The sequence below is a fragment of the Pseudomonas gingeri genome (assembly GCF_013385425.1).
GTDB lineage: Bacteria > Pseudomonadota > Gammaproteobacteria > Pseudomonadales > Pseudomonadaceae > Aquipseudomonas > Aquipseudomonas gingeri_D.
This window is the reverse complement of the sequence record NZ_JACAQA010000006.1, coordinates 181,699-227,071: the sequence shown is the minus strand read 5'-3', so window position 1 is coordinate 227,071 and position 45,373 is coordinate 181,699. Positions and strand designations below refer to the sequence as shown.

General features: G+C 60.3%; 37 protein-coding genes and 1 pseudogene. 18 read left to right on the top strand and 20 right to left on the bottom strand.

Annotated features, from left to right (window positions below):
* Positions 1-2,457: pseudogene (locus HX830_RS12425) on the top strand (hypothetical protein); the annotation flags it as partial.
* A 126-nt stretch (positions 2,458-2,583) separates the two neighbouring features.
* A complete protein-coding gene (locus tag HX830_RS12420; protein WP_177100416.1) occupies positions 2,584-4,128 on the top strand; it encodes a hypothetical protein in 1,545 nt (514 codons plus the stop codon).
* A 72-nt stretch (positions 4,129-4,200) separates the two neighbouring features.
* Here the strand turns inward: HX830_RS12420 and HX830_RS12415 are convergent, their stop codons facing one another.
* From HX830_RS12415 to HX830_RS12380, 8 genes are all read right to left on the bottom strand, one after another.
* On the bottom strand, positions 4,201-5,778 hold the full coding sequence (locus HX830_RS12415; protein WP_177100414.1) for a hypothetical protein: 1,578 nt from the start codon (positions 5,776-5,778) through the stop codon (positions 4,201-4,203).
* Between the two features lie 268 nt (positions 5,779-6,046).
* Positions 6,047-6,991 (bottom strand): hypothetical protein, encoded by a 945-nt coding sequence (locus HX830_RS12410; RefSeq protein WP_177100412.1) that lies wholly within the window; start codon positions 6,989-6,991, stop codon positions 6,047-6,049.
* A gap of 442 nt (positions 6,992-7,433) precedes the next feature.
* Positions 7,434-8,087, bottom strand: coding sequence for an HAD family hydrolase (locus HX830_RS12405; RefSeq protein ID WP_177100410.1), 654 nt, complete (start codon positions 8,085-8,087; stop codon positions 7,434-7,436).
* A 34-nt stretch (positions 8,088-8,121) separates the two neighbouring features.
* Positions 8,122-9,111, bottom strand: coding sequence for an ABC transporter ATP-binding protein (locus HX830_RS12400; protein WP_103499153.1), 990 nt, complete (start codon positions 9,109-9,111; stop codon positions 8,122-8,124).
* Positions 9,108-9,923, bottom strand: a complete 816-nt coding sequence (locus HX830_RS12395) for an ABC transporter permease (protein WP_177100408.1) — start codon at positions 9,921-9,923, stop codon at positions 9,108-9,110. The genes HX830_RS12400 and HX830_RS12395 overlap by 4 nt, the downstream gene beginning before the upstream one ends.
* On the bottom strand, positions 9,910-10,773 hold the full coding sequence (locus HX830_RS12390) for an ABC transporter permease (RefSeq protein WP_177100406.1): 864 nt from the start codon (positions 10,771-10,773) through the stop codon (positions 9,910-9,912). The genes HX830_RS12395 and HX830_RS12390 overlap by 14 nt, the downstream gene beginning before the upstream one ends.
* Positions 10,752-11,558, bottom strand: coding sequence for an alkaline phosphatase family protein (locus HX830_RS12385; protein WP_103499150.1), 807 nt, complete (start codon positions 11,556-11,558; stop codon positions 10,752-10,754). Before HX830_RS12385 ends, HX830_RS12390 begins: the two co-directional genes overlap by 22 nt.
* A gap of 186 nt (positions 11,559-11,744) precedes the next feature.
* Entirely contained in the window at positions 11,745-12,812 is a 1,068-nt protein-coding gene (locus HX830_RS12380; RefSeq protein ID WP_103499360.1) for an ABC transporter substrate-binding protein, read from the bottom strand.
* Positions 12,813-13,184: 372 nt separating this feature from the next.
* Here HX830_RS12380 and HX830_RS12375 point away from each other — a divergent pair, with 372 nt between their 5' ends.
* A complete protein-coding gene (locus HX830_RS12375; protein WP_103499359.1) occupies positions 13,185-13,898 on the top strand; it encodes a UTRA domain-containing protein in 714 nt (237 codons plus the stop codon).
* 51 nt (positions 13,899-13,949) lie between these two features.
* On the opposite strand, the gene HX830_RS12370 is transcribed toward HX830_RS12375, so the two are convergent.
* The 7 genes from HX830_RS12370 to minC form a co-directional block, all read right to left on the bottom strand.
* Positions 13,950-16,121, bottom strand: a complete 2,172-nt coding sequence (locus HX830_RS12370) for a mechanosensitive ion channel family protein (protein WP_177100404.1) — start codon at positions 16,119-16,121, stop codon at positions 13,950-13,952.
* Positions 16,122-16,184: 63 nt separating this feature from the next.
* A complete protein-coding gene (locus HX830_RS12365) occupies positions 16,185-16,361 on the bottom strand; it encodes a hypothetical protein (RefSeq protein WP_177100402.1) in 177 nt (58 codons plus the stop codon).
* Between the two features lie 198 nt (positions 16,362-16,559).
* On the bottom strand, positions 16,560-17,849 hold the full coding sequence (locus HX830_RS12360; RefSeq protein ID WP_100940888.1) for a M18 family aminopeptidase: 1,290 nt from the start codon (positions 17,847-17,849) through the stop codon (positions 16,560-16,562).
* Positions 17,850-17,908: 59 nt separating this feature from the next.
* A complete protein-coding gene (locus HX830_RS12355; RefSeq protein WP_100940887.1) occupies positions 17,909-18,544 on the bottom strand; it encodes an RluA family pseudouridine synthase in 636 nt (211 codons plus the stop codon).
* A 191-nt stretch (positions 18,545-18,735) separates the two neighbouring features.
* Positions 18,736-18,990 carry a cell division topological specificity factor MinE gene (minE, locus tag HX830_RS12350; RefSeq protein WP_007898843.1) on the bottom strand — a complete coding sequence of 85 codons (255 nt, stop codon included), beginning with the start codon at positions 18,988-18,990 and terminating at the stop codon, positions 18,736-18,738.
* A gap of 3 nt (positions 18,991-18,993) precedes the next feature.
* Positions 18,994-19,806, bottom strand: a complete 813-nt coding sequence (gene minD, locus HX830_RS12345; RefSeq protein WP_100940886.1) for a septum site-determining protein MinD — start codon at positions 19,804-19,806, stop codon at positions 18,994-18,996.
* A 203-nt stretch (positions 19,807-20,009) separates the two neighbouring features.
* Positions 20,010-20,747: a septum site-determining protein MinC gene (gene minC, locus HX830_RS12340; RefSeq protein ID WP_103498749.1), complete on the bottom strand. Its 738-nt coding sequence runs from the start codon at positions 20,745-20,747 to the stop codon at positions 20,010-20,012.
* Between the two features lie 121 nt (positions 20,748-20,868).
* Between minC and HX830_RS12335 the strand changes: the two genes are divergently transcribed.
* Together HX830_RS12335 and HX830_RS12330 are read left to right on the top strand one after the other, a co-directional pair.
* Positions 20,869-21,801 (top strand): lipid A biosynthesis lauroyl acyltransferase, encoded by a 933-nt coding sequence (locus tag HX830_RS12335; RefSeq protein ID WP_177100400.1) that lies wholly within the window; start codon positions 20,869-20,871, stop codon positions 21,799-21,801.
* Positions 21,802-21,871: 70 nt separating this feature from the next.
* Positions 21,872-23,050, top strand: coding sequence for a patatin-like phospholipase family protein (locus HX830_RS12330; protein ID WP_103498751.1), 1,179 nt, complete (start codon positions 21,872-21,874; stop codon positions 23,048-23,050).
* A 156-nt stretch (positions 23,051-23,206) separates the two neighbouring features.
* On the opposite strand, the gene HX830_RS12325 is transcribed toward HX830_RS12330, so the two are convergent.
* The 3 genes from HX830_RS12325 to HX830_RS12315 all read right to left on the bottom strand — a co-directional run bounded on the left by HX830_RS12325 (position 23,207) and on the right by HX830_RS12315 (position 26,159).
* Positions 23,207-24,016 (bottom strand): Cof-type HAD-IIB family hydrolase, encoded by an 810-nt coding sequence (locus tag HX830_RS12325; RefSeq protein WP_103498752.1) that lies wholly within the window; start codon positions 24,014-24,016, stop codon positions 23,207-23,209.
* A gap of 63 nt (positions 24,017-24,079) precedes the next feature.
* The gene (locus tag HX830_RS12320) at positions 24,080-24,868 is read right to left on the bottom strand and encodes an MlaA family lipoprotein (RefSeq protein WP_177100398.1); all 789 of its coding nucleotides are present in this window, start codon (positions 24,866-24,868) and stop codon (positions 24,080-24,082) included.
* Positions 24,861-26,159, bottom strand: a complete 1,299-nt coding sequence (locus HX830_RS12315; RefSeq protein ID WP_177100396.1) for a serine/threonine protein kinase — start codon at positions 26,157-26,159, stop codon at positions 24,861-24,863. The genes HX830_RS12320 and HX830_RS12315 overlap by 8 nt, the downstream gene beginning before the upstream one ends.
* 236 nt (positions 26,160-26,395) lie before the next feature.
* On the opposite strand from HX830_RS12315, the gene HX830_RS12310 reads away from it, so the two are divergent.
* A complete protein-coding gene (locus HX830_RS12310; RefSeq protein ID WP_177100394.1) occupies positions 26,396-26,755 on the top strand; it encodes a hypothetical protein in 360 nt (119 codons plus the stop codon).
* Between the two features lie 134 nt (positions 26,756-26,889).
* Here the strand turns inward: HX830_RS12310 and HX830_RS12305 are convergent, their stop codons facing one another.
* Positions 26,890-28,482, bottom strand: a complete 1,593-nt coding sequence (locus HX830_RS12305) for a glycoside hydrolase family 17 protein (RefSeq protein ID WP_177100427.1) — start codon at positions 28,480-28,482, stop codon at positions 26,890-26,892.
* A 288-nt stretch (positions 28,483-28,770) separates the two neighbouring features.
* On the opposite strand from HX830_RS12305, the gene HX830_RS12300 reads away from it, so the two are divergent.
* The 3 genes from HX830_RS12300 to HX830_RS12290 all read left to right on the top strand — a co-directional run bounded on the left by HX830_RS12300 (position 28,771) and on the right by HX830_RS12290 (position 31,811).
* Complete coding sequence (locus tag HX830_RS12300) at positions 28,771-29,619, top strand: glycine betaine ABC transporter substrate-binding protein (protein ID WP_177100392.1); 849 nt, start codon at positions 28,771-28,773, stop codon at positions 29,617-29,619.
* A gap of 225 nt (positions 29,620-29,844) precedes the next feature.
* The gene (locus HX830_RS12295) at positions 29,845-30,156 is read left to right on the top strand and encodes a DUF485 domain-containing protein (protein ID WP_103498758.1); all 312 of its coding nucleotides are present in this window, start codon (positions 29,845-29,847) and stop codon (positions 30,154-30,156) included.
* Positions 30,153-31,811: a cation acetate symporter gene (locus HX830_RS12290; RefSeq protein WP_177100390.1), complete on the top strand. Its 1,659-nt coding sequence runs from the start codon at positions 30,153-30,155 to the stop codon at positions 31,809-31,811. Before HX830_RS12295 ends, HX830_RS12290 begins: the two co-directional genes overlap by 4 nt.
* 383 nt (positions 31,812-32,194) lie before the next feature.
* Here HX830_RS12290 and gltA read toward each other — a convergent pair whose 3' ends face one another.
* Positions 32,195-33,484, bottom strand: a complete 1,290-nt coding sequence (gltA, locus tag HX830_RS12285) for a citrate synthase (RefSeq protein WP_103498760.1) — start codon at positions 33,482-33,484, stop codon at positions 32,195-32,197.
* A 363-nt stretch (positions 33,485-33,847) separates the two neighbouring features.
* Here gltA and sdhC point away from each other — a divergent pair, with 363 nt between their 5' ends.
* The 9 genes from sdhC to sucD all read left to right on the top strand — a co-directional run bounded on the left by sdhC (position 33,848) and on the right by sucD (position 45,263).
* Positions 33,848-34,222, top strand: coding sequence for a succinate dehydrogenase, cytochrome b556 subunit (gene sdhC, locus HX830_RS12280; protein WP_103498761.1), 375 nt, complete (start codon positions 33,848-33,850; stop codon positions 34,220-34,222).
* The gene (sdhD, locus tag HX830_RS12275) at positions 34,216-34,584 is read left to right on the top strand and encodes a succinate dehydrogenase, hydrophobic membrane anchor protein (RefSeq protein WP_103498762.1); all 369 of its coding nucleotides are present in this window, start codon (positions 34,216-34,218) and stop codon (positions 34,582-34,584) included. Before sdhC ends, sdhD begins: the two co-directional genes overlap by 7 nt.
* Before the next feature lie 3 nt (positions 34,585-34,587).
* Positions 34,588-36,360: a succinate dehydrogenase flavoprotein subunit gene (gene sdhA, locus HX830_RS12270; RefSeq protein WP_100940872.1), complete on the top strand. Its 1,773-nt coding sequence runs from the start codon at positions 34,588-34,590 to the stop codon at positions 36,358-36,360.
* Between the two features lie 12 nt (positions 36,361-36,372).
* Positions 36,373-37,077 (top strand): succinate dehydrogenase iron-sulfur subunit, encoded by a 705-nt coding sequence (locus tag HX830_RS12265; protein WP_100940979.1) that lies wholly within the window; start codon positions 36,373-36,375, stop codon positions 37,075-37,077.
* Between the two features lie 293 nt (positions 37,078-37,370).
* The gene (locus HX830_RS12260; RefSeq protein WP_103498763.1) at positions 37,371-40,202 is read left to right on the top strand and encodes a 2-oxoglutarate dehydrogenase E1 component; all 2,832 of its coding nucleotides are present in this window, start codon (positions 37,371-37,373) and stop codon (positions 40,200-40,202) included.
* Between the two features lie 42 nt (positions 40,203-40,244).
* Positions 40,245-41,468 carry a 2-oxoglutarate dehydrogenase complex dihydrolipoyllysine-residue succinyltransferase gene (gene odhB, locus HX830_RS12255; protein WP_177094459.1) on the top strand — a complete coding sequence of 408 codons (1,224 nt, stop codon included), beginning with the start codon at positions 40,245-40,247 and terminating at the stop codon, positions 41,466-41,468.
* Positions 41,469-41,578: 110 nt separating this feature from the next.
* Positions 41,579-43,018, top strand: coding sequence for a dihydrolipoyl dehydrogenase (gene lpdA, locus HX830_RS12250; protein WP_103498764.1), 1,440 nt, complete (start codon positions 41,579-41,581; stop codon positions 43,016-43,018).
* Positions 43,019-43,215: 197 nt separating this feature from the next.
* The gene (gene sucC, locus HX830_RS12245) at positions 43,216-44,382 is read left to right on the top strand and encodes an ADP-forming succinate--CoA ligase subunit beta (RefSeq protein WP_103498765.1); all 1,167 of its coding nucleotides are present in this window, start codon (positions 43,216-43,218) and stop codon (positions 44,380-44,382) included.
* Positions 44,382-45,263 (top strand): succinate--CoA ligase subunit alpha, encoded by an 882-nt coding sequence (sucD, locus tag HX830_RS12240; protein WP_019692317.1) that lies wholly within the window; start codon positions 44,382-44,384, stop codon positions 45,261-45,263. Before sucC ends, sucD begins: the two co-directional genes overlap by 1 nt.
* The last annotated feature ends 110 nt before the right edge of the window (positions 45,264-45,373 follow it).

Here is a 45,373-nt window from a genome sequence, read left to right as displayed (position 1 = left end):
CGCCTGGCCTGGGGGCGAGCCATTGTGGAGCACACCGTCCAACCGGACGAGGTGGACACGGATATCCCGATCCATGTCGACAGAACGGTCATCGAGGACGCTCTAGACGGCCAGATCGACATCGCTTATCAGGTGGTGGATGTCTGCAAAAACTATCCCGATGAGCGTGAACCCTGGTCCGTGATTACCACCGTGCAGGTCGACGTGGGCGGCAACCGCCTCGATGCGCCGCAGGTGTTGGTCAACGATCGTCCCGTCCGAGAGATTGACCTCGAACAGTTGGCGGGGGCCGATGTCATTTGCCGGGTGTACGTCAATGCAACCGATCATGCCGTCGGCGATACCCTGCGCCTGACCTGGGTCGGCACACCGGCCCAGGGCAATACGCCGGTGATCGTCGGCCCTCTCGACAGGACCGTCGAATTCATCCCTTTCCAGTACGACTTTCCCATCCCCTACGAATACGTGGAGGCGATTGCCAAGGGACGGGCGTCGGTGTCTTACGTACGGATCAGGAGCGGTACGGCGGATCACCCGTCGAAAAGCGCCAACGTCACGGTGGTGGGTGATATTGCCTTGCCCGAACGCCCGAGTTTTGTGGAAGCGAGTGGCAGCGTGCTGGACCCGGACCTGAATTTCTACACCATTTCAGTGCCCTATTACCCAGGGCGCCAGCCCGGGGATCACCTCTACATCGTGTTTGAAGGACTTGACGCCAGCAACAACCCCACTGGTTTCGACATTAACGCCTATGTGAGTAATGAATCGAATGGCGATCCGGTCCTGCGTAATGTGGACAAGAATGAAATCAAGCGACTCGATGGCGGTTCACTCACCGTCTACTACTGGATCAATAGCCAACGTAAATCACAGGAGTTGACCTTGTCCGTCGGTAGCGGTCAGCCCGACCTGGACAAACCCGACGTTATCCAGGCCAATAACGATGTCCTGAATCCGGACGATGTGAATCCGAGCATCGGGGCCGATGTCGAGGCGCCTTATACGGGCACGCTGGTGAATGACATTATCGGGTTGCGCTGGAGGGGTTCGCTCATCAGTGCACCGGATCAAGAGACACCTCCGCTCAGCTCAGGCTCGGCCGGTAGACCCTACCCCTTTATCGTACCGTTTCAGTATGTGATCGGTAACTTGAACGGCACGGTAAACACCGACTATTACATCAAGCGTACGGGCTCTCCGATTCAACGCTCGCTGGTACGTGAGCTGACCATCGGTGCGACCTCTGGGGGTGAACCGATCATCAGCGATATCCGTGACTCCAAGGGCAGCATTGCACCGGGCGGGAGCACGAGTGAAACGAGCGTCACCGTCATCGGTACGGCGATCAAGGGCGAGCAGATCCAACTCTACGATACCGGCAACCCCGTTCCCATCAGCATACCGGCCACGGCGGATCCCACTACCGGTATCTGGCGCGTGGTGATCAGCGGGCTTGCCTACAAGCTCTATATCCTCAAGGCCAAGGCGCTTTACGGCACCGGCGCGGAGTCGTCCGAACGGCGTTTTACCGTTCGGGCGAGTGTCGCACCGACCCTGGACAACGTTAAGGACGGGAATGGGGCCGAGATTGCGAATAACACAACCACGGAATGGCCGAACGTGACCTTGCATGGCAAGGCCCAGGGTAACGAGAGACTCAACGTGTTTGATGGCCGTCAATTGCTGGGTGTCGTTAATGTTCCCGCCAATGGCAATTGGCAATACCCGGTGAATCGATTGTTGTCAGGCCCCCATAGTCTGCATGTCGAGGCGCTTTATGGCAGTGGACTTCCGCCTTCGGCCACCCGCAGTTTCACGGTACGGCTGAATCTGCGCAGACCGTCGATACCCAAGGCCTATAACCCTCCGGCGAATGATCGCATCCGCATGAGTGATATCTACTATGACGATTACCTAGAGGTCGAAGTCCCGCATTACACCGGCATGGACCCTATCCATACGCTCAAGGTCCGTTGGGAAGGTCGGGTCGACTATCACGACGGAGCGATTGTCCCGGTGGGACCTAACCCGGGGCCCAGGCGGCTGCGGGTGCCCAGGCTGGAAGTGATCGACAATATCGGTCGCTCGGTCCAGGTGGGTTACAGCGTGAAGGAAACCGCCACCAGCGAGACACTGGAATCGGTGCGCACGACGCTGCATATCGATGCGCAGGCTTTGAATTTACCGGCGCCGGTATACTCCAGTGCGAACAGAAGAATCACCGTGAGCCATGCCGATATAAGGACCGGTTACAAAATCAGGATTCGATGGACGGGTGTTGTCGTTCACGACGGACCTGAAGTCGATCTGACAACGGGGCAGGCCTATCAGTTTGATGTGCCGGCTGGCTGGATCAGCGAGAACCAGGGCACAACGGTGCTGGTTAACTATACGGTCCACCGTACCGGTACAACTGATCTCCTGATGTTTTCGCAGGTGTTGAGGTTGCACTTTTAAACGAGCAATCAATAGCGCTTGTCGAGCGTGGGAGGGCCTTCGGGCTCTCCCTGTCTCGGTTGTTGACCTCTGTCATTACAGATCTTCTGTTCGAAGACAAGGGTGTTCACAATGAGAAAAATACACTTGGCCGGTCTGATGATCGCCTTCCTCGTCGGTTGCACGTCTTCTACGTTTCAGGCGACGAACGTTACGACGGCGAATATTAATCAACGGAGTGGTGAGGAAACGGCTGCAAACTTGACAAGGCAGTACAATAACACCGCTGCCAATTGCGGATCGTCGACCACGCCCGCTTTTCTGTGTTCGGGTGTGACCTTGAGAATAACGAAAACCAGCCCGAATTATGATCCTTGGGAGCATAGCGACTTTTCGAGGGAAACGGATGCGGTATCGTTTTCGTTTTTGAGGGCGGATACGAAGTTTGTGCGCACGCCTTGGGGAGGGACTAATGGCCTTGTTTTCTACCCTTATTTTTCTGCGCCCAGCGACAAAATCAGACCTGAAGTCATCTGTTATTTTCCCTTGGACGGTGCAACTTTCTATCGAACCGCGCCGGGGCAATTCGGTTGCCGTGACAGTATCATTACCTACCCCTTCCCTGGCGTCAGTCGACCTTGTCGCGAGCAAAATATCACCACGGCCGAAGAATGGATCGCGCATTATCGAAACCCTGCGGGAAGCGCCAGGCCGAACGCGTATTCGTGTTCTTTCATGGTCAGAAATGAGTTGAATGCAGAGGCTGTGCAGGCATTCAATCAAGCCATTCGCGTAAGAGGATTGTTGGGGGCGACAGCCTTTGCTGATCACAATGAGCTTCGGATCAAGGCCTGGCCTGAGAATCAACCTGCCGTCCTGCCGATCGAAGCGTTTTTCTACACCGTGGTCGGTTCGACCAGCGGCTTGGCCAATGCCCGAATTGATCAGCAAAAATACCATGACCGCACTAACGGTCTGGTGGTACCGATCATCCGTCTGACGCTCCCGGCGATACAGGCAGATAATGCAACGTTCAGTTATAACGCTGCGGATCAGGCCGTATTACCCACTCCGACCAAGCCCCGGCCTTTAGTCCTCAAGGCCTATAAAACAACCGGAAATGAGCAATGGCTCAGGATGGCGGATATCTACACGGATGACGTAGTTAATGTCGAAGTTCCGCACTATACCGGGATGGACAAAGACGACACCCTCAAGCCGCGTTGGGAGGGTCGAGTCAACTACAGCGGGGCGGTTACCACTGTGGGCAACCCACCAGGAAAAAGACTGATCCCGATTCCGCGGATGGAGGTCATCGACAATATTGGCCGAACGGTTGACGTCGGATATTCCGTCAAGGAGAAGGGGACCGGCGATACGATAGAGTCTGAAAAATTGACACTGCATATCGACCCTCAGGCCGTGACATTACCGCCGCCTACTTATTCGGGTTCAACCGTGCTCGTTAATGTCGGACAAGCCGGTTATACGGTTGGTGTTCGTTGGGTGGGCGTAACCACTCATGACACCGCTGTACAAAATGTCGTGGTCGGTCAAGTCAATACCTTTGCCATCGACAATGCCTGGATCACCGAAAATCGCGGCAAGACCGTGCTGGTCAACTATTCGATAAAACGCTCGGACAATACAGGGGATCGAATGTTTTCCTGGGTGCTTCGGGTTCCGCTCTGAAGGCTCGCGTCTCTCAACATCATGGAGCCCCCATCGCGTGATACGCGGTGGGGGCTTGATGAGTGAGGTGATTCAAAAATTGACCCTGAGCACCTGAGAGAATATCCGCTGCTCGCTACTGTTCGTACGGACGATCGAATAATTGATCAGCACGGTTTTTCCGCTGTTCTCGGTTATCCAGGCGCTGGGGATATCAAAGGTGTTGGATCGGCCGGTGGTCACATCCTGTGTTTCAGTGTCGCGAGTGGTGGTGCCTGTCCAGCGAACCCTGACGCTATAGCCGGTCTGTCCGCCATAATTCACGGCCACCTTATAGGTCGAGGCGGCGTACGTGGGGGCTGGAAGCGGATGAATCGCCTGAGGGTCGATATGCAGTGTCAGTCTTTCAGACTCTATCGTATCGCCGACTCCTTTTTCCTTGACGGAGTATCCGACCTCGACCGTTCGGCCGACATTGTCGATGACCTCCAGGCGAGGAATCGGGATCAATCTTTTTCCGGGTGGATTACCGACTTCGGTAATCTCACTGTTATAGCCGACCCGGCCCTGCCAGCGCACCCTGATGGTATCGGTGGCGTGCATGCCCGTGTATTGAGGGATCTCCACATCCACGTGGTCATCGGTGTAGATATCGCTGATTTTCAGGTGATCTCCCGCCGCGTTATAGGCTTTGGGGACCTTGGGTTTGAGTTTTGTCGGTGTGCCGGGCAATACCGCTTGATCTTCTGCTCGGTAGGCAAAGGTGGCGTTGCCCGACTGAGTCGTCGGTAAGGTGAGTAAAATGATAGGGGCGACAAGCCCCCCTGTCTCGTTATAAAAGTCCTGTTGGTCATGCCGTGCAGTCGCCAATCCGCTGCCAAAATAGAAAAAGGCCTCGAGTGGAAGCGTGTTTCCGATACCCTGAGACCAGGTGGCCAGCCTCAGTTCATTTTGTACGGTGAACGACTCTGCGGCATTCAATGCCATGGCTTGCAGGCCGGCATTGAATGCGCTCACCGCGCCTGTGCCCAGCCCCGACCTGACATTAAAGCCACATTGGTGTCGTCTGCGAGGCTCTGCGGGGACGCTTAGATAATGTGCCTGCCACTGCGCGGCGGTCGTGATGCCTTGGTCCTGACACTCTCGACTGCTGCTGGGATCGGCGATATTCGTATTGTAATCGCAGCCTTGCTTATTCGGTCTGTTGTCGGTGTCGGCATCGAGGGGGAATAGGCAGAGTACTTGAACATTTACTTTTCCCTCCGGGCGCCGGAGTGGAGGGTAAAAAATAAACCCATTATTGTAGCCGAAGGCTAACTTGTTATATTTTGAATCGGCCCGTAAGTAGGAAAACGAAACGCCGCCGCTTATTTGAGAGGGCGGGCTTGGATCCCAGGCGTGATAACTGCCTGCTTTGGTCGCCCTGAAAATAATGCCTGAGCATAGAAAGGCCGCCAAGCTGGCGGAACCGCAATTAGCGGCCCTGTCGTTATAGCGCTCAGTCAACTGTCGGGCGGTTTCCGCGCCCGCGCGCTCATTGGCCTTATAGCTCTGAATATTCGCGGGTAACGTCGGCGACTGAACCGTACAGCCCGATAACAAAGCGAGTGTGAGGATTATAAGTGATGTCATTTTCATGACGTGACCCAGATAATATTCGACACGCATCATGTTCATCCAACTCCCGAAAGGGGGGGGCTGAGAACGGACCCTACCGAATTGCACCCTGCGTCGAGGGGGGTGGAGTCCGAGCCCAGGTTCAATAGCGCGAAATGGCGTTTCGTTCTCCTATAGGCGTGCGGATGTCCCATTGCCTCGGCTGGCTTGGAGTAAGCCTGAAGGAGTGATCATGAAGGCGTTGGCCGCTCCCACGGCTCACCCGCTGGAGTTCCGTCTTGATTTCAGCTAGTTGCCCGCCGCGTTAGTAAGCCTCGGGTAGCTAGGGCTCGAGTTTTTTCGGTGTGCCAGGAAGTACTGCCTGGTCCGCTACGTTGTAGGTAAACGTGGCGTCTTCCAAGGGCGTGCCGGGTAAAGTGAGACGAATGATAGGGACGACGATACCCCGGGTTCGGTCATAAAATTTCTTCTGGTCGATTCGTGCATTCGCCAGCCCGGTGTCGGTATAGAAGAAGGCTTCAATCGGTAATATTCCGGGTTGAGTCTCAGGCCAGGCTTTGATGCGCAGTTCATTGTGATCGGCAAAGGCTTCAGTGGGTATCAGTGAGCGTACCCGAATGGCTTGATTGAAGGCCTGTACCGCTTCAGCGCCCAAAATATTGGCGACTATGAAGGCACAGGAGTGCGAGGTTCTATCTTGAGGGACCCCGTAATAGTGGGTCACCCACTGCTCGGCAGTGATAATGTTTTGTTCCCGACACGGCGTGCTGTCAGGAAAAACATGCGGAGGGACAATGCTGTCCCGGCATCCATACTGCCCAGGCGCATCCCGATAAAATGTGGCGCCGTCGAGCGGGAAATAACAGATCACTTCAGGTTTGAATTTTTCGACGGGGGTACTGAAGTAAGGGTAGAAAATAAAGCCGTTGGCCCCACCCCAAGGCGTGCGAGCGAGTTTCGCATCGGCTCTCAAAAAAGAAAAAGAGACCGCGTCGGTTTTTAGTGAAAAATCGCTGTGATTCCAAGGGTCGAAATTGTCACTGGTGGTGGTGATTCGTAATATCACGCCCGAGCAGAGGAAGGCCGGGGTGGTCGGCGTTCCGCAGTTGGCGGCGGTATTGTGATAGGCCATGGTCAGGCTTCTGGCAGTCTCTTCACCACTGCGTGAATAAGCAGGGTTGAGCGAGCGGTTCGATTCCGGGAGCGGAGACAGCGCACAGCCCACTAGCAGAAGAATAAATACCGTCATCAGGTATCGGGTTTTCATGTGTTTATCTTCTTGTGCCGGTTGAAAGGAGAGAGCACTGCGAAGTCAGAAAGGCCGTAGATGCTGGAGGTATTAACCTGCGGATAGGGGGCGGTGTCTACTGTCAGAAATGACAGGTCAAGGAGGGAAATGCGCACCGTTGGTCGGATGGTCTGTTCGGGTTGTCATGTCTGATGGCAGACGCAGTTTTTTATCGCGCGGGCTTGCCCTGATGCCGTTCAGTTAAGGGAAATGGAATATTGAAAACACCTTCGTCCCTGTGGGAGCGGAGCTTGCCCGCGAAGCTTTTAGCGGCCTCAAGGGCCTCTTCGCGAGCAAGCTCTGCTCCCACAAGGACCGTGTTCGACCTTAACTGAACGGCATTAGGGCTTACCCGCTCGCCACACGTCTCAGTCGGGCTTGGGATCGTGTTTAACTGACGGGCATCAACCCTTGCCCTGCCTCAGCTCCAGACGTGAACCGGCCACCCGGCCTTCTCCGCTTGCTCACGCAGCACCGGATCGGGATTGACCACCTGCGGGTGATCAACCTTGAGCAACAACGGCAGATCATTACGCGAATCCGAATAGAAACTCGCGCCTTCCAGGTTCTCGCCTTCGGCATCCAGCCATTCCATCAAGCGCACGATCTTGCCTTCGCGGTAGGTGAGGGTGCCGACGGTGTGGCCGGTGTAGACGCCGTGCAGGATATCGAGGTCGATGCCCAGCACTTCGTCGATGCCGACGCGCTCGGCAATCGCCTTGACCAGGTGGATGCCCGACGCCGAGATCACCAGGATCCGGTCACCCGCCGCGCGGTGGGCGGCAATCGCCTTGCACGCATCGCTGTAGATCAAGGGCTCGATCACGTCTTCGACCCAGGGCGCCACCAGGTGGGCGATTTCTTCCGGGGTGCGCCCGGCCATCGGCTCCAGGCTGAACAGCATGTAGTCTTCCATGGCCAGTTCGCCCTTGCCGTAGGCGTCCATCAGCTCGTTGTTGCGCTGCATGAACGTCTCCGGGTCGACCCAACCCAGGCGCACCATCTGCTCGCTCCAGAGGGTGGCGCAGTCGCCGTGGATCAGGGTGTCGTCCAGATCAAAAATTGCCAGGGCCATCAGTACTGCTCTCTCTTCAAACGCGCTAAGGACATCAGGCTACCTCACATAGGGCACTCGGATCGATAGACAGCGACAAACGCCGGCCTTCGGGGTGCAGGTCGGCGGCCGAGCGGTTGAGCACGTCCACCACCAGTTCCACGCCCCGGGCCTCGACCCGGTAACGAATCACGTTGCCCAGCAAGCTGTGACCGCGAATCAGCGCGTCCAGTTCACCCTCGGCACGCAGTTCGATGGCTTCCGGGCGAATGGCGATGCGGCTGTTGATCGGCCGTTGCAGCAGGCGGCTGGCCGCGTCGGCGTCGAGCAGGTTGTAGTTGCCGATAAAGCCGGCGGCAAACACGTCCACCGGCGCGGTGTAGAGGGATTCGGCGTCGCCGCTCTGGACGATCTTGCCCTGGTTCATCAGGAAGATCCGGTCACTCATGGTCAGGGCTTCTTCCTGGTCATGGGTGACGAAAATGGTGGTCAGGCCCAGTTCGCGCTGGATCGCCCGGATCTGCTCGCGCAGGTGTTTGCGAATCCGTGCATCGAGGGCCGACAGCGGCTCATCGAGCAACAGCAGGCGCGGGCGGGTGACCAGGGAGCGGGCCAGGGCCACGCGCTGGCATTGGCCGCCGGACAACTGGTGCGGGTAGCGCGCGGCGAAGTCGTGCAGTTCCACCAGCCTGAGGGCTTCCATGACGCGCTTGTGGCTGTCGTCGGCATTGACCTTCTGCATCTTCAGGCCGAAGGCGACGTTCTGTTCCACGGTCATATTGGGGAACAATGCGTAGCTCTGGAACACCATGCCGATCGCGCGTTTCTGCGGGCTCAGCGGGACGATGTCCTGGCCGTCGAGGAGGATCTTGCCGCCGTCCACCGAGGTCAGGCCGGCGATGCAACGCAGCAGGGTGGACTTGCCGCAACCGGACGGGCCGAGCAGGGTGACGAATTCACCCTTGGCGATTTCGCAGTTGATATCACTGAACACCGTGGTGCCGGCGTAGGTTTTTTTCAGGTTCTGGACACTGATGAAGCTCATTGGCTTTTGTCCTTCTCTTTTGGTGAAGAGCTCAGACGATTGGCGACCCAGGTGAGTACCAAAACGAAGAGGAAATAGGAAATCACGAGGGCGCTGGTGAAATGGCCGCTGCTGTTGCGCATGTTGTTCAGGTACACCTGCAGGGTTTCATAGCGGGTACCGACCAGGATGTTGGCGAACACGAACTCGCCGAACAGGAAGGAGAACGACAGCAGCAGCGCGACCATCAGGCCCTTGCGCAGATTCGGCAGCACCACCAGGAACGCTGCCTGCCAGGTGCTGGCACCGAGCAGGTGGGCGGCGTCCATCAGGTCGCGCAGGTTGATCGCTTGCAGGTTGTTGGTGATCGCCCGGTACATGAACGGCAAGGCCACGGTGAAGTAGCAACCGATCAGGATCCACGGCGTGCCGACCATGGCGAACGGCCCGGAACCGTAGAGCTGCAACAGGCCCACCGAGGACACCACCGGCGGCACCGCGAAGGGCAGCAGGATGAGGATGTTCATCAGGGCGTCGAGCTTGGGGAAGTGGTAGTGCACCACGAACAGCAACGGCAGGATCAGCACCACCGACAACACCAGCGAGCCGACGCAGACGATCAGCGACTGGCCGAAGGCATTGAGGAAGCGCGGGTCGCTCCACAGTTGCAGGTACCACTTGAAGGTGAAACCGGCGGGCAGGATGGTCGCCGACCAACTGCTGGCCAGGGAGTAGACCAGGGTGCCGGCCAGGGGCAGCAGCAGGATCAGGAACAGCAGGTAGACCACCCCGCGGTGGTACAGGGCGGCGGAGCCGGGTTCAGCGCGCGACATGGTAGCTCCTTTTCAACAGCCACTGGTGGATCACGGTCACGAAGGTCATCAGGCCCACCAGCACCACCGCCAGGGCACTGGCCATGTTCGGGTCGAGGCTGATGTCGCCGGAAACCATGGCGGCAATACGGATCGGCAACACGTTGAAGTTGCCGGTGGTCAGGGCATACACCGTGGCGTAGGCGCCGAGGGCGTTGGCCAGCAGGATGACGAAGGTGCCCAGCAGTGCCGGGGTCAGCACCGGCAGGCCGATATGCCGCCAGAACTGCCAGCCGTCGGCGCCGAGCAGCGCGGCGGACTCGCGCCAGTCTTCGCGCAGGGCGTCGAAGGCCGGGTAGAGCAACAGCACGCCGAGGGGAATCTGGAAGTAGGTGTAGAGAATGATCAGGCCGGTTTTCGAGTACAAGTTGAAATCCTGAATGATCCCGGCCTGTTTCAGCATGATGGTGAAGGTGCCGTTGAAGCCCAGCAGGATGATGAACGCAAAGGCCAGGGGTACGCCGGCGAAGTTGCTGGTCATGTTGGCGAATGAGTTGACGAAGTCCCGCAGGCGCGAGTCGACCCGGCGCAGGGAGTAGGCGCCGAGCACGGCGATCAGCATGCCGAACACGCTGGACCAGAAGCTGATTTCCAGGCTGTACTGGATCGCCTGCAGGTAGAACTTCGAGCTGAAGATCTTGCTGAAGTTGGCCAGGCCCCAGCCGTCGTCTTCCGACTGCACGCTGTTGATCAGCACCCACGCCAGCGGCGCGATCTCGAACACGATAAAGAACAGGGCAAAGGGCACCAGGCAGAGCACGGCGAGCCATTTGCCACGGGTGAGTGAATTCACTTCAACAACTCCCGGCATACAGGTTTGTCATGGGGGACGCCCAGCAGTTCGCAGATGGTGCCGCAGAGCTGCGTCTGCAGGGGCGTGGCGTCGGGGTTGAAACTGAAGGCATCGCCGAGGACGAACAGCGGCACTTCGCGCTCTTCGGCCAGCAGGCCGTTGTGTGAGCGGTCGTTGTTCATGCCGTGGTCGGCGGTCACCAGCACCTGATAGCCGGCGTCGAGCCAGCCTTGCAGGTAGTCGGCCAGGATGATGTCGGCGGAACGCGCGCTGTTGCGGTATTGCGCGGTGTCGAGGCCGTGCTTGTGACCGGCGTCGTCGATGTTCATCGGGTGCACCAGCAGGAAGTTCGGCGCGTGTTGCAGGCGCAGGCTTTCGGCATCGGCGAACAGATGGGAATCGGGGTAGTGGTCGACCCAGTAGAAATGGCCGTGCTGGATCGCCAGGTTTTCATCGCGGGTATGCCGGTCGCGGGCGGCGACGAAGGGCGTGCGGTTGTACAGCTCGCTGACCCAGTGATAGGCCGCCGCCGCGGTGGTCAGGCCGGCGTCGCGGGCGTAATGGAACACGCTGCGCTGGTTGGACAGGCGCGAGACGTGGTTGTGCACGATGCCGCTGCGGATCGGAGCCACACCGGTCAGAATGCATTCGTAGAGCGGTCTTGAGAGCGAGGGCAACTCGCATTCCAGTTTGTACAGCGCCGCGCGTCCTGCGCCTGCGTAAGCCTGGAGATGGCCCATGGCATGGCGGGCGACCTCATAGTTCAGGCCATCGAGCACGACCAGGATAACGTTGTGCGGCATAGACCGGGCCTCGTCATGAAGGGGAATATCAACCTCCCCCGGTAGGAGCGAGCTTGCTCGCGATGGACGTCAACGATAACGCGGGAAACCTGATGCCCCGCGGTGTACCGGCGACCCTCGCGAGCAAGCTCGCTCCTACAGGGGAGCCCATTGTTCCCGCTACCGTGCGGGAACAATGGTTGTGGGTTATTGCATGTTGATGATGACTTCTTCCTGCCACTTCTGCGGCAGTGCCTTGGAAGTTTTTTCCCATGCATCGGCGTCTTTGATCGGCGTGACTTTCTTGTACTGCTCGTTAGGCAGCAGCTTGGCCTTCACGTCTTCCGGCAGGGTCAGGTGTTCGGCACGGATCGGACGGGCGTTGCCGCGCGCCAGGTTGATCTGGCCGGCGTCGCTGAAGATGTACTCACGCGCCAGTTTGGCCGCGTTCGGGTGCTTGGCGTATTTGTTGATGATGGTGGTGTAGCCGGAGATCACCGAACCGTCCGATGGAATCAGCACCACGTAGTCATCCGGGTTGGCCATCTTGGCCTTGTAGCTCAGGCCGTTGAAGTCCCAGACCACGCCGACTTCGACTTCACCCTTTTCCATGGTGGCGATGGTCGGGTTGGCGAGCGACAGGCGACCTTGCTTGGCGATCTCGGCAAACATCAGCAGCGCGGGCTGGATGTTCTTCTCGTCACCACCGTTGGCCAGGGCAGCGGCCAGTACGCCGTTGGCGGCCTGGGCAGCGGTGCTCACGTCACCGATGGAAACCTTGTATTTACCGGTCTTGAGGTCAGACCAGCTTTTCGGCGCTTCGGAGCCGTGCAGCAGCTTCTTGTTGACGATGAACGCGATGGTGCCGGTGTAGGCCAGTGCCCAGTTGCCGTCCTTATCCTTGGCCCAGGCCGGAACCTGTTCCCAGGTGCTTGGCTTGTAGGGTTGGGTCACGCCCTGCTTGACCGCGATCGGGCCGAAGGCGGCACCGACGTCGCCGATATCGGCGCTGGCGTTGTCTTTCTCGGCGGCGAACTTGGCCACTTCCTGGGCCGAGCTCATGTCGGTGTCGATGTGCTTGAGGCCGTACTTGTCGCTCAGGTCTTTCCAGGTGCCGGCCCAGTTCGCCCAGTCATCGGGCATGCCGACGCTGTTGACGGCGCCTTCTTGCTTGGCGGCGGTTTCCAGTGCTTTCAAATCGGTGCCAGCAGCCATGGCCGAGGTGCACAGGGCAATGGTCGAGCCTAACAGTGATGCCAGGAAAAGCTGTTTCATCCGAAGCTCCTTTGGGCGTTTTCAACGCGGCGATTTTTATAAAAAGTAGTGCGGTGGTTTGAATCGTTTGGTCTAGGTCAGCAATACCTGAGCCAATTTAAGCTTGCTGGATGACACTTTGATGTCGGCATCAGTCCTGCAAGGTTTTTTATCGGTGGTGTTCATGACCACCCCGTTAAGCGTAGACCATAGTTAACTAGCTGATATTAAAGGGTTTGATCATTATGGAACGACCGTACACATGCACCGTTTCGTCGCTTTGTCACATATCAGTCATCTGTATTGCCTAGGCTGGGCATTACAACTGGAGACCGCGATCCCGTGCGGTTGTGCCCTAAAACAGTGCTGGTCTAGTCCAGATAGGTAACGTTGATGCGTGAAGAGGCTCCAAAGGCGGTGACAGCCATCGGTCAGGCCCTGCATGAGCAGATCGGACACGGCTTGTTGCCACCGGGTAGCAAATTGCCCGCCGAGCGCAAACTCAGTGAGTTGTTCGGTACCACCCGGATCACCGTGCGTGAGGCCTTGTTGCAACTGGAGGCCCAGGGGCTGATCTATCGCGAGGAGCGTCGGGGCTGGTTTATTTCGCCGCCGCGCCTGGCCTATAACCTGATGCAGCGTAGCCACTTTCACGCAATGGTCAGTGCCCAGGGGCGGGTGCCGTCGACCCAGGTGATTTCGGCGCGTTTGCAGCCGGCGTCGGCGGCGGTGTGTGACTGGTTGCAGTTGCCGGCCTTGTCCAGCGTGATCCAGATCTGCCGGGCGCGGCGGATCGATGAGCGGCTGGTGCTGTATGTCGAGCATTACCTCAATCCGCAGTATTTCCCGGGGATTCTGGAGTTTGATTTGAACCAGTCGATCACCGAGCTGTATGCCCGGCATTACGACCTGCATTACGGGCGGGTCAGGTTCGAGATTGTGCCGACGTCACTGCAGGTCGAGGCGGCCGCGGCGTTGCGGGTGTCGGTGGGGAGCCCGGGCTTGCGCATTGCCCGGGTCAACTATGACCAGCATGAACGACTGATCGACTGCGATCTGGAGTTCTGGCGACATGATGCGATTCATGTCGGGGTGGATGTGGTTTAGCCATTCCCCCCTGTAGGAGCGAGCAAGCTCGCTCCTACAGGTTCGTGGCGCTCAGGATTTTGGTGCGGCTTCCGTTTCCGGGCCGCCACCGGCGGTCACCACCTGCACACTCAACCGCGGCGTCGCCAGATCCAGCCCGGCCTCATCCATGGTGCGCTTGAGCGCCAGGTTGAAGGCCCGGGAAACTTCCCACTGCCGGATCGGCGCGGTCTTGAACCGAGCGCGCAGGATCGCGCTGCCGGACTCGAAACTCTCTACCCCCTGGATCTCCAGCGGCGACCAGATATTGCGCCGTTGCAACGGGTCGCTGCGCATCTTCTGGCCGACATCGCGCATCAGCTTGATCGCGTTGTCGATGGGCATGTTGAACGGGATCGCCACCCGGAAGATCGCGTAGCCGAACTCCCGCGAGTAGTTCTTGATGCTCTTGATCTCGCTGAACGGAATGGTGTGGACGATCCCGTCGATATCCCGCAGCCGCACCGTGCGGATGGTCAGCCCCTCCACCGTGCCGAGGTGGCCGCCGACGTCGACGTAGTCGTCGATGGCCAGGGAGTCCTCGATAATGATGAACAGGCCGGTGATCAGGTCCGCCACCAGCGACTGCGCACCAAAGCCGATCGCCAAACCGATCACACCGGCACCGGCCAGCAGGGGCGTGACGTTCATGCCCATGTTCGCCAGGGCGACGATCAGCGCAATGATGAAGATCGCCACGAACAGCACGTTGCGGATCAGCGGCATCATGGTCTGCGCCCGGGCATTGGCCAGGCCTTTGCGCGAACGGGTCAGGGCGTGATGCACGGCGGTGTCGCTGAGAATCCACACCAGCCAGGCGAAGATCAGCGTGCCGCCGAGGCTGAACAGCCTGACGCTGACCTCATGCCCCTCGCCCTCGGTGAAGCCGATCAGCGACATGCCCCAGACCCGCAGGCCCAGTTCGATAAACACCAGCCACACCGCCAGGTGCACCAGGGTGTAGCCGAAGTTGTTCAGGCGCTCGGAGTACAGGGCATGGCGCTTGTGGCCGCGATGGGGTTTGAGGGCGTGGCGGCGCACCAACCCGTTGATCACCATGCACAACACCACCAGCACGGTGCAGATCAGCGACTGGCGCAGGGCCGTGCTGGTGTCGCCGGCGGAGATGAAGGTGGCGAACAGCGAGATCGCCACCAGGATCAGCGCCGGGACGAACCAGAAGGTGCCGAGGATCGCCAGGGTGTCGCTCAGGGCGCGGCGGTTCAGGCGCCGGGACAGCGGCTGGTTGCGGATCAGGTGGGCGATGGGGCGGCGGAACCGCACGATGAACAGTCCAGTGGACAGCGCCGCCATGACATTGGCGAAGGTCGCGGCGGTGTGGGCCAGGTGGCTGCCGAGGCTGGCGATCATCCGTGGGTCGCTGAGGGCCTCGCCAAAGGCGGCGAAGCTGCCGATCAGCCACAGCGGCCGGAAGGCCCGGCGGCGGAGGATGTACAGGGCCTGATGGCGATGCTGGCCGTCGAGCACGGAGAAGGCGATCACGCAGATGGCCGAGAACAAGGTGCCCACCACCAGGGCGTAGGCCAGCACCATCGCCAGGTTCTTGCCCAGGGACGAGGGCAGGGCGTAGCTCATGTACACGGTGATGAGCAGGGCGATCAGCCAGGGCCCGAGCTTGCGCAGGGCGAAGCGCAGCAGGTCGACGGTGCGCGGGTGTTGTGGCAACTCCTCGCTGAGGCCGAAGCGCAGGCGCACCTGGCGCCCGAGCCAGATCATGGCCCAGGCGAGGAAACTCCAGAGCGCAAGGATCAGGGCGAAGGCGAAGACCATCGGCACCCACTCGCTGGCCGGCAGCGTCAGGTCCATCAGTTCACCCTTGGCCAGGTCGAATTCTTCCGACCAGCGACTGAGGGGGCTGTCGTCACCGGAAAACTGTTTTTCGAAGCCGGCGAGGGTGCTGCCGATCAGCCCCAGCACGCCTTCTTCGGTGGCCGGTTGGGCTTTCCTGGTGCTGTCGCGCAGCTTCTTCAGGTCGCTCAGCAGCTTGGCGCGTTGCTGGTCGTTCTCCAGGTTCTTGATTACCTCATCCAGGGATTGCGCCAGGGGCTCGCTGGGGACCGGCTGGGTTTTTTCCGCGCTGGCCAGCAGGCTCGGCAGGCCGGCTGCGTCGGCGCTGACCGATGGCAGGAGGCTCAGCAGGCAGATGAATACAACGACGGGCAAGGCGAGAAGGCGGGCAAGCACTGGGCAGTCAACCATGGACGATACGGGTCGACGAAGTGTACGTCAGCCGTGGGGCCAATGCATTTAATCGGTCAACTGGGCGAGGATCTTGTAGACCACGGTGCCGAGGATGAACAGCATCCCGATCCAGATCAGCAGGACCCCGGCGTTGCGCTCGCGAAAGTTGAAACCGACGGCCAACATCAGCATGCCGCCCAGGATGGGAATCAGCATGGTGTGGAAAGCGAAGGGCGTGATCATGACAACGACCTGATCGAGGGGGATACCTTGAGTCTAGGTCGGTTTGGCGGGTGTGTATCAGACCTGGAGGATAACGCTGAACTGTAGGAGCAGGGCTTGCTCGCGAATCGCAAGGACGCCGCGGTGTATCAGGGTAACCGCGTTATCGTTCTTCGCGGGCAAGCCCTGCTCCTACAGGTTTTGTGTCGCTCTCGGGTTCTATGGCAACTCGCGGCTGGCGTAGAACGCGCTCAAGACTTTCACCAGGTGCGCCAGGTCATGGCTGCCGGCCAGTTCGCGGATCGAGTGCATGGCGAAGGTCGGCAGGCCGATGTCCACCGTACGCACCCCCAGGTGGCTGGCGGTGATCGGGCCGATGGTCGAGCCGCAACCCATGTCGCTGCGCACCACGAAGCTTTGCACCGGCACTTCCTCGGCCATGCACAGATGACGGAAGAACCCGGCGGTTTCGCTGTTGGTGGCGTAGCGCTGGTTGCTGTTGACCTTGATCACCGGCCCGGCATTGAGCTTGGGACCATGGTTGGCGTCGTGTTTGTCGGCATAGTTGGGGTGCACGCCGTGGGCATTGTCCGCCGAGACCAGCAGGGATTTCTGGATGGTCCGCACGAACTCGTCGCCTTCGGGCAGCAGGCGGCGCAGGGTCTGTTCCAGCATCGGGCCGTCGGCGCCGCAGGCGGAGCAGGAACCGACTTCCTCATGGTCGTTGCAGACCAGCACACAGGTTTCCTCGCTGTCGGCGGTGAGCAGCGCTTGCAGGCCGGCGTAGCAGGACAGCAGGTTGTCCAGGCGCGCACCGGCGATAAAGTCGCCGTTCAGGCCGATGACCGCGGCGGCCTGGGTGTCGTAGAAACTCAGCTCGTAATCGAGCACCACGTCGGCATTGAGGCCGTGTTCGCGGGCCAGTTGCTCGGTGAGCACGGCGCGGAAGTCGACCCGCTCATCACCGGCGAACTGCGCGAGGATCGGCGGCAGCTCGTTCTGCGCGTTGATCGCCCAGCCCTGGTTGGCCTCGCGATTGAGGTGGATCGCCAGGTTGGGGATGATGGCGATGGGCAGCTTGAAGTCGATCAGCTGGCTCTCGACCTTGCCATCGCGGCGGAAGGTCACGCGTCCGGCCAGGGACAGGTCGCGGTCGAACCAGGGGGCGAGCAGGGCGCCGCCGTAGACTTCGACACCCAGTTGCCAGAAGCCCTGGCGTTGCAGTTCCGGCTGCGGCTTGACCCGCAGGCACGGGCTGTCGGTGTGGGCGCCGACCAGGCGGATGCCGCCCAGCAGCGGCGAGGCACGGCCGAGCTTGATGGCGACAATCGAAGAGTCATTGCGGGTGACATAGTAGCGACCGTTGGCCTCGGTGTGCCAGGTCTCGCGCTCGTCGAGACGCTGGTAGCCCGCCGCTTCCAGGCGCTGAACCAGGCTGGAAGTGGCATGGAACGGGGTAGGGGAGGCCTTGAGGAAGTCGATCAGGCCTTGGTTCAACTCTTCGCGCATAAGTAGCTCCAGACAGCAGTGCCAAGAGTTTACCGTATTTGCGGAGGGTTCCCACACACTCAGAAGGGGGCCGGGCACTCGAAGCGCAGGCGTTCGCCGCTTTGCGGGTGGGTGAAGCTCAGCATGCTGGCGTGCAGGCACAGTCGTGGCCAGGCGGCCAGGGCCTGTGGATGGGCGTACAAACCATCACCGAGCAATGGGTGACCGATGGACAGCATATGCACCCGCAGTTGGTGTGAGCGCCCGGTGATCGGGGTCAGTTCCACCCGGCACCAGTCGCCGCAACGCTCCAGGACCTTCCAGAAGGTCAGCGCGTGCTTGCCGAACTCGTGGTCGACCACATGGCGCGGCTTGGTCGGCGGGTCGTAGCGCAGGGGCAGGTCGATGCTGCCGCTGTCCAGTTCCGGCTGGCCCCAGCAGAGTGCGGTGTAGGCTTTTTCGGTTTCCCGGTCGTGGAACTGGCGCGACAGTTCGCGGTGGCTGTCCGGGTCGCGGGCCAGCAGGATGATCCCCGAGGTTTCCCAGTCCAGGCGATGGACGATACGGGCTTCGGGGTAGCCGTTTTCCTGCAGGCGGGTAATCAGGCAGTCCTTGTTGTCATCGGCCCGCCCGGGGACGGAGAGCAACAGGGTCGGCTTGTTCACCACCAGTACGGCGGCATCCTGATGGAGGATATGGATATTGGACAGCGGCATTAAAACAGTCTCGTAACAAACGCCAACGGCGGCCCGAGGCCCAGCCTCCTGTAGGAGCGAGCTTGCTCGCGATGGTAGCCAAGACACCGCTGGGCATCAGCTGCCCCGCGTTATCGTTGACGTCCATCGCGAGCAAGCTCGCTCCTACAGAAAGGCCAGGTCCCGGGCCGCCGTGGCTCCGGCCGGATCGATCAACGATCGGGCAGGGTGATATTGAGTTCCAGGATCGAGCAGCTGCCCTGGTTTTCCAGCGCCACGTGCACGTCGTCGGACCCGATATTGACGTACTTGCGGATGACTTCCACCAGTTCCTTCTGCAAGGCCGGCAGGTAATCCGGGGTGCTGCGTTGGCCGCGTTCGTGCGCCACGATGATCTGCAGACGCTCTTTCGCGACCGACGCGGTGCTTACTTTTTTGCTGGCACGAAAGAAGTCAAAAAGGTTCATTGCTTAGTTGCCTCCAAACAGGCGCTCGAAGAGTCCTTTCTTCTTCACATCGAGGAAGCGATGTTCCACGGTCTTGCCCAGCAGGCGGTCGACCGCGTCGCTGTAGGCCTGGCCCGCATCGCTCTGGTCGTCGAGAATCACCGGCACGCCCTGGTTGGAGGCCTTGAGCACCGCCTGGGATTCGGGGATCACGCCCAGCAGGGTCACCGCGAGGATGTCCTTGACGTCTTCGACGCCGAGCATCTCGCCGTTGCTGACGCGCTCGGGGTTGTAGCGGGTCAGCAGCAGGTGTTCCTTGATCGGCTCTTCGTTGTTCTCGGCGCGGCGCGATTTGCTCGCCAGCAGGCCGAGCATGCGGTCGGAGTCACGCACCGAGGACACTTCGGGGTTGGTCACGACGATGGCTTCGTCGGCGAAGTACATGGCCAGGTGGGCACCGGTCTCGATACCGGCCGGGGAGTCGCAGACGACGAACTCGAAATCTTCCTTGAGGGCCATCAGGACCTTTTCCACGCCTTCCTTGGTCAGCGCGTCCTTGTCCCGGGTCTGGCTGGCGGCCAGCACGTAGAGGTTTTCCAGGCGCTTGTCCTTGATCAGGGCTTGCTGCAGGTTGGCTTCGCCCTGGACGACGTTGACGAAGTCATACACCACGCGACGCTCGCAGCCCATGATCAGGTCGAGGTTACGCAGGCCGACGTCGAAGTCGACGATCACTGTCTTGTGGCCCCGCAGCGCGAGGCCGGTACCGATGGCGGCGCTGGTGGTGGTCTTACCCACACCACCCTTGCCGGATGTAACCACGAGAATCTTGGCCAAGGTGTATCACCCCTAAAGGAAAAAAGGACTTTCAGCCCCTGAAGAACGTCACTAAAAAATAACTGTAGTCGTGTAGCGTCGGTTGGAAATCGAGGAAAAGTCTGAAGAGCCTCGGGTTATTCTTACCTTTCGCGATTTCCCACACCGTTCGAGCTGTTTTCGCTACGAGAAGGTGACATTTTGGAAATGGCGGCAAGTATCCGTTAAAGCCGGATGATGTTCAACACGTCGCCCGACAAGCTGACCTGAACAGCGGTGCCCCACAAGGGATCGCGGCGCAAATCCTCGGAAACCTTGTACTGGCCGGCGATGGAGATCAGTTCGGCACTCAGTTGCTGGCAGAAAATCCGCGCCTTGGTATCGCCCTTGATGCCGGCCAGGGCGCGACCGCGCATGGGGCCATAAACATGGATGTTGCCATCGGCGAGAAGTTCCGCGCCGGGGCTGACGGAAGAGATCACCACCAGGTCGCCGCCCTGGGCGTAGACCTGCTGGCCGCCGCGTACCGGCGAGGTGATGATCTTCGTCGGTTTGATGGTCGGCTCGGGTGGCTTTTCCGGTTTTTTCTTTTCCAGGCCTTCAGTCGGGTCGACCGGCCGTTCGCGGGCGCCGGACGGCGGCAGCACCGGCAGGTCAATGGCAATCGCGGCGGCAATGTCTTCGATGCGGTTGGCGCGGATCGCCAGGGTGCGCAGGCCATGCTGGCGGCAGACGCGCATCAGCCCGGGCAGGTCGATGGGGCCCTGGCCGTCCGGCAGTTTGTCCAGCGCCAGCACCAGTGGGGTATTGCTGAAGAAGTTCGGGGCCTGGGCGACCTTGGCCGCCAGTTGCCGATCGAGGGCGTCGAGGTTGTTCTGCGCCAGCTCCAGCACCGTGATGGCGAGCATACTGCCCTTCAGCTGGAACACGGGATCCTGGTCTAGCAGTTCGGTTTGGCTCATGGTCGGGATAACGCAGCTTGTCACTAAAAGTGCCGAGACTTATAACGAGAACGCCCTCGGGCCGCAAGCCGCCGCGAACCGTTGTAGAATGCGCGGCCTTGTTGTCTGTCCGGAATCACCCATGGATCGCCCGCGTTTTCGAGCTGCTTTTCTTCATCCCCGCTACTGGCTGCTATGGCTGGGGTTGGGCTTGCTGTGGCTGATTGTCCAGTTGCCCTATGGGCTCCTGTTGTGGCTGGGACGTTTTCTCGGGGCGGTGATGTATCGGGTGTCCGCCGACCGACGGACCATTGCCGCGCGTAATCTGCAACTGTGTTTTCCGGCGTTGTCCGACGCCGAGCGCGACCAACTGCTGCGGAAAAATCTCGCGTCCACCGGGATCGCCTTTTTCGAAATGGCCATGAGCTGGTGGTGGTCCAAGCCGCGCCTGGCACGGCTGGCTCATATCGAAGGCCTCGAACATCTGCAGAACGCTCAGCGTGAGGGCAAGGGCGTGATCCTGATGGCCCTGCATTTCACCACCCTGGAGATCGGCGCGGCCTTGCTCGGCCAGCGCCATACCATCGACGGCATGTACCGCGAGCACAGCAATGCGCTGTTCGATTTTATCCAGCGCCGTGGTCGTGAGCGGCACAACCTCGATTCCCTGGCGGTCGAGCGCGACGATGTGCGTGGCATGCTCAAGTTGCTGCGCGCCGGTCGGGCGATCTGGTACGCGCCGGACCAGGACTACGGGATCAAGCAGAGTGTGTTCGTGCCGCTGTTCGGTATCCAGGCCGCCACCGTCACCGCCACCAGCAAGTTCGCCCGCCTGGGCAAGGCGCTGGTGGTGCCGTTCACCCAGCAGCGCCTGGCCGACGGCAGTGGTTATCGGCTGGTGATTCATCCACCGCTGACGGACTTCCCAGGGGAAACCGAAGAGGTTGACTGCCTGCGGATCAATCAATGGGTCGAGGTGGCGCTGCGCGAATGCCCGGAGCAGTACCTCTGGGCCCATCGCCGTTTCAAGAGCCGGCCGCCGGGTGAGCCCAAACTCTATCCAAAACGCCGATAAAACCATCCGGGTGTTGCGGCGGGGGGCAGGCGTGGTGTATCAGGATGTTACTGATTAATGGAGTGTCGCGATGAGCCCAGCTGAACCGGTCACCGGCCTGATTCTCTCTGGAGGGGGCGCGCGCGCGGCCTATCAGGTGGGGGTGCTGGCGGCGATTGCCGAGCTCTTGCCCGAGGGGGCGCCTAATCCCTTTCCGGTGATCGTCGGCACTTCGGCCGGGGCGATCAATGCGGTCAGCCTGGCCAGTGGGGCGATGGATTTCACCGCCTCGATCGAGCGCCTGACCGCATTCTGGCAAGGGTTTCGCAGCCATCTGGTGCTGCGTAGCGATTGGCCGGGTGTGATACGCCAGGCCAGCCGCTTTGTCGGTCACAGCCTGCTGGGCATGGGTGCGCAAGTCCCGGTGGCGTTGCTCGACAGTTCGCCCTTGCGCGACCTGCTCAATGACAAACTGCATCTTCCGGGTATCGACCACGCCATCGAGCAACAGCAGTTGCACGCCGTGGCGGTGACCGCGTTTGGTTATGAGTCCGGCCAGGCGGTGACCTTTTATCAGGGCAAGGGCGCTATCGACTCCTGGTTGCGCCATCGCCGGGTCGGCGTGCCGACCCGGCTGACGGTGGAGCACTTGCTGGCGAGTTCGGCGATCCCGCTGCTGTTTGCCCCGGTCAAGCTGGACCAGGAGTACTTCGGTGACGGTGCGGTGCGTCAGTCGGCGCCCATCAGTCCGGCGCTGCATCTGGGGGCGACCCGGGTGTTGGTGGTGGGGGTCAGTGGCAACCCGCGGGGTGTCGACACCGCCACCGAGCGGACGTATAGCGGACAGCAACCGAGCCTGGCGCAGATTGGCGGGCATATGCTCAACAGTACGTTTATCGACAGCCTGGAAAGCGATATCGAGTTGTTGCAGCGCTTGAATCAGTTCAGTCGGATGTTGCCGACACAACCGCGCAGCCTGGGCCTGGCGCCGGTGGATGTGCTGGTGATCGCACCGAGCCAGCCGATCGATGAAATCGCCGCGCGCCATCGTCATGAGTTGCCGGCGGCGTTGCGCTTTTTCCTGCGCGGGCCGGGGGCGACCCGGACCAGCGGTGCCGGGGTGCTGAGTTACCTGCTGTTCGAGGCGTCTTATTGCAGCGAGTTGATCGAGCTGGGGCGTCGTGATGCGCTGGCCAAGCGCGATGAGCTGTGCCGGTTCCTGGGGTTGCCGCAGGTTTCGCTGGTGGCGCAGACGGCGTCGGCGCTGTAGGCCCCAGACCTGCTTCGAGGCCAGTCAGTCTTATGTCGATCTTGAAAGCACCGTGGAACTTGTAGGAGCAGGGCTTGCCCGCGAAGGGGCCCGTAAGACCGCCAAAGGCTTCGCTGGCAAGCCATGCTCCTACAGGGACCGTGTTCAGTCTGTTGATTAAGCTGTTAGCAGGTTCGCCGCCAGATAACGCGCCACCGACTCCTCGCTGCAACTGCCCAGGGTTTCATGCCCGGGCAGGGCCTGGAACACCTTGGCGTGAGCCGTGCCCATGACCAGCCCCTTGCCGATGCTCGAAAGCATCTCGACATCGTTCATCCCGTCGCCAAATGCGATGCACTGGCTCAGCGGCACTTGCAGGAAGTCCGCGAGTTTCTTCAGGGCACTGCCCTTGGACACGCTGCTGGCCATCATTTCCAGGCAGAAGGGCGAGGAAAAGGTGCTGTGCACCTGATCGCCCACCAGGCGCTTGAGCTGTTCATCCAGGATCGCCAGGGCCTCATGGTCCTTGTCCTTGTGGATAAAGAAGACTTTCTCTACCGCCTCGATGGGGAACTCATCGTCAGTCACTACCGTGGGAGGAAAGCCTTCGTTCTGCATGAATCTCTTCAGCAACTGGCTATCGGCATTGGTGAACCATTGGGACTGGCCATACAGGTTGGTCACCAGGTTCGGGTCGTGCCGGGTGGCATCCAGCAGCGCTCGCACCGCCTGCGGCGACAGATGCTCGCTGGCGTCCAGGGTCTTGCAGGCACTGCTGACCCGTGCGCCGTTGGCGGTGATCAGGTGAACCTTCAGGTTGTAGGGCCGCAGGATCGCCTCGACATCGGGCTGGCTGCGCCCGGTGGCGATAACCACATGCTTGCCGGCCTCCAACAGGCGCTTGAGCACTCCATGGGAATAGTCGCCGATGCGGTCATCCGGTAGCAGCAGGGTGCCGTCCAGGTCGGTGGCGATCAGGTGGTACATATTTATGTCCTTGTCAGGCCTGTGAGTCTTTAATATCCCGAACAGGCCCTGCAAGGTCCGGGTTTATTCAGCAATCTGCAGCTTGCGCGCCTCGGTGTAGACGTAGCGGACTTTCTCGTATTCGAACGGCGAGTTCAACTGGCCATAACGGAAGCTGGTGGTGTAGCGCTTGTCGATGGCCTCCAGCAGATAGATCTCCGGGTGGTCGGAACTGACCTGGGAAACGTTGAGGAAGTTGATCTGTGATTCGGCGGCGAAGTCGAACACCAGCCCCGTGGTATCGCGCAGGTTCGACGGCCCGAAGAACGGCAGCACCAGGTACGCCCCGCCCGGTACACCATAGAAGCCCAGGGTCTGGCCGAAGTCTTCGGTCTGGCGTGGCAGGCCCATCCTGGTCGCCGGGTCCCACAGGCCGGCGACGCCGATGGTGGTGTTGAGCAGCAGGCGCCCGGTGGTTTCCAGCGCGCGCTTGCCCTTGAACTGGAACAGGCTGTTGAGCAGGTTGGAAACGTCCCCCAGGTTACTGAAGAAGTGGCTCACCCCCTCGCGCAGGAAGGTCGGCGTGACGTAGCGGTAGCCATCGACCGCCGGCAGGAACACCCACTCGTCGAAGCGGTAGTTGAAGTGATAGACGTGGCGGTTCCAGGACTCCAACGGGTCGTAGACGCTCAGGGCGTTGAGGGTCGAACGTTCGAACTCACGCTGGTCCAGGCCCGGGTTGAACTTGAGCTTTTTCAGCGGTTCGGAGAAACCGTCCGGATCCGGCACCACGGTGTCATGGGCCTTGCTGTTGTCGGCCAGGGCAGGGGTTGCGCAGAGCAGGGCTGCGATCAACAAAAGAGATTTAGCCACGGAAGAACTCCAGCATGGCGTCGGCGTTGACGCGGTAATTGAGGTTGCCGCAGTGGCCGCCATGGGGGTAGACCGTCAGACGATTGCCAAAGGTGCTGCGCAGGAAACCCAGGTCGCCAGGGCCGAGGATGACGTCGTCGGCGTTGTGCATCACGGCGATTTTCGGGCTGTCGTGCAGGTAGTCCTTGAGGGCGTAGAGGCTGACCTGGTCGATCAGTTGCAGCAGGCTGCCGCCGTCGCTGCGGGCGCGCCACATCGGGATCACCTGTTCGGTCAGGTAGCAGTCGAAATCACACTGCAGGGCGCGCTTGAACATCGGCGTCAGGCTGGTGCCTTCGCTGATCGGGTACTTGGGCGGGGTGATCAGGCCGCGGCGGTTGATCAGGTCCGAGGTAAAGGCGATGTCCGCCGCCGAAAAGCGGAAGGTGGTACCGATCAACATGGCCATCTGTTCATTGGTCAGGTGCTGCTTGGAATGCTGGAAGTCGTAGACCAGGGCGTCGTTGAGGTCGATGTAGCCCTTCTGCTGGAAGTAGCGGGTCAGCTTGCCCAGCACCAGTTCATAGAAGGTGGTGGTGTTGTTGATGCCCTTGACCTCGGTCTGCACCAGTTTGTCGAGGTTGGTGACCGAGGTGTAGAGGTTGACCGGCGGGTTGAGCAGCAGGACTTTCTTGAAGTTGAAGCTGCGCCGGGTTTCATCCAGCTTGCTGACGAAGGCGGCATCCAGGGCGCCGAGGCTGTAGCCGGTGAGGTAGTACTCGGTCACCGGCAGTTTCGGTTGTTGGGCGCGTACCGCCTGCATGACCCGGTACATGTCCTCGGCGTCTTCCTGGCTGATGCCGGGGGTGGCGAAGCGCGAGGCGGCACTCATGAAGTCGAAGCTGGTGGGCGATGACAGCTGCACGACGTGGTAGCCGGCCTGGTAATAGAGCTTTTTCAGGTACTCGTTGATGCTGCTGTCATAACGTGCGCCGGTGCCGGAGATCAGGAAGATCAGCGGTGCCGGGTGATCCTGCTGGGCCAGGCGGTAGGTGAGTTTCTTCACCGCCCAGAAATTGTCCGGAAGGATGAAGTCGCGCTCGGGGCGCAACTTGAGGCTGTAGTCGGCCTGGTGGATGCTGTCGTCGTCGGGCAGTTTCGGCCGCAGCGCCGGTGGCGTGGTGGCGATGGTCGCTTCAAACGGGTTGGTCAGCGGGTAGCCATAACTGGCGGCGTCGACATCGACTGCCAGGGCGGACGCACTCAAGATGAGACCGCCGATAAAGGCAGCGAGGCGCAGAGAACGGAGCATGACTACATCCCTTTGAAGGAAAGCACTGAATGAGGTTCGCAGGCTATGACCATCGGGGTACTGCCGAAGTGCCATGTCCCGACGCTAAAAAAGCATTTTAGATGGGGTTGCGACGGGTATTTGCCTGGCCACGATACACTTTGCCGCAGTTTGCCGAGCAGTTATGTGTGGCGAGCGCTTGCATAGGCGCTTCTGGCGATTATGCTGGGCGCCGTTTTCGCTTATCGGAGTTGTCCATGTCTCGCCGTTTGCCGCTGGTTCTGCTGCTTATTGTCCTGCCGTTATGGCTGGCTGCCAGTTATGGCGTGCGTTATGGATTGATGGAGGACGGGCAGTGGGTCGGGCTGTGCCTGGACGAGGCGTCGCGCTGGCAGTGCCAGGCGCGCTCCAACCTGGGCTGGTTGATCCACTTCAAGGCGCTGGGCTGGACGGCGTTGGTCGCGGCGCTATTGGCTTTTGTCGCGCCGGGGCGTTTGGGGCGGGCCTTGGCGGTATTGGCGCTGCTGGCCGGGTTTCCGGCGCTGGCGTTGTACAACACCAGTCTGGCAGTGTTTGCGCTGGTGATGGCGGGGTTGCGGTTGGTGCGGGCGGCTTGAGATAACGGTGGAGCTTGCGGACGCTTTTGTGGGAGCGGTGCTTGCCCGCGAAGAGGACCTTGATACCGCTAAAAGCTTCGCGGGCAAGCACCGCTCCCACAGGTTATGCGTAATATTGCGCTCCTGCGGTGTTGTTATTGACGAACCCGCACACTGCGCCACAGCGCAGCCACCATCAGCACGCTGACCAGCGCCCAGCCCCAGGCCTGCTGGTTGGCCAGGCCTTCACGGTACAGCTGCGGGGCAATACCGGCGCCGATTATCAAAGCCAGCAGCCCCATCTCCCGACGCGGGCCGCGCACCGGACGTACCAGGAACACCAGCGCCGGCAACAGCAAGGCCGCGCTCGGGAAGCTGCGGTAGCGTGGATCGAATACCAACTCCAGCATCATCACCGCCGCTGCAAAGCCCGCGCCTGCCAGCAGCCAGCCGGCGCGTTGCTCCAGGGATTTGAACAGGCCGGCGCGCCAGCCGGCCTGGCTACCCAGGGTCAGTGCCGCATGGGCCAGCACCAGCAGGTTCAACAGCTCCAGCAGGCCGGCCCAGACCCACTCGCTGGTAAACCGGCTGGTGACCCACGCCAATTCGCCCCAGGCACCTATGGAACAACCTGCCAGCGCCCCCAGCAGCGGCAACAACAGCGCCGCCCGGGTATTGCGCACTCGCCCGGCCAGCAGCAAGGTACCGAGGAATATCACCCCACCGAAGCCCAACCACAGCGGCCATTGCGGCAGGTTCGAAACCGGCCCGGCCAACACGCCCTTGTCCTGGCGGTCGGCATCGAACAGCCCCCAGTAACCGCCGACCGCACCTTCGCTGCCGCGTTTCCACGGTTGGTCGAAGGCCTCGATCAGGTTGTAGTGCCAACCGTTCTGCTCGGCCAGGGTGACAAAACCGCGAATGAACTTCGCTTCGTTGACCCGGCTCGGCAGGGCGGTTTCACGCTGGCGGCCTTCGCTCGGCCAGCCGGTTTCACCGATCAGGATGTCCTTGGGGGCGAACCGCTTGCCGAATACCTCGCGGACCTGGGCGACATGTTCGATCGCGCGGTCGATCCCGGCAGGGTCATCTTCCCAGTACGGCAGCAGGTGAATGGTCAGGAAGTCCACGGCCGGGGCGACCTGCGGATGCTTGAGCCAGAATTCCCAGACGTCGGCATAGGTCACCGGCTGCTTCACGTTGGCCTTGACCTTGTGGATCAGCTTGACCAGTTGGTCGCCGGTGACTTCCTTGCGCAGCAGGGTTTCGTTGCCGACGATCACCGCGCTGACCACATCGGCGTTGGCGTTGGCCGAGGCGATCAGGGCATCGACTTCCTTCTCGGTGTCCACCGGGTTGCTGTTGACCCAGGCGCCGATCATCATTTTCAGGCCATGTTTGCGCGCCAGGTCCGGCAAGGCTTCGAGGCCGGTCATGGAATAGGTGCGAATGCACTCGAAGCGGGTGGCCAGCAGCGCCAGGTCGGCATCCATGCGCTCGACACGAGGCTTGAACGGCTGGTCGAACGGCGATTGGTCCTTGGCGAACGGCGTATAGGAGGCGCATTGCAGCTTGTGGGTCGGGGTCGCCGCATCGGGCAGGATCACCGGCTGGCCGAGGCCATACCAGAAGCCGCAAAGTGCAAGAAGTCCGAGCAGGCTGGCGAACAACAACGGGAGGAGCGGGAAACGGGCAGTGGCGGACATGGTCGGGCCGTATGGGAACAAAGCCGCGCATATTACCCGGATTTCCACCGGCCTTGGGCCTGTGCAGTATTTTGTCATGCAAAGTTCGAGCGCAATAAATGAAGGGATTTCCCAAGCCCCCGATTGCTGGCGTTCTGATGTCGTTTCTCGTTGTCTTGAGGTCGCTGTCAGAGCAGGTCGATGGGCGAGGCGGGTTGATGATCAGGGCGTCAGAACTCCGCTGATGATCGGACGGGTTCAAGGGTGAGGCGTGATGGGGGCGCCATGCACTATAACAATACGTTGACGTCGCCCGGCAGTCGTCGGGTGCAGCATTTCGGGGAAGTAACGATGAAGATGCGACGACTCTTAGGCGCAGGTGCCGCTCTGGTACTGGCGATCAGTTCCAACCTGGCCGGTGCGGCGGCCAAGGAAGTATCCATCGGTTATGTCGATGGTTGGTCTGACAGCGTGGCCACTACCAACGTGGCGGCCGAGATCATCAGGCAGAAACTGGGTTATGACGTCAAGCTGCAAGCCGTCGCGACCGGGATCATGTGGGAAGGGGTTGCTACCGGCAAGCTCGATGCCATGCTCTCGGCCTGGTTGCCCGTGACCCACGGTGAGTACTGGGCCAAGAACAAGGACAAGGTGGTCGACTACGGCCCCAACTTCAAGGACGCCAAGATCGGCCTGATCGTGCCGGAGTACGTCACGGCCAAGTCCATCGCCGACCTGAAGACTGACACCACCTACAAGAACAAGATCGTCGGCATCGACGCCGGTTCAGGCGTGATGCTCAAGACCGACCAGGCCATCAAGGACTACGGTCTGGACTACAAGCTGCAAGCCAGCTCGGGGGCGGGGATGATCGCCGAACTGACCCGTGCCGAGAAGAAGAACGAATCCATTGTCGTCACCGGCTGGGTGCCGCACTGGATGTTCGCCAAGTGGAAACTGCGCTTCCTGGACGATCCGAAGGGCGTCTATGGCGCCGCGGAAACCGTGAACAGCATCGGCAGCTTGAAGCTGGAAGCCAAGGCGCCGGAAGTGGCGGCGTTCCTGAAGAAGTTCCAGTGGGCCTCCAAGGATGAGATCGGCGAAGTCATGCTGGCGATCCAGGACGGCGCCAAGCCGGAAGCCGCGGCCAAGGACTGGGTCGCCAAGCACCCGGACCGCGTAGCCGAGTGGACCAAGTAACCCACCTGCCCGCGTAGTACCCCGAAAAGGCCGCATGATATTCCGTCATGCGGCCTTTTTGCGTCTGGGTGTCTGTCATCACCGCCTACACTGAGTCAGAGCGTCTTCGCCTGAAAACTGGCGAAACCGTAATGTCGTTCTAATACTAAGGTCGTCTGGTTTCGCTTCTCCAGCCGCCTAAAGTGAAAAAGGTTTCATCTCATCTGTGCTGCGAGGATAAAAACAATGAACGACAGCATTTACCTCTCGATTCAAAACAGCCCCCGCTTCAAGGAGCTGGTCAGGAAACGGGAACGCTTCGCCTGGACACTGTCGGCGATCATGCTCGGACTTTACTCGGGTTTCATTCTGTTGATCGCCTATGGGCCACAGATCCTGGGCGCTAAACTCAGTCCCGGCTCTTCCATCACCTGGGGCATCCCGTTGGGTGTCGGACTGATCGTTTCGGCGTTCGTCCTGACGGCCATCTATGTGCGTCGCGCCAATGGCGAGTTCGACGACCTGAACAACGCGATTCTCAAGGAGGCCCAACAATGATCCGGCGTCTATTGGCAGTATTGGCCGGCTCGGCTTTCGCGCCCCTGGTCCTGGCGGCTGACGCCCTGACCGGCGAAGTGCACAAGCAACCTCTCAATGTGGCGGCCATCGCGATGTTCGTGGTGTTCGTCGGCGCCACCCTGTGCATCACCTACTGGGCCTCCAAGCGCAACAAGTCGGCTGCCGACTACTACGCGGCGGGCGGCAAGATCACCGGTTTGCAGAACGGTCTGGCGATTGCCGGCGACTATATGTCGGCGGCGTCCTTCCTGGGGATTTCCGCACTGGTCTATGCCTCGGGTTATGACGGCCTGATCTACTCCATCGGCTTCCTGGTGGGCTGGCCGATCATCCTGTTCCTGATCGCCGAGCGCCTGCGCAACCTGGGCAAGTACACCTTTGCCGATGTGGCGTCCTACCGCCTCGGGCAAACCCAGATCCGCTCGCTGTCGGCCTGCGGTTCGCTGGTGGTGGTGTCCTTCTACCTGATCGCCCAGATGGTCGGTGCCGGCAAGCTGATCCAGCTGCTGTTCGGCCTGGACTACTACGTGGCGGTGATCCTGGTGGGGATCCTGATGTGCCTCTATGTGTTGTTCGGCGGCATGCTGGCCACCACCTGGGTGCAGATCATCAAGGCGGTGCTGTTGCTGTCCGGTGCCTCGTTCATGGCGCTGATGGTGATGAAGCACGTCAACTTCGACTTCAACATGCTGTTTTCCGAAGCGGTCAAGGTTCACCCCAAGGGTGAAGCGATCATGAGCCCCGGCGGCCTGGTGAAGGATCCGGTCTCGGCCTTCTCGCTGGGCCTGGCGCTGATGTTCGGTACTGCCGGGCTGCCCCACATCCTGATGCGGTTCTTCACCGTGAGTGATGCGAAGGAAGCGCGCAAGAGCGTGTTGTACGCCACCGGGTTCATCGGCTACTTCTATATCCTGACCTTTATCATCGGTTTTGGCGCGATCCTGCTGGTCAGCACCAATCCGGCGTTCAAGGATGCGGCGGGCGCGCTGCTCGGTGGCAACAACATGGCGGCGGTGCACCTGGCCAACGCGGTGGGTGGCAACATCTTCCTCGGCTTTATCTCGGCCGTGGCCTTTGCCACCATCCTCGCGGTGGTGGCCGGTCTGACCCTGGCCGGCGCCTCGGCGGTGTCTCATGACCTGTATGCCAGCGTGATCAAGAAGGGCAAGGCCAACGAAAAGGATGAGATCCGCGTCTCGAAGATCACCACCATCGCCCTTGGCGTGCTGGCGATCGGCCTGGGCATCCTGTTCGAAAGCCAGAACATCGCGTTCATGGTCGGCCTGGCGTTCTCGATTGCCGCCAGCTGCAACTTCCCGGTGCTGCTGCTTTCCATGTACTGGAAGAAGCTGACCACCCGTGGCGCGATGATCGGCGGCTGGATGGGCCTGGTCAGTGCGGTAGGGCTGATGATCCTCGGCCCGACCATCTGGGTGCAGATCATGCATCACGAGAAGGCGATCTTCCCGTATGAGTACCCGGCGCTGTTCTCGATGGCCATTGCATTCGTCGGGATCTGGTTCTTCTCCATTACCGACAAGTCGGTGGCGGCGGAGAAGGAGCGGGCGCTGTTCTTCCCGCAGTTCGTGCGTTCGCAGACCGGTCTGGGGGCGAGTGGGGCGGTTTCTCACTAAGGGTTGTATAGGCTTCTCTATATAAGCTGTGTTGCAACGAAATGCCCCGGTCGAGAGACCGGGGCATTTTTGTTGGGCGGTCACTGTGCTGGTTTGCCGGTGGTGGGGCATTGAGCTTTGTGTTGTCTGACAGGGCCTCTTCGCGGGCAAGCTCCGCTCCCACAATTGTTCTGTGCCTGACCGGAGGTTTGCGGTGCACGCGCCATCTTATGGAGGAGGGGCTGACTCAATGCCTATGTCTGGCCCCTGTCCTGTGGGAGCGGAGCTTGCCCGCGAAGGCGTCCTGACAAGCGCCGCAGGACCCGGCAGGGCGCCACAAACAGAAACGGCCTCTATCAAGAGGCCGTTTCCGTTGTCGCTAAGACGCTATTGCAAGACAGGGGTTACTTGCGGTCTTCCAGCTTGGTGATGTCACGCGACTCGTAGCCGGTGTACAGCTGGCGCGGACGGCCAATCTTGTACGGGCTGGAGAGCATTTCCTTCCAGTGGGAGATCCAGCCCACGGTCCGCGCCAGGGCGAAGATCACGGTGAACATGCTGGTTGGAATGCCGATCGCCTTGAGGATGATCCCCGAGTAGAAGTCGACGTTCGGGTACAGCGAACGCTCGATGAAGTACGGATCGGTCAGGGCGATCTCTTCGAGACGCATGGCCAGTTCCAGCTGCGGATCGTTGTTGATGCCCAGCTCTTTCAGGACTTCGTCGCAGGTCTGCTTCATCACGGTGGCGCGTGGGTCGCGGTTCTTGTAGACCCGGTGACCGAAGCCCATCAGCTTGAACGGATCGTTCTTGTCCTTGGCCTTGGCGATGAACTTGTCGATGTTCGAGACATCGCCGATTTCATCGAGCATGGTCAGGACCGCTTCGTTCGCGCCGCCGTGGGCAGGGCCCCAGAGTGCGGCGATACCGGCGGCGATACAGGCGAACGGGTTGGCACCCGAAGAGCCCGCCAGGCGCACGGTGGAGGTCGAAGCATTCTGCTCGTGGTCGGCATGGAGGATGAAGATCCGGTCCATGGCCTTGGCGAGCACCGGGCTGATCGGTTTGATCTCGCACGGGGTGTTGAACATCATGTGCAGGAAGTTTTCCGCATACGACAGGTCGTTGCGCGGGTACATCATGGGTTGACCCATGGAGTACTTGTACACCATCGCGGCCAGGGTCGGCATCTTGGCGACCAGGCGAATGGCGGAAATCTCGCGGTGCTGGGCGTTATTGATGTCCAGCGAGTCGTGGTAGAAGGCCGACAGGGCGCCAACCACGCCGCACATCACGGCCATCGGGTGGGCGTCGCGACGGAAACCGTTGAAGAAGGTCTTCAACTGCTCGTGCACCATGGTGTGATTCTTCACGGTGCTGACGAACTGGGCCTTCTGCTCGACTGTCGGCAGTTCGCCGTTGAGCAGCAGGTAGCAGGTTTCCAGGTAGTCGGATTTCTCGGCGAGTTGCTCGATCGGGTAGCCGCGGTGCAGCAGGATGCCGTTATCGCCGTCGATATAGGTGATCTTCGACTCGCAGGAAGCGGTCGACATGAAGCCAGGGTCGAATGTGAACCGGCCCGTGGCCGTCAGGCCCCGCACGTCGATTACATCGGGACCAACGGTGCCGGTTAAAATGGGCAGCTCGACGGGGGCTGCGCCCTCGATGATCAACTGCGCTTTTTTGTCAGCCATGTGGCCTCCTATTTATGCTTGAAATCATCAGACAGGCCCCCCACGCAGGGCCCGCACCACTATAGTGAGATAAATTCGAATGTCAATTTGCCAAAAGTCTTGTCGTAGGCGGCTTTGGGCGGACCTTTTCCTCGAAATTGACGGCTATTTACGCCTTTTATCCGGCTAACGCAATGCGCTATTAGGGGTAGTCCTTTGCGTTGTCATTAGTAGCCTAACTGTCTATACTCGGCACCCGACCGCCAGGGGCTTTTGGGCCTGTTTTACTGGGGGTCGTCACTCCCTGGGTGGTGGGTACCTGACCAGTGCACTTGCCCAACAACTTTGCCCTGATCGTTAGGGCTCATCAGTGAAAAAAAAGCCGTGAAAAGCCAACGACCTGTAAACCTAGACCTAAGGACCATCAAACTCCCCATAACCGGCGTTACGTCGTTTCTTCACCGTGTATCCGGCATCATTCTCTTCCTGGGCCTTGGCTTCATGCTGTATGCATTGGGCAAATCCCTGGGTTCGGAGGAAGGTTTCGCCGAGGTGAAGGCGTGCTTGACCAGCCCGCTGGCCAAGTTCATTGGATGGGGGCTTCTGTCCGCCTTGCTGTATCACATGGTGGCTGGTGTGCGCCATCTGATCATGGATATGGGCATCGGTGAAACGCTGGAAGGCGGCAAACTGGGCTCTAAAATCGTCATCGCCATTTCCGTGGTGCTGATCGTTCTGGCGGGAGTTTGGATATGGTAACCAGCGTTACGAACCTATCGCGTTCGGGCCTCTACGACTGGATGGCGCAGCGCGTATCTGCTGTCGTTCTCGCGGCTTACTTCATCTTCCTGATCGGATACGTCGTTGCGAATCCGGGCCTGGGCTACGCCCAGTGGCACGGGCTGTTCGCCCACAACGGGATGCGCATCTTCAGTCTGTTGGCCCTGGTGGCCCTGGGCGCTCACGCCTGGGTCGGCATGTGGACCATTTCGACCGACTACCTGACGCCGATGGCGCTGGGCAAGTCCGCGACAGCAGTGCGTTTCCTTTTCCAGGCAGTATGCGGCGTTGCGATGTTCGCCTACTTCGTCTGGGGTGTGCAGATTCTCTGGGGTATCTGATTCATGGCTAACATTCCAACGATTTCTTTCGACGCCATCATCATTGGCGGCGGCGGTGCGGGCATGCGTGCCGCGCTGCAACTGGCCCAGGGTGGTCACAAGACGGCCGTGATCACCAAGGTGTTCCCGACCCGTTCGCACACCGTATCGGCCCAGGGTGGCATCACCTGCGCCATCGCGTCCGCCGACCCGAACGATGACTGGCGCTGGCACATGTACGATACCGTCAAGGGTTCCGACTATATCGGTGACCAGGACGCTATCGAATACATGTGTCAGGAAGGCCCGGCTGCCGTTTACGAGCTGGACCACATGGGCATGCCGTTCTCGCGTACCGAGCAGGGTCGTATCTACCAGCGTCCATTCGGCGGTCAGTCGAAGGATTACGGTAAAGGCGGTCAGGCCGCACGGACTTGCGCCGCTTCCGACCGTACCGGTCACGCGCTGCTGCACACCCTTTATCAGGGCAACCTGAAAGCCGGGACCGTGTTCCTGAACGAGTACTACGCTGTCGATCTGGTGAAGAACCAGGACGGCGCGTTTGTCGGTGTGATCGCGATCTGCATCGAAACCGGCGAAACCAGCTACATCCGCGCCAAGGCCACCGTCCTGGCCACCGGCGGTGCCGGTCGTATCTACTCGTCCACCACCAATGCCCTGATCAACACCGGTGACGGCGTCGGCATGGCCCTGCGTGCTGGCGTGCCGGTACAAGATATCGAAATGTGGCAGTTCCACCCGACCGGCATCGCCGGCGCCGGTGTACTGGTCACCGAAGGTTGCCGCGGTGAAGGCGGTTACCTGATCAACAAGCACGGCGAGCGTTTCATGGAGCGTTATGCTCCGAACGCGAAAGACCTGGCCGGTCGTGACGTGGTAGCACGTTCGATGGTCAAGGAAATCATCGCCGGCAACGGCTGTGGCCCGAATGGCGACCACGTGCTGCTCAAGCTCGACCACCTCGGCGAGGAAGTGCTGCACAGCCGCCTGCCAGGTATCTGCGAACTTTCCAAGACCTTCGCCCACGTCGACCCGGTCGTTGCCCCGGTTCCGGTCGTTCCAACCTGCCACTACATGATGGGCGGCGTTGCCACCAACATCCATGGCCAGGCGATCACCCAGGACGCCGAAGGCGTCGACACCATCATCCCGGGCCTGTTCGCGGTCGGTGAAGTGGCGTGCGTATCGGTTCACGGTGCCAACCGCCTGGGCGGCAACTCGCTGCTCGACCTGGTGGTCTTCGGCCGTGCGGCCGGCCTGCACCTGGAAAAAGCCCTGACCGACGGTATCGACTACGACGACGCCACCGACGCCAACATCACGGCGGCACTGGCACGTCTGTCCGCTCTGAACGAGCGTACCGACGGCGAAGACGTGGCGACTCTGCGTCGCGAGCTGCAAAGCTGCATGCAGAACTACTTCGGTGTATTCCGTACCGGCGAATACATGCAGAAGGGCATCGCCCAGTTGGCTGACCTGCGCACTCGTATTGCCAACGTCAAGATCAACGACAAGTCCCAGGCCTTCAACACCGCGCGTATCGAAGCCCTCGAGCTGCAAAACCTGCTGGAAGTGGCCGAAGCCACGGCGATTGCCGCTGAGCATCGCAAAGAGTCCCGCGGCGCCCACGCCCGTGAAGACTTTGAAGAGCGCGACGACGAAAACTGGCTGTGCCATACCCTGTTCTTCCCGGGTGAGAAGCGTGTGACCAAGCGTGCCGTTAACTTCTCGCCGAAGACCGTTCCGACTTTCGAACCAAAAGTCCGGACTTATTAAAGGGTGATCGATATGTTGCAAGTCGAAGTTTATCGTTACAACCCTGACACCGACGCCGCGCCGAAAACCCAGGTTTTCCAGGTCGACACCGGTGGCAAGGACTTGATGGTGCTGGACGTACTGGCCCTGATCAAGGAACAGGACGAAGGTTTCTCCTATCGTCGCTCGTGCCGTGAAGGCGTGTGCGGTTCCGACGGCATGAATATCAACGGCAAGAACGGCCTGGCGTGCATCACACCGCTGTCCGCCGTGGTCAAGGGCAACAAGCTGGTGGTGCGTCCGCTGCCTGGTTTGCCGGTGATCCGTGACTTGGTCGTCGATATGAGCATCTTCTACAAGCAATACGAGAAGGTGAAGCCATTCCTGCAGAACGACACGCCGGCTCCGGCCATCGAACGTCTGCAGACGCCGGAAGAGCGCGAGAAGCTGGACGGTCTGTACGAGTGCATCCTGTGCGCTTGCTGCTCGACTTCCTGCCCGTCCTTCTGGTGGAACCCCGACAAGTTCCTGGGCCCGGCCGCCCTGCTGCAAGCGTACCGCTTCCTGGCAGACAGCCGCGACACCAAGACCACCGAGCGTCTGGCTTCGCTGGATGACCCGTTCAGCGTATTCCGCTGCCGCGGGATCATGAACTGCGTCAACGTCTGTCCGAAAGGCCTGAATCCGACCAAGGCCATCGGTCACATCCGTAACATGTTGCTGCAAAGCGGCGTGTGATTCAGCGGCTGTAACCTGGCTGTTGTAAAACGGCAGTTGTAAATAGTGGCACCGCTGTAACCGTAGAAAGGCCAGGGCGCGGGCTTCAACCCGCGCCCCGGCTATAACCAGAGCAACGGCTCATAAAGCTGTGGCTCTTATTTTTGAAGAAATGAGACCAGCAGGGGCATCCGGGCTGGTACCCGGACTATCAGCGTGATCCCAAGTGGCTTGTTCTGGTCTCGGCATTCGGACTGTTGCAAGCGTGCGTGGTGTTTTCGCCGGTGGTGTCCCCTAACCGAGGGTGACCAAGCATGCAAGAAAGCGTGATGCAGCGCATGTGGAACAGCGGCTATCTTTCAGGTGGTAACGCTGCCTATGTGGAAGAGCTCTACGAGCTCTACCTGCACGACCCTAACGCTGTGCCAGAAGAGTGGCGCACCAAATTTCAGACGTTGCCCGCTGACGGCAACGCTGCCACCGATGTTTCGCACTCGACAATCCGCGACCATTTCGTCTTGCTGGCAAAGAACCAGCGCCGCGCCCAACCGGTTTCCGCCGGCAGCGTGAGCAGTGAGCACGAGAAGAAGCAGGTTGAAGTGCTGCGATTGATCCAGGCCTACAGGATGCGTGGCCACCAGGCAGCCCAGCTCGACCCGCTGGGACTGTGGCAGCGTCCTGCACCCGCAGACCTGTCGATCAATCATTACGGCTTGACCAATGCCGATCTTGATACGACCTTCCGTGCCGGCGACCTGTTCATCGGCAAAGAGGAAGCGAGCCTACGCGAAATTCACGAAGCGTTGCAGCAGACATATTGCCGCACCATCGGCGCTGAATTCACGCACATCGTCGATACCGAGCAACGCCACTGGTTCCAGCAGCGTCTGGAAAGCGTGCGCGGCCGTCCGATCTTCTCCGCGGAAATCAAGAGCCACCTGCTTGAGCGCGTCACCGCTGCCGAAGGCCTGGAAAAGTACCTGGGCACCAAGTACCCGGGCACCAAGCGTTTCGGTCTGGAAGGCGGCGAGAGCCTGATTCCGATGCTCGACGAGCTGATCCAGCGTTCCGGTTCCTACGGCACCAAGGAAATCGTTATCGGCATGGCCCACCGTGGCCGTCTGAACGTGCTGGTCAACACCTTCGGCAAGAACCCGCGCGAGCTGTTCGACGAGTTCGAAGGCAAGAAGAAGGTCGAGCTGGGTTCCGGTGACGTGAAATACCACCAGGGCTTCTCGTCCAACGTGATGACCACCGGCGGTGAAGTTCACCTGGCCATGGCGTTCAACCCGTCCCACCTGGAAATCGTTTCCCCGGTGGTCGAAGGTTCGGTTCGCGCCCGTCAGGACCGTCGCAACGATGCGGCCGGTGACAAGGTTCTGCCGATTTCCCTCCACGGTGACGCGGCGTTCGCCGGTCAAGGCGTGGTCATGGAAACCTTCCAGATGTCGCAGACCCGCGGTTTCAAGACCGGCGGCACCGTGCACATCGTGATCAACAACCAGGTCGGTTTCACCATCAGCAACCCGCTGGACTCGCGTTCCACCGAGTACGCCACCGACGTTGCGAAGATGATCCAGGCGCCGATCCTCCATGTGAATGGCGATGATCCGGAAGCCGTCCTGTTCGTGACCCAGCTGGCCATCGACTACCGCATGCAGTACAAGCGCGACGTGGTGATCGATCTGGTCTGCTACCGTCGTCGTGGTCACAACGAAGCGGATGAGCCTAGCGGCACCCAGCCGTTGATGTATCAGCAGATCACCAAGCAGCGCACCACCCGTGAGCTGTACGCCGAGCGCTTGGTTCAGGCCAAGGTGCTGGACGAAGAGCGTGTCCAGGCGAAGATCGACGAGTACCGCAACGCCCTGGACAACGGTCTGCACGTGGTAAAAAGCCTGGTCAAGGAACCGAACAAGGAGTTGTTCGTCGACTGGCGCCCGTACCTGGGTCACGCGTGGACCGCACGTCACGACACCCGCTTCGATCTGAAGACCTTGCAGGAACTGTCCGCCAAGCTGCTGGAAATTCCGGAAGGCTTCGTGGTCCAGCGCCAGGTCGCGAAGATCTACGAAGACCGTCAGAAGATGCAAGCCGGCGGCCTGCCGATCAACTGGGGTTACGCCGAAACCATGGCGTACGCGACCCTGGCGTTCGAAGGTCACCCGATCCGCATGACCGGCCAGGACATCGGCCGCGGTACGTTCTCGCACCGTCATGCCGTGCTGCACAACCAGAAAGACGCGGGCACCTACATTCCGCTGCAGAACTTGTACGAAGGTCAGCCACGCTTCGACCTGTACGACTCGTTCCTGTCGGAAGAAGCCGTGCTGGCGTTCGAATACGGTTACTCGACCACCACGCCTGAGGCGCTGGTGATCTGGGAAGCCCAGTTCGGCGACTTCGCCAACGGTGCCCAGGTGGTTGTCGACCAGTTCATCACCAGTGGCGAGCACAAGTGGGGCCGTCTGTGCGGTCTGACCATGCTGCTGCCGCACGGTTATGAAGGCCAGGGTCCGGAGCACTCCTCGGCCCGTCTGGAACGCTACCTGCAGCTGTGCGCCGAGCACAACGTCCAGGTCTGCGTGCCGACTACCCCGGCACAGATCTACCACCTGCTGCGTCGTCAGGTCATCCGTCCGCTGCGCAAGCCGCTGATCGTGCTGACGCCGAAGTCGCTGCTGCGTCACAAGCTGGCAATCTCCACGCTGGAAGATCTGGCCGAAGGTTCGTTCCAGACCGTTATCCCGGAAATCGACGCTCTCGACCCGAAAAAGGTCAGCCGTCTGATTCTGTGCAGCGGCAAGGTCTACTACGACCTGCTGGAAAAACGCCGTGCCGAAGGCCGTGACGACATCGCTGTGGTGCGTATCGAGCAACTGTATCCGTTCCCGGAAGACGACCTGATCGAAATCCTGGCGCCGTACAAACACCTCAAGCACATCGTCTGGTGTCAGGAAGAGCCGATGAACCAGGGCGCCTGGTACAGCAGTCAGCATCACATGCGTCGCATCGTTGGCGGACACAACAAGTCGCTGGTACTTGAGTACGCCGGCCGTGACGCCTCTGCCGCACCGGCTTGTGGTTATGCATCGATGCACGCTGAGCAGCAGGAAAAACTGCTGCAAGATGCCTTTACTGTTTAACGCCTTCGCGCACCTGAAACCGAATTTAAGGAACCACAGATAATGGCTATCGAGATCAAAGCCCCCACTTTCCCGGAATCGGTTGCCGATGGCACCGTTGCCACCTGGCACAAAAAACCGGGCGATGCTGTCAAGCGTGACGACCTGATCGTCGACATCGAAACCGACAAAGTGGTCTTGGAAGTACTCGCAACCGCCGACGGCGTGCTGGGCGCTATCGTCAAGAACGAAGGCGATACCGTTCTGTCCGACGAAGTCCTGGGCTCCATCGTTGAAGGCGGCGCTGCCGCTGCCGCTCCTGCCGCCGCCGCTGCTCCTGCGGCTGCCCAGGCCGCTGCTCCGGCCGCCGCTGGCGAAGACGATCCGGTGGCCGCACCGGCCGCGCGCAAGCTGGCTGAAGAAAACGGCATCAACATCGCTTCCGTTGCCGGCACTGGCAAAGGCGGTCGTGTGACCAAGGAAGACGTGGTGGCTGCTGTTGCCGCCAAGAAAGCCGCGCCTGCTGCTGCTCCAGCCAAGGCTGCCGCTCCAGCTGCCGCCGCCCCGGTGTTCGCTGCCGGCGATCGCGTCGAGAAGCGTGTGCCGATGACCCGCGTTCGTGCCACCGTGGCCAAGCGCCTGGTTGAAGCACAGTCGAACATGGCGATGCTGACCACCTTCAACGAAGTGAACATGAAGCCGATCATGGACCTGCGTTCGAAGTACAAGGACCTGTTCGAGAAGACCCACAACGGCGTGCGCCTGGGCTTCATGTCGTTCTTCGTGAAAGCGGCCACCGAAGCGCTGAAACGCTTCCCGGCGGTCAACGCTTCCATCGACGGCGCCGATATCGTCTACCACGGCTACTCTGACGTGGGTGTCGCGGTGTCCAGCGATCGTGGCCTGGTGGTCCCGGTCCTGCGCAACGCCGAGCTGATGAGCCTGGCCGAGATCGAAAACGGCATCGCCACCTACGGCAAGAAAGCCCGTGACGGCAAGCTGTCCATCGACGAGATGACCGGTGGTACGTTCACCATCACCAACGGTGGTACATTCGGTTCCCTGCTGTCGACGCCGATCGTCAACCCGCCACAAGCCGCCATCCTGGGCATGCACAACATCAACGAGCGCCCGATGGCGGTCAAAGGTGAAGTGGTGATCCTGCCGATGATGTACCTGGCGCTGTCCTACGATCACCGCCTGATCGACGGTAAGGAAGCGGTGTCTTTCCTGGTGACTATCAAGAACCTGCTGGAAGACCCGGCTCGTCTGCTGCTGGATATCTGATTGCGCCCAGGGGGGCAGGGCGCTGGCGCCTTGCCCGCTTGAACGATCAGCTTCGTCCCACGACGGTCCCCACGCGGGGCCGTCCGGTTTGATTCGATAAGGAATGACACATGACTCAGAAATTCGACGTGGTAGTGATTGGCGCGGGCCCTGGCGGCTATGTAGCCGCCATCAAGGCAGCGCAACTTGGTCTCAAGACTGCCTGCATCGAGAAGTACCAGGATAAAGAGGGCAAGCTGGCCCTCGGCGGTACTTGCCTGAACGTTGGCTGCATTCCATCCAAGGCGCTGCTGGACAGCTCCTGGAAGTACCATGAAGCCAAGGATGGGTTCGCCATCCACGGTATCTCCACCGGCGCCGTGAAAATGGACGTCGCCGCGATGGTTGGCCGCAAGGCCGGTATCGTGAAGAACCTGACCGGCGGCGTGGCCATGCTGTTCAAGGCCAATGGCGTGACTTCGATCGAAGGCCACGGCAAGCTGCTGGCCGGCAAGAAAGTCGAAGTGACCAAGCCTGATGGCACGGTTGAAGTGATCGAAGCCGAGAACGTGATCCTGGCTCCAGGTTCGCGTCCGATCGACATTCCACCTGCCCCGGTTGACCAGAACGTGATCGTCGATTCGACCGGCGCCCTGGAATTCCAATCCGTACCGAAGCGCCTCGGCGTGATCGGCGCGGGCGTGATCGGTCTGGAGCTGGGTTCCGTCTGGTCCCGTCTGGGTTCTGAAGTGACCGTGCTGGAAGCCCTGGATACTTTCCTGATGGCTGCCGACACCGCCGTCTCCAAGGAAGCGCTGAAAACCCTGACCAAACAGGGTCTGGACATCAAGCTGGGCGCTCGCGTGACCGGTTCCAAGGTCAACAAGGGCAAGGAAGTGGTGGTGACCTACACCAACTCCGAAGGCGAACAGACCATTACTTTCGACAAACTGATCGTGGCCGTTGGCCGTCGCCCAGTGACCACCGACCTGCTGTCGGCTGATTGCGGCGTGACCCTCGACGAGCGCGGTTTCGTCCACGTTGACGATCACTGCGCCACCACCGTGCCGGGCGTCTACGCCATCGGTGACGTGGTTCGCGGCATGATGCTGGCACACAAGGCCTCGGAAGAGGGCATCATGGTTGTCGAGCGCATCAAGGGCCACAAAGCCCAGATGAACTACGACCTGATCCCGTCGGTTATCTACACCCACCCGGAAATTGCATGGGTCGGTAAAACCGAACAGGCTTTGAAAGCCGAAGGCGTTGAAGTTAACATCGGCACCTTCCCGTTCGCCGCCAGTGGCCGTGCCATGGCAGCCAACGATACCGGCGGTTTCGTCAAGGTCATCGCTGATGCCAAGACCGACCGCATCCTGGGCGTCCACGTGATTGGCCCAAGCGCTGCCGAGCTGGTACAGCAAGGCGCGATCGGTATGGAATTCGGCACCAGCGCCGAAGACATCGGCATGATGGTTTTCTCCCATCCGACCCTGTCCGAAGCGTTGCACGAAGCGGCGTTGGCAGTGAATGGCGGCGCCATCCACATTGCCAACAAGAAAAAACGCTGAGTAGATAATAAGAAACCACGGCGGTCTGCCCGTCGTGAGCCTTGTGCGCAAGACTCACCGCGGAACGTCCGCTGGACGCAGTCTTGCGTCGTCGGGCCGGGCAACCGGAAAACGACGCAAGCAGCAGTCACAGGTGGTGCGGCACTGCAATCAGTGCAGCACCGAATGCGCAGTACCTAACGAAGACGGTAAAAAGCATGAATCTTCACGAGTATCAGGGTAAGCAGCTGTTCGCTGAGTACGGCCTGCCAGTATCCCAGGGTTTTGCGGTAGATACCCCGGAAGCAGCAGCAGAAGCTTGCGACAAGATCGGTGGGACCGAGTGGGTTGTCAAAGCCCAGGTCCACGCTGGTGGTCGCGGTAAAGCGGGCGGCGTTAAGCTGGTTCGCAGCAAAGAAGACGCTAAAGCCTTCGCACAGCAGTGGCTGGGCAAGCGTCTGGTGACCTATCAGACTGATGCCAATGGCCAGCCTGTCACCAAGATCCTGGTTGAATCGTGCACTGATATCGCTAAAGAGCTGTACCTGGGCGCTGTCGTTGACCGTTCGAGCCGTCGCATCGTGTTCATGGCTTCCACCGAAGGTGGCGTGGACATCGAGAAAATCGCTCACGACACCCCTGAGAAAATCCTCAAGGCCACTATCGATCCACTGGTTGGCGCTCAGCCATTCCAGGGTCGCGAGCTGGCATTCCAGCTGGGTCTGGAAGGCAAGCAAGTGACTCAGTTCGCCAAGATCTTCGTTGGTCTGGCCAAACTGTTCAAGGATCACGACCTGGCCCTGCTGGAAGTGAACCCGCTGGTGATCAAGGCCGACGGCGATCTGCATTGCCTCGATGCCAAGATCAACATCGACGCCAACGCCATGTACCGTCAGCCCAAGCTGAAAACCTTCCACGATCCGTCCCAGGACGATCCGCGCGAAGCGCACGCTGCCAAGTTCGAACTGAACTACGTAGCCCTGGAAGGCAACATCGGTTGCATGGTCAACGGTGCCGGCCTGGCCATGGGTACCATGGACATCGTCAACCTGCATGGCGGCAAACCAGCCAACTTCCTCGACGTGGGCGGTGGTGCAACCAAGGAACGCGTAACTGAAGCGTTCAAGATCATTCTGTCCGACACCAACGTCGCGGCCGTACTGGTCAACATCTTCGGCGGCATCGTTCGCTGCGACATGATTGCCGAAGGCATCATCGGCGCTGTGAAAGAAGTCGGCGTGAAAATCCCGGTTGTTGTTCGCCTTGAAGGCAACAACGCTGAGCTGGGCGCTAAAGTACTGGCAGAAAGCGGTTTGAACATCATCGCTGCTACCAGCCTGACCGACGCTGCTCAACAAGTTGTCAAAGCTGCGGAGGGCAAATAATGAGCGTCCTGATCAATAAAGACACCAAGGTTATCTGCCAGGGTATCACCGGTTCGCAGGGTAGCTTCCACACCCAGCAAGCCATCGAATACGGCACCAAGATGGTTGGTGGCGTAACGCCGGGCAAAGGCGGCACCGAGCACCTGGGCCTGCCCGTGTTCAACACCGTGAAAGACGCTGTAGCTGCCACTGGCGCCACCGCCAGCGTGATCTACGTTCCAGCTCCTTTCTGCAAGGACTCGATCCTGGAAGCAGCGTTCGGCGGCATCAAGCTGATCGTCTGCATCACCGAAGGCATTCCGACCCTGGACATGCTGGACGCCAAGGTCAAGTGCGACGAGCTGGGCGTGATCCTGATCGGCCCTAACTGCCCAGGCGTGATCACTCCAGGCGAATGCAAGATCGGCATCATGCCAGGTCACATTCACTTGCCAGGCAAGGTCGGTATCGTTTCCCGTTCCGGCACCCTGACCTACGAAGCTGTGAAGCAGACCACTGACGCCGGTTTCGGTCAGTCGACTTGCGTCGGCATCGGCGGTGACCCGATCCCGGGCTCGAACTTCATCGACATCCTGAAGCTGTTCCAGGAAGACCCGAAGACCGAAGCGATCGTCATGATCGGTGAGATCGGCGGTTCGGCTGAAGAAGAAGCGGCGGCCTACATCAAGGCCCACGTGACCAAGCCGGTTGTTTCCTACATTGCTGGTGTGACTGCCCCTGCGGGCAAGCGCATGGGCCATGCGGGCGCAATCATCTCCGGCGGCAAGGGCACTGCGGACGAGAAGTTCGCGGCCCTGCAAGACGCCGGTGTGAAAACCGTGCGTTCGCTGGCAGACATCGGCAAGGCCCTGGCCGAGCTGACCGGTTGGGCGGTCAAGTAAGCCTCGCGCTTAGCTGACGCAATACCGGCAAAGGCCACCTTCGGGTGGCCTTTGTGCTTTCTGGGTGTCAGATAAGTTTGTGCCGTCTGTGCCGGCCTCTTCGCGGGCAA

What these genes read in the sequence shown, in the direction of transcription:
- HX830_RS12400 (WP_103499153.1), bottom strand. Translation starts at nt 9,111, where the DNA reads ATGAGCTTCATCAGTGTCCAGAACCTGAAAAAAACCTACGCCGGCACC.
- HX830_RS12330 (WP_103498751.1), top strand. Translation starts at nt 21,872, where the DNA reads ATGAGCCCAGCTGAACCGGTCACCGGCCTGATTCTCTCTGGAGGGGGC.
- sucD (WP_019692317.1), top strand. Translation starts at nt 44,382, where the DNA reads ATGAGCGTCCTGATCAATAAAGACACCAAGGTTATCTGCCAGGGTATC.
- HX830_RS12265 (WP_100940979.1), top strand. Translation starts at nt 36,373, where the DNA reads ATGTTGCAAGTCGAAGTTTATCGTTACAACCCTGACACCGACGCCGCG.
- HX830_RS12365 (WP_177100402.1), bottom strand. Translation starts at nt 16,361, where the DNA reads ATGATCACGCCCTTCGCTTTCCACACCATGCTGATTCCCATCCTGGGC.
- HX830_RS12380 (WP_103499360.1), bottom strand. Translation starts at nt 12,812, where the DNA reads ATGAAACAGCTTTTCCTGGCATCACTGTTAGGCTCGACCATTGCCCTG.
- minE (WP_007898843.1), bottom strand. Translation starts at nt 18,990, where the DNA reads ATGAACCTTTTTGACTTCTTTCGTGCCAGCAAAAAAGTAAGCACCGCG.
- HX830_RS12290 (WP_177100390.1), top strand. Translation starts at nt 30,153, where the DNA reads ATGATCCGGCGTCTATTGGCAGTATTGGCCGGCTCGGCTTTCGCGCCC.
- HX830_RS12405 (WP_177100410.1), bottom strand. Translation starts at nt 8,087, where the DNA reads ATGGCCCTGGCAATTTTTGATCTGGACGACACCCTGATCCACGGCGAC.
- odhB (WP_177094459.1), top strand. Translation starts at nt 40,245, where the DNA reads ATGGCTATCGAGATCAAAGCCCCCACTTTCCCGGAATCGGTTGCCGAT.
- HX830_RS12395 (WP_177100408.1), bottom strand. Translation starts at nt 9,923, where the DNA reads ATGTCGCGCGCTGAACCCGGCTCCGCCGCCCTGTACCACCGCGGGGTG.
- HX830_RS12415 (WP_177100414.1), bottom strand. Translation starts at nt 5,778, where the DNA reads ATGATGCGTGTCGAATATTATCTGGGTCACGTCATGAAAATGACATCA.
- gltA (WP_103498760.1), bottom strand. Translation starts at nt 33,484, where the DNA reads ATGGCTGACAAAAAAGCGCAGTTGATCATCGAGGGCGCAGCCCCCGTC.
- sdhA (WP_100940872.1), top strand. Translation starts at nt 34,588, where the DNA reads ATGGCTAACATTCCAACGATTTCTTTCGACGCCATCATCATTGGCGGC.
- HX830_RS12295 (WP_103498758.1), top strand. Translation starts at nt 29,845, where the DNA reads ATGAACGACAGCATTTACCTCTCGATTCAAAACAGCCCCCGCTTCAAG.
- HX830_RS12300 (WP_177100392.1), top strand. Translation starts at nt 28,771, where the DNA reads ATGAAGATGCGACGACTCTTAGGCGCAGGTGCCGCTCTGGTACTGGCG.
- HX830_RS12315 (WP_177100396.1), bottom strand. Translation starts at nt 26,159, where the DNA reads ATGCTCCGTTCTCTGCGCCTCGCTGCCTTTATCGGCGGTCTCATCTTG.
- HX830_RS12325 (WP_103498752.1), bottom strand. Translation starts at nt 24,016, where the DNA reads ATGTACCACCTGATCGCCACCGACCTGGACGGCACCCTGCTGCTACCG.
- HX830_RS12360 (WP_100940888.1), bottom strand. Translation starts at nt 17,849, where the DNA reads ATGCGCGAAGAGTTGAACCAAGGCCTGATCGACTTCCTCAAGGCCTCC.
- minC (WP_103498749.1), bottom strand. Translation starts at nt 20,747, where the DNA reads ATGAGCCAAACCGAACTGCTAGACCAGGATCCCGTGTTCCAGCTGAAG.
- lpdA (WP_103498764.1), top strand. Translation starts at nt 41,579, where the DNA reads ATGACTCAGAAATTCGACGTGGTAGTGATTGGCGCGGGCCCTGGCGGC.
- sucC (WP_103498765.1), top strand. Translation starts at nt 43,216, where the DNA reads ATGAATCTTCACGAGTATCAGGGTAAGCAGCTGTTCGCTGAGTACGGC.
- HX830_RS12310 (WP_177100394.1), top strand. Translation starts at nt 26,396, where the DNA reads ATGTCTCGCCGTTTGCCGCTGGTTCTGCTGCTTATTGTCCTGCCGTTA.
- HX830_RS12390 (WP_177100406.1), bottom strand. Translation starts at nt 10,773, where the DNA reads ATGCCGGGAGTTGTTGAAGTGAATTCACTCACCCGTGGCAAATGGCTC.
- HX830_RS12410 (WP_177100412.1), bottom strand. Translation starts at nt 6,991, where the DNA reads ATGAAAACCCGATACCTGATGACGGTATTTATTCTTCTGCTAGTGGGC.
- HX830_RS12335 (WP_177100400.1), top strand. Translation starts at nt 20,869, where the DNA reads ATGGATCGCCCGCGTTTTCGAGCTGCTTTTCTTCATCCCCGCTACTGG.
- HX830_RS12385 (WP_103499150.1), bottom strand. Translation starts at nt 11,558, where the DNA reads ATGCCGCACAACGTTATCCTGGTCGTGCTCGATGGCCTGAACTATGAG.
- sdhD (WP_103498762.1), top strand. Translation starts at nt 34,216, where the DNA reads ATGGTAACCAGCGTTACGAACCTATCGCGTTCGGGCCTCTACGACTGG.
- HX830_RS12260 (WP_103498763.1), top strand. Translation starts at nt 37,371, where the DNA reads ATGCAAGAAAGCGTGATGCAGCGCATGTGGAACAGCGGCTATCTTTCA.
- HX830_RS12375 (WP_103499359.1), top strand. Translation starts at nt 13,185, where the DNA reads ATGCGTGAAGAGGCTCCAAAGGCGGTGACAGCCATCGGTCAGGCCCTG.
- HX830_RS12355 (WP_100940887.1), bottom strand. Translation starts at nt 18,544, where the DNA reads ATGCCGCTGTCCAATATCCATATCCTCCATCAGGATGCCGCCGTACTG.